General features: G+C 69.6%; 49 protein-coding genes (1 of these 49 only partly in view). 22 read left to right on the forward strand and 27 right to left on the reverse strand.

The annotated features are described in order from the left end of the window. Positions 1-48 precede the first annotated feature (48 nt). On the reverse strand, positions 49-396 hold the full coding sequence (locus ACWEOO_RS37845; RefSeq protein ID WP_452147139.1) for a YciI family protein: 348 nt from the start codon (positions 394-396) through the stop codon (positions 49-51). 116 nt (positions 397-512) lie between these two features. Here ACWEOO_RS37845 and ACWEOO_RS37850 point away from each other — a divergent pair, with 116 nt between their 5' ends. Both ACWEOO_RS37850 and ACWEOO_RS37855 read left to right on the forward strand, forming a co-directional pair. Then, the gene (locus ACWEOO_RS37850; protein ID WP_452147140.1) at positions 513-1,808 is read left to right on the forward strand and encodes a M16 family metallopeptidase; all 1,296 of its coding nucleotides are present in this window, start codon (positions 513-515) and stop codon (positions 1,806-1,808) included. Then, the gene (locus ACWEOO_RS37855; protein WP_452147141.1) at positions 1,805-3,154 is read left to right on the forward strand and encodes a M16 family metallopeptidase; all 1,350 of its coding nucleotides are present in this window, start codon (positions 1,805-1,807) and stop codon (positions 3,152-3,154) included. The genes ACWEOO_RS37850 and ACWEOO_RS37855 overlap by 4 nt, the downstream gene beginning before the upstream one ends. Positions 3,155-3,191: 37 nt before the next feature. On the opposite strand, the gene ACWEOO_RS37860 is transcribed toward ACWEOO_RS37855, so the two are convergent. The 3 genes from ACWEOO_RS37860 to ACWEOO_RS37870 all read right to left on the reverse strand — a co-directional run bounded on the left by ACWEOO_RS37860 (position 3,192) and on the right by ACWEOO_RS37870 (position 5,931). Then, complete coding sequence (locus ACWEOO_RS37860; RefSeq protein ID WP_359925362.1) at positions 3,192-3,617, reverse strand: CBS domain-containing protein; 426 nt, start codon at positions 3,615-3,617, stop codon at positions 3,192-3,194. Between the two features lie 333 nt (positions 3,618-3,950). Beyond that, the gene (locus ACWEOO_RS37865; RefSeq protein WP_359925365.1) at positions 3,951-4,601 is read right to left on the reverse strand and encodes a response regulator transcription factor; all 651 of its coding nucleotides are present in this window, start codon (positions 4,599-4,601) and stop codon (positions 3,951-3,953) included. Positions 4,602-4,608: 7 nt separating this feature from the next. Next, positions 4,609-5,931 (reverse strand): sensor histidine kinase, encoded by a 1,323-nt coding sequence (locus tag ACWEOO_RS37870; RefSeq protein ID WP_452147142.1) that lies wholly within the window; start codon positions 5,929-5,931, stop codon positions 4,609-4,611. A gap of 99 nt (positions 5,932-6,030) precedes the next feature. Here ACWEOO_RS37870 and ACWEOO_RS37875 point away from each other — a divergent pair, with 99 nt between their 5' ends. The 3 genes from ACWEOO_RS37875 to ACWEOO_RS37885 are packed head-to-tail and all read left to right on the forward strand — an operon-like array spanning position 6,031 to position 8,445. Beyond that, positions 6,031-6,525: a hypothetical protein gene (locus ACWEOO_RS37875; protein WP_452147143.1), complete on the forward strand. Its 495-nt coding sequence runs from the start codon at positions 6,031-6,033 to the stop codon at positions 6,523-6,525. 52 nt (positions 6,526-6,577) lie between these two features. Further along, the gene (locus ACWEOO_RS37880) at positions 6,578-7,789 is read left to right on the forward strand and encodes an MFS transporter (protein ID WP_452147144.1); all 1,212 of its coding nucleotides are present in this window, start codon (positions 6,578-6,580) and stop codon (positions 7,787-7,789) included. After that, positions 7,786-8,445 carry a hypothetical protein gene (locus ACWEOO_RS37885; protein ID WP_452147145.1) on the forward strand — a complete coding sequence of 220 codons (660 nt, stop codon included), beginning with the start codon at positions 7,786-7,788 and terminating at the stop codon, positions 8,443-8,445. The genes ACWEOO_RS37880 and ACWEOO_RS37885 overlap by 4 nt, the downstream gene beginning before the upstream one ends. Before the next feature lie 547 nt (positions 8,446-8,992). Here ACWEOO_RS37885 and ACWEOO_RS37890 read toward each other — a convergent pair. From ACWEOO_RS37890 to ACWEOO_RS37910, 5 genes are all read right to left on the reverse strand, one after another. After that, complete coding sequence (locus ACWEOO_RS37890; RefSeq protein ID WP_452147146.1) at positions 8,993-10,576, reverse strand: DUF222 domain-containing protein; 1,584 nt, start codon at positions 10,574-10,576, stop codon at positions 8,993-8,995. A 1,201-nt stretch (positions 10,577-11,777) separates the two neighbouring features. Then, entirely contained in the window at positions 11,778-12,605 is an 828-nt protein-coding gene (locus tag ACWEOO_RS37895; RefSeq protein WP_452147147.1) for a carbohydrate ABC transporter permease, read from the reverse strand. Positions 12,606-12,720: 115 nt separating this feature from the next. Then, entirely contained in the window at positions 12,721-13,662 is a 942-nt protein-coding gene (locus ACWEOO_RS37900) for a carbohydrate ABC transporter permease (RefSeq protein WP_359925385.1), read from the reverse strand. Between the two features lie 22 nt (positions 13,663-13,684). After that, the gene (locus ACWEOO_RS37905; protein ID WP_359925387.1) at positions 13,685-15,070 is read right to left on the reverse strand and encodes an extracellular solute-binding protein; all 1,386 of its coding nucleotides are present in this window, start codon (positions 15,068-15,070) and stop codon (positions 13,685-13,687) included. A 192-nt stretch (positions 15,071-15,262) separates the two neighbouring features. Then, positions 15,263-16,264 carry a hypothetical protein gene (locus ACWEOO_RS37910; RefSeq protein WP_452147148.1) on the reverse strand — a complete coding sequence of 334 codons (1,002 nt, stop codon included), beginning with the start codon at positions 16,262-16,264 and terminating at the stop codon, positions 15,263-15,265. A 109-nt stretch (positions 16,265-16,373) separates the two neighbouring features. On the opposite strand from ACWEOO_RS37910, the gene ACWEOO_RS37915 reads away from it, so the two are divergent. The 3 genes from ACWEOO_RS37915 (at position 16,374) to ACWEOO_RS37925 (ending at position 20,305) form a co-directional block, all read left to right on the forward strand. Then, positions 16,374-16,970 (forward strand): TetR/AcrR family transcriptional regulator, encoded by a 597-nt coding sequence (locus ACWEOO_RS37915; protein ID WP_452147149.1) that lies wholly within the window; start codon positions 16,374-16,376, stop codon positions 16,968-16,970. 75 nt (positions 16,971-17,045) lie between these two features. Continuing rightward, a complete protein-coding gene (locus tag ACWEOO_RS37920; RefSeq protein ID WP_452147150.1) occupies positions 17,046-17,831 on the forward strand; it encodes an ABC transporter ATP-binding protein in 786 nt (261 codons plus the stop codon). Then, positions 17,828-20,305 carry an ABC transporter permease gene (locus ACWEOO_RS37925; RefSeq protein WP_452147151.1) on the forward strand — a complete coding sequence of 826 codons (2,478 nt, stop codon included), beginning with the start codon at positions 17,828-17,830 and terminating at the stop codon, positions 20,303-20,305. Before ACWEOO_RS37920 ends, ACWEOO_RS37925 begins: the two co-directional genes overlap by 4 nt. A 117-nt stretch (positions 20,306-20,422) precedes the next feature. Here the strand turns inward: ACWEOO_RS37925 and ACWEOO_RS37930 are convergent, their stop codons facing one another. The 3 genes from ACWEOO_RS37930 to ACWEOO_RS37940 all read right to left on the reverse strand — a co-directional run bounded on the left by ACWEOO_RS37930 (position 20,423) and on the right by ACWEOO_RS37940 (position 22,635). Next, positions 20,423-21,220 carry a class I SAM-dependent methyltransferase gene (locus ACWEOO_RS37930; RefSeq protein ID WP_452147152.1) on the reverse strand — a complete coding sequence of 266 codons (798 nt, stop codon included), beginning with the start codon at positions 21,218-21,220 and terminating at the stop codon, positions 20,423-20,425. A 47-nt stretch (positions 21,221-21,267) separates the two neighbouring features. Continuing rightward, complete coding sequence (locus ACWEOO_RS37935) at positions 21,268-21,882, reverse strand: NADPH-dependent FMN reductase (RefSeq protein WP_452147153.1); 615 nt, start codon at positions 21,880-21,882, stop codon at positions 21,268-21,270. A 72-nt stretch (positions 21,883-21,954) separates the two neighbouring features. Next, on the reverse strand, positions 21,955-22,635 hold the full coding sequence (locus tag ACWEOO_RS37940) for a DedA family protein (RefSeq protein WP_452147154.1): 681 nt from the start codon (positions 22,633-22,635) through the stop codon (positions 21,955-21,957). A 142-nt stretch (positions 22,636-22,777) separates the two neighbouring features. Between ACWEOO_RS37940 and ACWEOO_RS37945 the strand changes: the two genes are divergently transcribed. Then, positions 22,778-23,515 carry a 6-phosphogluconolactonase gene (locus ACWEOO_RS37945; RefSeq protein WP_452147155.1) on the forward strand — a complete coding sequence of 246 codons (738 nt, stop codon included), beginning with the start codon at positions 22,778-22,780 and terminating at the stop codon, positions 23,513-23,515. Here the strand turns inward: ACWEOO_RS37945 and ACWEOO_RS37950 are convergent. After that, positions 23,495-24,238, reverse strand: a complete 744-nt coding sequence (locus ACWEOO_RS37950; RefSeq protein ID WP_452147156.1) for an SDR family NAD(P)-dependent oxidoreductase — start codon at positions 24,236-24,238, stop codon at positions 23,495-23,497. The genes ACWEOO_RS37945 and ACWEOO_RS37950 overlap by 21 nt on opposite strands. A gap of 33 nt (positions 24,239-24,271) precedes the next feature. Here ACWEOO_RS37950 and ACWEOO_RS37955 point away from each other — a divergent pair, with 33 nt between their 5' ends. Beyond that, entirely contained in the window at positions 24,272-24,832 is a 561-nt protein-coding gene (locus ACWEOO_RS37955) for a TetR/AcrR family transcriptional regulator (protein WP_452147157.1), read from the forward strand. A gap of 4 nt (positions 24,833-24,836) precedes the next feature. On the opposite strand, the gene ACWEOO_RS37960 is transcribed toward ACWEOO_RS37955, so the two are convergent. From ACWEOO_RS37960 to ACWEOO_RS37980, 5 genes are all read right to left on the reverse strand, one after another. Then, positions 24,837-25,460 carry a hypothetical protein gene (locus tag ACWEOO_RS37960; protein WP_452147158.1) on the reverse strand — a complete coding sequence of 208 codons (624 nt, stop codon included), beginning with the start codon at positions 25,458-25,460 and terminating at the stop codon, positions 24,837-24,839. Between the two features lie 101 nt (positions 25,461-25,561). Continuing rightward, positions 25,562-25,909, reverse strand: a complete 348-nt coding sequence (locus tag ACWEOO_RS37965) for a VOC family protein (RefSeq protein WP_359925422.1) — start codon at positions 25,907-25,909, stop codon at positions 25,562-25,564. 2 nt (positions 25,910-25,911) lie between these two features. Then, positions 25,912-26,727 (reverse strand): MerR family transcriptional regulator, encoded by an 816-nt coding sequence (locus ACWEOO_RS37970; protein ID WP_452147159.1) that lies wholly within the window; start codon positions 26,725-26,727, stop codon positions 25,912-25,914. A 91-nt stretch (positions 26,728-26,818) separates the two neighbouring features. Continuing rightward, positions 26,819-28,189 carry a ricin-type beta-trefoil lectin domain protein gene (locus ACWEOO_RS37975; RefSeq protein WP_452147160.1) on the reverse strand — a complete coding sequence of 457 codons (1,371 nt, stop codon included), beginning with the start codon at positions 28,187-28,189 and terminating at the stop codon, positions 26,819-26,821. Beyond that, on the reverse strand, positions 28,186-30,063 hold the full coding sequence (locus tag ACWEOO_RS37980; protein ID WP_452147161.1) for a ricin-type beta-trefoil lectin domain protein: 1,878 nt from the start codon (positions 30,061-30,063) through the stop codon (positions 28,186-28,188). The genes ACWEOO_RS37975 and ACWEOO_RS37980 overlap by 4 nt, the downstream gene beginning before the upstream one ends. Before the next feature lie 235 nt (positions 30,064-30,298). Here ACWEOO_RS37980 and ACWEOO_RS37985 point away from each other — a divergent pair, with 235 nt between their 5' ends. Further along, positions 30,299-31,525, forward strand: coding sequence for a ricin-type beta-trefoil lectin domain protein (locus tag ACWEOO_RS37985; protein ID WP_452147162.1), 1,227 nt, complete (start codon positions 30,299-30,301; stop codon positions 31,523-31,525). Positions 31,526-31,815: 290 nt separating this feature from the next. Here ACWEOO_RS37985 and ACWEOO_RS37990 read toward each other — a convergent pair whose 3' ends face one another. After that, the gene (locus ACWEOO_RS37990; RefSeq protein WP_452147163.1) at positions 31,816-32,994 is read right to left on the reverse strand and encodes an ROK family protein; all 1,179 of its coding nucleotides are present in this window, start codon (positions 32,992-32,994) and stop codon (positions 31,816-31,818) included. 229 nt (positions 32,995-33,223) lie between these two features. Between ACWEOO_RS37990 and ACWEOO_RS37995 the strand changes: the two genes are divergently transcribed. The 7 genes from ACWEOO_RS37995 (at position 33,224) to ACWEOO_RS38025 (ending at position 41,635) form a co-directional block, all read left to right on the forward strand. Further along, positions 33,224-34,255 carry a LacI family DNA-binding transcriptional regulator gene (locus tag ACWEOO_RS37995; protein ID WP_452147164.1) on the forward strand — a complete coding sequence of 344 codons (1,032 nt, stop codon included), beginning with the start codon at positions 33,224-33,226 and terminating at the stop codon, positions 34,253-34,255. Positions 34,256-34,461: 206 nt separating this feature from the next. Beyond that, entirely contained in the window at positions 34,462-36,153 is a 1,692-nt protein-coding gene (locus ACWEOO_RS38000) for an ABC transporter substrate-binding protein (protein WP_359925441.1), read from the forward strand. A gap of 57 nt (positions 36,154-36,210) precedes the next feature. Beyond that, entirely contained in the window at positions 36,211-37,224 is a 1,014-nt protein-coding gene (locus tag ACWEOO_RS38005; RefSeq protein ID WP_452147165.1) for an ABC transporter ATP-binding protein, read from the forward strand. Further along, complete coding sequence (locus ACWEOO_RS38010) at positions 37,221-38,201, forward strand: ABC transporter permease (protein WP_359925446.1); 981 nt, start codon at positions 37,221-37,223, stop codon at positions 38,199-38,201. Before ACWEOO_RS38005 ends, ACWEOO_RS38010 begins: the two co-directional genes overlap by 4 nt. A gap of 2 nt (positions 38,202-38,203) precedes the next feature. Further along, positions 38,204-39,235 carry an ABC transporter permease gene (locus tag ACWEOO_RS38015; RefSeq protein WP_452147166.1) on the forward strand — a complete coding sequence of 344 codons (1,032 nt, stop codon included), beginning with the start codon at positions 38,204-38,206 and terminating at the stop codon, positions 39,233-39,235. Continuing rightward, positions 39,232-40,230, forward strand: coding sequence for an ABC transporter ATP-binding protein (locus ACWEOO_RS38020; RefSeq protein WP_452147167.1), 999 nt, complete (start codon positions 39,232-39,234; stop codon positions 40,228-40,230). The genes ACWEOO_RS38015 and ACWEOO_RS38020 overlap by 4 nt, the downstream gene beginning before the upstream one ends. A 10-nt stretch (positions 40,231-40,240) precedes the next feature. Then, positions 40,241-41,635, forward strand: coding sequence for a GH1 family beta-glucosidase (locus ACWEOO_RS38025; RefSeq protein ID WP_359925455.1), 1,395 nt, complete (start codon positions 40,241-40,243; stop codon positions 41,633-41,635). A gap of 44 nt (positions 41,636-41,679) precedes the next feature. On the opposite strand, the gene ACWEOO_RS38030 is transcribed toward ACWEOO_RS38025, so the two are convergent. Then, positions 41,680-42,135, reverse strand: a complete 456-nt coding sequence (locus ACWEOO_RS38030) for a DUF7144 family membrane protein (RefSeq protein WP_359925458.1) — start codon at positions 42,133-42,135, stop codon at positions 41,680-41,682. Positions 42,136-42,341: 206 nt separating this feature from the next. On the opposite strand from ACWEOO_RS38030, the gene ACWEOO_RS38035 reads away from it, so the two are divergent. Further along, entirely contained in the window at positions 42,342-43,271 is a 930-nt protein-coding gene (locus tag ACWEOO_RS38035; protein WP_452147168.1) for a hypothetical protein, read from the forward strand. Positions 43,272-43,299: 28 nt separating this feature from the next. On the opposite strand, the gene ACWEOO_RS38040 is transcribed toward ACWEOO_RS38035, so the two are convergent. The 3 genes from ACWEOO_RS38040 to ACWEOO_RS38050 form a co-directional block, all read right to left on the reverse strand. After that, entirely contained in the window at positions 43,300-43,749 is a 450-nt protein-coding gene (locus tag ACWEOO_RS38040; RefSeq protein ID WP_452147169.1) for a DUF7144 family membrane protein, read from the reverse strand. A gap of 10 nt (positions 43,750-43,759) precedes the next feature. Continuing rightward, the gene (locus ACWEOO_RS38045) at positions 43,760-44,194 is read right to left on the reverse strand and encodes a DUF7144 family membrane protein (protein ID WP_452147170.1); all 435 of its coding nucleotides are present in this window, start codon (positions 44,192-44,194) and stop codon (positions 43,760-43,762) included. Positions 44,195-44,367: 173 nt separating this feature from the next. Then, entirely contained in the window at positions 44,368-47,064 is a 2,697-nt protein-coding gene (locus ACWEOO_RS38050; RefSeq protein WP_452147171.1) for a LuxR C-terminal-related transcriptional regulator, read from the reverse strand. Between the two features lie 246 nt (positions 47,065-47,310). Here ACWEOO_RS38050 and ACWEOO_RS38055 point away from each other — a divergent pair, with 246 nt between their 5' ends. Further along, complete coding sequence (locus ACWEOO_RS38055; protein WP_452147172.1) at positions 47,311-50,016, forward strand: LuxR C-terminal-related transcriptional regulator; 2,706 nt, start codon at positions 47,311-47,313, stop codon at positions 50,014-50,016. Between the two features lie 280 nt (positions 50,017-50,296). Further along, positions 50,297-51,007, forward strand: a complete 711-nt coding sequence (locus tag ACWEOO_RS38060) for a hypothetical protein (protein WP_452147173.1) — start codon at positions 50,297-50,299, stop codon at positions 51,005-51,007. Here ACWEOO_RS38060 and ACWEOO_RS38065 read toward each other — a convergent pair whose 3' ends face one another. Continuing rightward, complete coding sequence (locus ACWEOO_RS38065) at positions 51,008-52,306, reverse strand: hypothetical protein (RefSeq protein WP_452147174.1); 1,299 nt, start codon at positions 52,304-52,306, stop codon at positions 51,008-51,010. Positions 52,307-52,513: 207 nt separating this feature from the next. On the opposite strand from ACWEOO_RS38065, the gene ACWEOO_RS38070 reads away from it, so the two are divergent. After that, positions 52,514-52,999 (forward strand): DUF7144 family membrane protein, encoded by a 486-nt coding sequence (locus ACWEOO_RS38070; protein ID WP_359925478.1) that lies wholly within the window; start codon positions 52,514-52,516, stop codon positions 52,997-52,999. A gap of 87 nt (positions 53,000-53,086) precedes the next feature. Here the strand turns inward: ACWEOO_RS38070 and ACWEOO_RS38075 are convergent, their stop codons facing one another. The 3 genes in view from ACWEOO_RS38075 to ACWEOO_RS38085 are tightly spaced (at most 19 nt apart) and all read right to left on the reverse strand, a layout consistent with a single transcriptional unit that may run on beyond the window. Beyond that, positions 53,087-54,859, reverse strand: coding sequence for a SulP family inorganic anion transporter (locus ACWEOO_RS38075; RefSeq protein ID WP_452147175.1), 1,773 nt, complete (start codon positions 54,857-54,859; stop codon positions 53,087-53,089). A 19-nt stretch (positions 54,860-54,878) separates the two neighbouring features. Continuing rightward, the gene (locus ACWEOO_RS38080; protein WP_452147176.1) at positions 54,879-55,808 is read right to left on the reverse strand and encodes a PPK2 family polyphosphate kinase; all 930 of its coding nucleotides are present in this window, start codon (positions 55,806-55,808) and stop codon (positions 54,879-54,881) included. 15 nt (positions 55,809-55,823) lie between these two features. After that, positions 55,824-57,066 carry the 3' end of a cation-translocating P-type ATPase gene (locus ACWEOO_RS38085; protein ID WP_452147177.1) on the reverse strand. 1,526 nt of this gene lie beyond the right edge of the window, so 1,243 of the gene's 2,769 nt are visible here — the last part of the coding sequence; its start codon lies off the right edge, out of view; its stop codon occupies positions 55,824-55,826.

Raw genomic sequence — 57,066 nt, forward strand, 5'->3', positions numbered from 1 at the left:
GTCGAGTGGGCCGCCGCGACGGCCTCTGCCACTGACGGCGCGGCCGGATCAGCCACCGTTGACCAGTGGACGGACCTCGACACCGCCCATCGGCGACGGGACCTGCTTGGCGATCGCGAGCGCCTCGTCCAGGTCGGCCGCCTCGATGACGTAGTACCCGCCCAGCACCTCCTTGGTCTCCGCGAAGACGCCGTCGGTGACGACGTACCCGCCGTTGCCGTCCGCGCGGACCGAGGTCGCGGTGGTGCTCGAGTCGAGCTGGCCGCCGCCGCGCAGCGCGGCGCCGTTGGCCTCCGCGAACGCCAGGTGGTTCTTGTGGTTCTGCTCCGCCACCGACGGGTCGGCCGCGGCCCACTTCGCCTCGTCGTCGTAGATCATCACCAGGTACTTGCCCATCACGGGTCACCTCTCTCGTCGTGCTCCGGTTCCAGCATTCACCATCCCGATGCGTGACCCGGCCCGGAATCGACAACCGCCCCGGACAGGTTTCCCGACCACGTATGGTGGCCGGTATGCCCTTGACGTACCCCATCGCGGAGCAGACGCTCGACAACGGCCTGCGGGTCGTCGTCAGCTCGGACCGCGCCGTCCCCATCGTCGCCGTCAACCTCTGGTACGACGTCGGGTCGCGCCACGAACCGCCGGGCCTGACCGGGTTCGCGCACCTGTTCGAGCACCTGATGTTCCAGGGGTCGCGCAACGTCGCCTCCGGTCAGCACTTCAGCCTGCTGGAGACCGCCGGCGCCAGCCTGAACGCGAGCACCTTCTTCGACCGGACCAACTACTTCGAGTCGCTGCCCAGCGGCGGCCTGGACCTCGCGCTCTGGCTCGAGGCGGACCGGATGGGTTACCTGCTCGACGCGGTCAACCAGGAGAATCTGGACAACCAGCGCGACGTCGTCAAGGAGGAGAAGCGGCAGTCGTACGACAACCGCCCGTACGGCGACTCGTACGAGCGGCTCGTCGGGCTCGCGTTCCCCGAAGGCCACCCGTACGCGCACATGACGATCGGCTCGATGGCCGACCTGGACGCGGCCTCGGTGGAGGACGTGCACGCGTTCTTCCGGAAGTACTACGGCCCGAACAACGCGGTCCTGACGATCGTCGGCGACGTGTCCGAGGACGACGCATTCGACGCCGCCAAGCGCTACTTCGGCCACCTGCCCGCGATCCCCGCGCCGCCGCCGGCGCCGGACGGGACGATCGGCCCGATGACCGATGTCCAGCGTGACGACGTGGTGTCCGACGTACCGTCCGACCTGGTGACGATGATGTTCCGGTTGCCCGTCGACGGGACGCCCGAGCTGGACGCCGCCGGGCTCGCGCTCGACATCCTCGCCGCGGGGCAGAGCGGCCGGCTGAACCGGCGGCTGGTCCGCGACGAGCAGATCGCGCAGTCGGTGTCCGGCGGCGCACTGCCGCTGATCGGCGGTGTGTCGTTCGGGACGCTGACCGGGATCGCGTCGGACGGCGTCGACCTGCAGCAGGTCGAGGACGCGCTGCTCGAGGAGATCGAGAAGCTGGCCGCGGACGGCGTCACCGCGGACGAGCTGGCCACGGTGCAGGCCCAGGCCGAGCGGGACTGGCTCGAGCAGCTGGCCACCTGCGCCGGCCGCGCCGACGAGATCTCGCACCACGCGCTGCTGTTCGGTGACGCGAACCGGATCAACACCCGGATCGACCAGATCCAGGCCGTGACCGTCGAACAGGTCCAGGCCGCCGCCCGGAAGTGGATCCGCGCCACGGGCCGCGTCCAGGTGACCTACCGCCGCCAAGAGTCCGCACCGGAGTCGGGAGCGCAGGAATGAACCAGGTTCTGACCACCCCGCCGGCCGTCGGGGCGCCGCGTCCGTGGAAGTTCCCGGAAGCGGTCACCACCCGGATCGGCACCGGGACGCCGGTGCACGTCTACGACCGCCCGGGGCAGTACGTCGCCACCGTCCGGGTCACGATCGCGATGCCGCTGATCGCCGAACCGCGGGAGCTGGAAGGCGTCGCGACGATCATGTCGCGGACCCTCGACGAGGGCACCGAGCTGCATTCGGCCAACGAGTTCGCCGCCGCGCTGGAGCGGCACGGAGCGGCGTACGGCGTGGACGTCAGCTCGGACGCGCTGCACGTCGAGATCTCGGTGCCGGTGTCGCATCTCGCCCCGGCGGTGCGGCTGCTGGCCGAGGCGATCACCCGGCCGGCGTTCAACCAGGCCGACGTCGGGCGGCACGTGACGATCCGGCTCGGCGAGATCAACCAGGAGCGGGCGAACGCCGGGTACCGGGCGCGCGAGGCGTTCGCGGCGTACCTGTTCGACCCGTCGACGCGGCGGTCCCGGCCGACCGCGGGCCGGCCGGACACGATCAGGCCGCTGACGAACGTCGAGGTCGCCGACTTCTACCGCAGGAACATCGGCCCGGAGCGGGCGGAGATCCTGTTCGCCGGCGACGCGACCGGCGTGGACGTGGCCGGCATCATCGACGAGGCGTTCGGCGGCTGGACCTCCTCGGCCGGTACGGCGCTGGAGACGCCGGAGCCGATCTACCTCCCGGGCAGCCGGGTCGTGCTCGTCGACCGGCCGGGCTCGGTGCAGAGCCAGCTGCTGATCGGCTGCGCCGGCCCCGACCGGCGGGACCCGGCGTGGGGCGCGGCCGCGGTCGCGAACCACGTGGTCGGCGGGACCATCACGTCCCGCGTGGACACTGTGCTCCGCGAGGAGAAGGGGTACACGTACGGCACCCGGACCAGCTTCGCGGCGCCGCGCAAGGGCGGCACGTTCAGCCTCGGCGGCGCGGTCCGGACCGAGGTGACCGGCGCCGCGATCGGGGACGCGCTGCGGATCCTGCTGGAAGCGCGCGACGGGCTCACCGAGCAGGAGGTGCAGGAGGCGAAGGACAGCCTGATCCGCACCGCCCCGCTGCGCTACGAGCAGGCCGACTCGGTGGCCCAGCAGGTCGGCAGCAACATCGCGAACGGCGTACCGATCGACTTCGCCGACACCTACCTGACGAACATCGCGGCCACCACCGCCGCCGAGGCGACCGAGGCCTACCGGCGGTACGTCGGGACCGACGGCCTGCTGGTAGTCGTCGTCGGCGAAGCGAAGGACGTTCGGCCGCAACTCGAGGGCCTCGACCTCGGGGACCTGATCGAGGTGAGCTGAAGACCGCTGCCCCCGGCTCGCCCGGGGGCAGCGGACATCAACTGCTGATGTAGTTGGACAACTGCTCCTTCTCGAACTCGAGCTCGCCGATCCGGGACTTGACCACGTCACCGATGCTGACCAGCCCCGCAAGGTTGCCGTCGACAACGACCGGGACGTGCCGGATCCGGCGGTCCGTCATCAGCCGCATGAGGTTGTCGATCAGGTCGTCCGGCGTGCAGGTGTGCACCTCCGCCGTCATGATCGCGCTGACCCGGACGTCGCCCGCGTCCGGCGTACCGTTCCAGAGCCGGACGATGTCGCGCTCGGAAACGATGCCCGCCACGGACGATCCGTCCGGACTGACCACCACCGCGCCGATGTTGCGGTCGGCCAGCAGTGCGAGCAGCTCGGTGACAGTGGCTTCTGGGGAGATGGTGACGACCTCGTTGCCCTTGCCGCGCAGTACGTCGTTGATCTTCACGGAGCCTCCTGCAGATCGAGGACCAATACCCAAAGGTAGCGAACTCCGGCCCGGAGCGGCAGGCCCTCGCCTGTCACAACCGGTGACAACGAAAGACAACCGAAAACTGGTTGCTTTTGGCATCGACCTGCGGTCGGTCGGGCCGTCTCCTGCGCTCAGCAGCGTTTAGGTGTTTGAACGCTCAAAAGGACCTTGGTCCCTGGCCAAGACCCCGCCTCGTTACATAGCGTTACCACATGCGGTGCTCACGGGGGATGTAGGGCTCCGGGGGGTAGACCGAATCGCGAGGGCGGTAGGGAGGGAGACCGCCCTCGTGATCGGTCCATGGAGGCGTCAGGACGGGTCGTCCCGGAGCAGGTCGATCGCCGCCTGCCGGTCCTTGACGCGGAGCTTGCGCAGCACCGACGAGACGTGCACCCGGACCGTCGTCGGGGACAGGAACAGCCGCTTGGCGACCTCGTCCGTGGTCAGTCCCTCGGCGAGCAGAGCCATCACCTCCCATTCGCGGGAGCTCAGCAGGCTCGCGGGCCGCGAGCGGCGCCCGAGCCGCCGTCTGCCCGGCTCCCGGAACTCGTCCAGGATGCGGGCCACCAGCGACCGCGGGATCGCGGCCTCACCGGACAGCACCCCGCGCAGCGCGGCCGGCAGCCGGTCCGGGTCGGTGTCCTTGAGCAGGTAGCCGGAAGCGCCGGCGCGCAGCGAGTCGAACAGGTCACTGTCGTCGCGCGAGACGGTGAGCATCACGATCGCGATCGCCGGCAGCAGCCGGGCGATCTCCGCGGCGGCGCGGATCCCGCCGCCGGGCATGTGGATGTCGAGCAGGACGACGTCCGGCCGGTGCTCCTGGGTGAGCCGGACGGCCTCCGGCCCGGTGCCCGCCTCGGCGCAGACCTCGAACCCGCCCGCCTCCAGCGCGTGCCGGATGTGCGCCCGGAGCTGCGGGTGGTCGTCGGCCATCACCACCCGGCGCGGATCCGCGGTCATCGGCCCGTCACCATCTGATCTTCACCGTCGTCCCCTCGCCCGGCCGTGAGTCGATGTCGAAGGTTCCCGGCAGCGCCTCCGCGCGTTCCCGCATGCTGACCAGTCCGAACCCCGCGTGCCGGGCGACCGCGTCGAAGCCCGGCCCGTTGTCGGAGACGACCAGGCGGCTCCCCTCGGAGTCCCGCCCCAGCTCGACCCTGACACGTTCCACCCTGCCATGCCGGACCGCGTTCAGGACGGCTTCCCGGGCGATTCGCACCAGCGCGTGCCGTTGCGGGCGGTCGACAACGATCGACTCGTCCAGCTCGAGATCGAGCCCCACGCCGTACCGCTGGGCCAGCTGCTCGACCGCCCGGTGCAGCACGAGACCGAGCGGCTCGTCGTCCGATCGGCCGAGCGCCTCGAGCATCTGCCGCGCCTCGTCCATCGCGCGTTCGCTGGCGCCGAGGATCCGGTCGACCCGCGAACGATCGGTGGCCGCGAACCCCGAGATCTCGGAGCGGATGTAGCCGAGCTCCTGCAGTACGCCGTCGTGCATCTCGCGGGCGACCCGTCGCCGGTCCTCGACGACCGCGGTTTCCGCCTGCAGGGCCCAGTGCCGGCTGATCTCCCGGCCCGCCGCGATGAGCAGCAGCAGGTACGAGCCGGTCCGCAGCAGGCTGCCGGAGTACAGCAGGTCGGCGCGTTCCGGTGGGAAGAGCAGGTAGCTCAAACGCGCGAATGCCCCCAGCGCGCAGGCAGGACCGAGCCACCGCAGCAGTACGTCGTCCCGGCTGCGCGCCTGCACCGTGAACGCCACCGCGGCCACCGCGAAGCACACGAGCGTGAGGATCTGCGGGACCAGCAGCGCGTTGCTGGTGGCATCGGCCGACAGCGAGTCCTTCCGCCAGTACACGACGGCACCGACCCCGAGCATCGCGACGACGGTGGGCGCCAGCGCCCAGTGCCGCCAGCCTTGCCGGCGCGCGAGGCGGTTCGGGACGAGAGCCGCTGCCGCGATCAGAAGGGTGCCGACGATCCGCAGGGCAGGCGGTAGCCAGTTGCCGAACGCACCGGCCGGATTGTTCTTGACGAGCGTGACGCAGAGCAGCGCGTTCGCCGTACCGAGGACGACCAGTCCTTGCAGCAGCAGGAGGTCCTGACGCGTGTAGGTCCGCAGGAAGCGCCCGTACACCAGGAACGCGAGCAGCAGCGCGACGCACGCATTGACGGTCTCGAGCACAAGGTGCGCCGCCGCGCTCTGCTCGCCGAACTCCTGCTCCCAGCGCCCCACCCCGACAGCCGCGGCCATCCCGAGCACCAGGATCCCCAGCGCAACGCTCCCCCGCATCCCCCAGACCCGGCCTCTCACAACCACCGACCGTACGCCGAACCGGCACGGTCCGGAAACACCCGAACTCGATGGCACAGTTGTCGTAGGAGGTGGCTGATGGAGGTGCTGGAGCCGAACCGGGTCGTCGAACGGGCCGCTCGGGACTGTCTCGGAATCCGGGTGGTGACGCCGTTCCGCGGCATGCTGGGCAAGCGCGACGAACTGCTCGACGAGCTGATCGCCTGGCTGGACGACCGGACGATCGACGATGCCGGCCCGTTCTTCCTTCGCCTGCACGTGATCGACATGAGCGGACCGATGGACCTGGAGGTCGGCGTGGTGACACCGGCGCCCCTGCGCGGCGACGCACGCGTGCGGGCCGGCACGCTGCCCACCGGGCGCTACGCGACGCTGACCTACCGCAACCACTCGCTGCGGGCCAACCGAGCGCTGCTCGACTGGGCCGCCGCCGAAGGGCTCGTCCTCGACCGGCACGAGAGCGCGGCCGGCGACGTCTTCGGCTGCCGGTACGAGGCGTACCGGACCGACCCGCGGACCGAACCGCGCAAGACGAAGTGGGCGGTCGAACTCGGTATTCGCCTCGCTGACTGACGCGCGCGGCCCGTAGGATCTGCGGGTTCGCGCGTCGGTCGAGGGGGCTTCGGTGGGGTTTCGGCAGGATCTGGCCGTACTGCGGCACCGCGACGTGCGGATCTTCGTGTCGGCGCGGTTCGTCTCGATCCTCGGGTCGGCGATCGCGCCGGTGGCGCTGGTGTTCGCCGTCCTGGACGTGTCGCACTCGGCCGGCGCGGTCGGTACCGTCCTGGCGGCGCGGAGCATCCCGAACATCGTGTTCCTGCTGATCGGCGGCGTGATCGCCGACCGGCTGCCCCGGCACCTGGTCCTGGTCGCGGCCAACACGATCAGCGGCCTCACCCAGGGACTCGCCGCGACGCTCGTCCTCACCGGGCACGCGACGATCTGGCAGCTGGCGGCGATCGAGGCGGTGAACGGAGTGGCGGCGGCGTTCGTGATGCCGGCGATGACCGGGATCCTGCCGTCGATCGTGGACCGCGCCGAACTCCCGCAGGCGAACGCGATCTCGGGTTTCGCGCGCTCCGCGGCAATGATCGGCGGCGGCGCGGTCGCGGGTGTGATCGTCGGCCTGACCGGCCCCGGCGTCGGCCTCGCGGTCGACGGCGTCACGTTCCTGATCGGCGCGCTGTTGCTGCTCCGGCTGCGGATCCCACGGATCACGCGGCAGGCGAGCTCGCTCGTGACCGATCTGCGCGAGGGCTGGCACGAGTTCGTCTCCCGGCAGTGGGTCTGGGTGATCGTGCTCGCGTTCGCGTTGCTCAACCTGATCTACACGGCCTGCTACCAGGTCCTCGGACCGGTGATCGCGGACCGCACGTTCGGCCGGGCCGGCTGGGGTGTCGTGAGCGCCTGCTTCGGCGCCGGACTCGTTGCCAGCGGCATCATCATGCTCCGGCTCAAACCCCGCCGCCCGCTGCGCACCGGGATGCTCGGCATGCTGCTCACCGTCCCGGTGATGCTGTGCCTGGCGCTGGTGCCGCAGCTCTGGGCGATGGCGATCGCGGCCTTCGTCCTCGGCGTCGGCTTCGACATCTTCGGGATCAGCTGGGAGACCGCGCTCGGCCAGCACGTACCCATCGACAAGCTGTCGCGCGTGTCGTCGTACGACATGCTCGGCTCGTTCATCGCCGGTCCGGTCGGTCAGCTCACCGTCGGGTACGTCGCGGTGGCGATCAGCGCGAAGGCCGTCGAACTGTACGGCGCCGCGCTCTTCGTCCTGATCACCGTCGTCACGCTGGTCGTCCCGTCGGTCTGGAACCTGCGTAGGCTGGACGTGTGAGCTCAATCGTTCCGGGACCACAGAAGAAGATCGGCGAGGAGATCGACGCGGCCCGCTCCGGCGCCAAACCGTTGAACGCGGGCGACCTCAACGCGTCGGCACCCCGTGTCGAGGAGCTGACCGGACTCGACGACTGGCCCGAGACTCTGCGCGCCGCGGTCGAGGCGGAATACGCCCGCGTCACCGCGCTGGAATCCAACCGCCGCAAGACCGCCGACAGCGCTGTGGGCGAGCTTGTCGCCGCTCTCGACACCCTCCTGTCCGAGATCACCGACCACCTCCAAGCCGGTAAGCCCCGCCTCTTCGGTAAGACAACTCCGCCCGAGCCGTCACCTGAGGCCGCGGCCCTCCTCGGCATCCCGTCCGACGACCTCACCCCACCGCCACACCGCACCGCCGTACGCACCCTGAAGCAGCTCCGCACCCAACTGAAGGACCTGGAAGCAACCCCCGACCACTCCCGCCTCACCCGCCTGACGACCTTCACCATCCGCCTTGCCATGGTCCTGGACGCCGCCCCGGACTCCGCCCCCACACTGGCCCCCATAGCCCTCTCCCGCTACACCCAGGGCCTCCCCGACCCCCAGTGGACCGCCACCTTCCCCGAAAAACTCACCACCTGGCAGAACATCCGCCACACCCTCACCACCCCCTGAAACCCACCGCCTCGAAAGAACACCGCTCCACGGCGCCAGTCCTACCGGCCGGCCCCACCCGCGGAGCACGGCACGTGGCGCCCATCTACTGCCGGCGCCGCCTCCCGCGACGCGCTGCACCCCCACCAACCCACGCCGCGCCGGCAGCCTCACCAACGACTCCACCGGCGAGCGCAGTACGTGGCGAGCATCTGGGTGTTGGCGCCGCCTCCCGCGACGCGCTGCACCCCCACCAACCCACGCCGCGCCGGCAGCCTCACCTACGACTCCACCGGCGAGCGCAGTACGTGGCGAGCATCTGGGTGTTGGCATCGGCTGCTCTGGCGTGGCGCCGACGCCAACGGCCTCCGCTCCACAGCGGCAATTTTGCTGGCCACCTTCGGTGCGTGCGCAGCACATGCACAGCATCTGATGCCGGCGTTGGCGGCACTGGTTGTTCCACGGGCGCCCCGGGCCGCCTACAAGGCAGGCTGCGCCCTCTCCTGCCTCTCTGACCACACCGGCCTCCCCACCCGCGTGCGCGCGGCCGGGGGCTGTCGTGTTTGAGCTAGCCGGTCAGCGCGAAGGCGGCGGCCTGCTGAAGGGCTGCCTCGTCAGCTCGCCACTTCGAATGGTGGGGGCTGGGCAGGTCTGGATCGCCGTCGGCCGGCGGGGCGGTCGGCGGGGTGGGGATGGGCGGGGTCGGGTGCTCGACGGCGCGTCGGCGGTAGCCGTGGTGGCGTCCTAGCGGTGGTTCTGCCCAGGCTGGACGGGTGACGTGGACGATGCCGTCGAGGACGGTGATGTGCCAGCGGCCCCTGTGCAGGTCGGTGTGGTGACGGCGGCACAACAGGGCCAGGTTCGAGACCTTGGTCTCGCCGCCGTCGATCCAGGAGATCAGGTGGTGGGCGTCGCACATGATCGGCGGGGCCCCACACACCACACAGCCCCGGTCACGGGTATCCAGCGCGCGGCGCATCGGCTTGGTGACCAGCCGCACGTGGCGCCCCACATCCAACGGCTCCGAATTCGACCCCAGCACCAACGGGATGATGTTCGCATCACAGGCCAGCCGCCGGATCGTGGCCGCCGACAGCCCGCCGCTGTAGACCGTGCGCCCGATCGCGTCCGCGGTCGCGGCTTTGAGGTCTTCGAGGTCGATCGTGACGGTGATGGTCGCCTTCGCGCCATACCCGGCCACCCGACCACCCGTGCCCGCGGCGGCGGTGCCCGTGGTGCCCGCGGCGCCTGCCATGTCCCCTGTACCCGCGGTGCTCGCGGCACCACCTGTACCCGCGGTGCCCTCGGTGCCCGTGGCGGGGCCGACTGTGCGGCCGGTGGCGGGGCCGGGTGTGGTGACGGTGGTGTCCCACACGGCGGCGGCGATGCTCAAGGCATCCGACAGCGCGTCGGCCTGGCGCTTGTCCCGTGGCCGCGGGTCGTGCTCACCGTCGACGGTCTTGTGCGGGCGAGCACCGGCATGCACGACGGCGCGCAGGAGTTCGGCGTTCTCGTTGGCCAAGAACCCCTTGAACTTCACGCCATTGTCCGCAGCCGACAGCGTCAAGGACTCCCGTTCATACGCCTTCAGCTCCTCGGGCTCGGGACCGTCGGAGTCCAGCAAGTCGGCGATCTCCTTGGCGGCCGTGCGCAGCTCACCCGGCGACAGATGACCGGCCAGCCCGACCAACTGCTCCGCGGCCGCGTCCAAGTGCTCCACCGGCACCCGCGACCTGACCCGGTCGAGACCGAACACGATCGCGGCCGCCTGCGCCGGCCGCAGCAACCAACCACCATCACCAGCACCGTCCCCGGATCCACTGTCTTCAGATCCGCTGTCGTCGGGTACGTCCGCGGTTGCGGAGGAGGCCGTGCGCTCGAGGGCGGCGGCTACAGCCGGGTAGTGCGGGGCGGCCTGGGCGAGCCGGAGGGCGCGGCGGGCGGCCGGGGGGTCCAGGCGGTAGCGGAAACGCAGCAGCTCGGCGGTGTCGCGGGCGCCGAGCTCCTCGGCGTACCCGGTGGACTCGATCGCCGCGACCACGCTCAACCGGTACGCCTCCAGACGGGCGAGCTCGGCTTCCAGCATGTCGAGAGTGGACAGCAGTTCGCCGCCACTCATCGACCACGCCGGCCGCTCGCCCAGGAGTTCCATGGCATCGACTCTAGACGGCGCCACCGCCAGTTTCCGAGCCGGAATCCCCTTATTTTGTGGGCTATTCGGGGGCCAACACCAGCAAACACCACTCAAGTCGCCGCGGCTTCGCGTCCTCGGCGACGTACGACAGCACCCGGCGACGTCTTCTTGGCCCGGCACGCGCAGAGCATCTGATGGCGGCGTCGGCTGCAGGGGTGTCATACGGCCGCCGACGCATACCGCTACAGGGTGACTGTCGGCTTCGACCGGCGTGCGCGAGAGTGGTGAGGTAGCGGAGATGTTGCTCTGGGCAATCTCTTGAGAGCGCCCGCCCCCGGCCACTCGGCCTCCGCGTCGAGCTCGATGACGCAGCAGTAGCGCGCCCCCGAAAGCGCTCACCGCGGTGGGTCACGCACCAGTGCGCCGGCCAACGGGCCTATGTGTAACACCAGCACGATCCGCGCCCACCGGCCAGGCCGGACAACGACAGCGCTGCGAAGCGGTGTTCTCTCGCCGACGCTCATCCCGCCAACGGCCCGCCGCCACGCGCGCACGCGCCGGAAGGGCTGCGGAGCAGTGGCGCCCTGGGCGTCGGCCGCCACACCCCAGCAGCCGACACCGACCCACACAAACAGCTGAAAGGACACCGCTTCGCGGCAACAGTCCATCAGCCGCCTCCGGCGCCGCGCGCAGTTCGCGGCGAACGTCAGAGGCAATCGACGCCAGCCGCTGTGGCGGTGCGGTGGTGGCGTCGCGGTGCGGTGGTAGCGCGGCAGATGAGATGCGCTGGGCTCGCCGTTGCACCGCGACGCGCAACGCGCGCCCACCAGCCAACCCAGCCCCACAACCGCCCCCGTCGCCTCCGCCCGCTTCCAGCGTCAGGCCAGCATCCCGCCGACACCGTCGCCGAGTCGTGGCGATTGGCGCACACCCCGATCGCCGAGTCGTGGATCCTGGTCGTCCTAGCCAGCCAAATCCCACGACTCGGCGCACCGCGCATGCTTCGCCGCATAGCCCAGGCGGGAAGGACAGTCACCCGCGCAGCGGGGCGCCCAAGTTCAACGGCCGCGCTAGCAAGCCGCACACCACGTTCCGCGCCAAACAACAGCCGCCGCGAAGCGGCGTCCTTTCGCGCCACAGCAGCCGACGCCAATACCTCAATCGCTCAACACCTGCCCCGCACCCCGGCGAAGCCGGCCAAAGAACAGCCGGTGTCCGGTTAGCCCTTGATGGCTCCGCCGAGGGCGAAGGCGCCGCCTAGTTTGCGGCTGAGGAGGAGGTAGAGGAGGAGGACGGGGGTGGTGTAGATGAGCGAGTACGCCGCCAGCTGGCCGTAGTTCGGTTCGCCGTACTGGCCGAAGAACGTGAAGATGCTGACCGACGCCGGCAGCCGTTCCGGGGACAGCAGCAGCATGAACGGGACGAAGAAGTTCCCCCACATGCCGATGAAGGTGAAGATCAGCACGACCGCGATCCCCGGCCACATCAGCGGCAGCACGATCGCCCACAGGGCGCGCATGTTGCCGGCGCCGTCGACCCAGGCCGCTTCCTCGAGAGACAGCGGTACGCCGTCCATGAACGTCTTCGTCAGCCAGATCGCGAAGGGCAACGCCGCAGTTGCCATGAACATGATCGTGCCGCCGAGCGTGTCCACCAGGTTCAGCTGTACGAAGAGCCCGTAAACAGGCACCATCACCGCAGTGATCGGCAACCCCGTGCAGAACAGAACCGTCAGCAGGAACGGCCGGTTGAAGCGCGTCTTGAACCGCGACAGCGGGTACGCCGCGAGCACCGCGCACACCATCGTCAGCAGCGCGGCCCCGCCGCACAGCACGACGCCGTTGAGCACCGGGCGGTACGTCGTGTTGGTGTTCAGCACCGCCTTGAAGTTCCCGAGCGTCGGGTGCGTCGGGAACTCGACCCGCAGTCCCGCGGTCCGGTTGATCGACGCGAACAGCACCCACAGCAGCGGGAGCACGAACAGCACACCAATGGCCAGCAGGATCAGGTTCGACATCACCTTGCTGAGACGGTCGCGCGCGATCATGGGGCCTCCCGGTCTGGACTGAGGAGCGGCGGGAGCGAAGCGACCAGAGCGACGAGGGAAGACCGGGAGCAACAGCCCCATGATCCAGCGCGACGGAGTCGCGCCATATGCACTGTCACGCTGCCTCCGAGTTGAGTCCACGCAGGTAGATCAGCGAGAAGATCGCGCCGATCGCCAGCATCACCAGCGCGATCGCCGTACCGTAGCCGATCTGCGAGAAGCTGAACGCCTGCTCGTACATGTACAGCGGCAACGTCTGGCTCTTGGTGCCCGGGCCGCCGCGGGTCATCGCGTAGATGAGGCCGAACACGCTCAGCGTCTGCAGCGTGATCAGCATCAGGTTGGTCATGATCGCGCGGGTGATCATCGGCAGCGTCACGAACGCCAGCCGCCGCCAGCCGCCCGCGCCGTCCATCTCGGCGGACTCCTCGATCTCCTTGGGGATCTCGCTCAGGGCGGCCGAGTACACCAGCATCGAGAACGCCGTACCGCGCCAGATGTTGGCCAGCGACACCGCGATGATCGGTGCCGCGTACAACCAGTCCTGCCCGGGCAGGCCGACCGCGTGCAGCATCACGTTGAGGGTGCCCTCGTCGTTGAAGAACGCGCTCAGCAGGTACGCCGCGACCACCTCGGGCAGCACCCAGGCGCCGATCACCGCGGTGCCGACGAAGTTGCGGATCACCTTGGTGGACTTGCGCATCAGCAGCGCGAGGCCGAGGCCGAGCGTGTTCTGACCGATGATCGCGGAGATCAGCGTGAACACCAGCGTCAGCCAGATCGCGTTCGTGAACGCGCCGCTGCCGAACGCCTTGCGGAAGTTGTCCAGCCCGACGAACTTGACGTTCGCGGCGCCGGTCCCGGTGAGCGCCATGTTCGTGAACGCGGCGTACACGCAGTAGATGATCGGACCGGCCAGGAAGACCAGCATCAGTCCGATGGCCGGCGACAGCGGCAGCATCTTGAGCAACATGGCGGCCCGCGGCTTCCCGCTCCCCCCGGACGTCTTGCCGGAGGGAGTGGGAGCCGAGGCCGTGGGTGCGACAGTCGTCGTCACAGGGGAGATTCCTTCGCCCGGGCTACTGGCCCGAAGTCGTCTTGTCCTTGCCGACGATGCCTTCGACCGCTTCGTCGTAGTTCTTCGCGGCCTTGTCGATCGAGGACTGTCCGGTCATCACCGCCTCCATCGCGGTGATGATCTCGTTGGAGACCTTCGGGTACTCCGCGTATGCCGGGCGGTAGACGGTGACGGAGACCAGGTCGGTGAAGAACTGGGTGCTCTTCGAGGAGCTCTTGTACGTGGCGTCGGAGGCGACGTCCTTGCGGACCGCGATCTGCGCGCCCTCGGTCGCGTACTTGGCCGCGTTCTTCTGGGTCTGCAGGGTCTTGATCAGGTTCCAGGCCGCGTCCGGGTTCTTGGACTTGGCCGGGATCGCCCAGGTCCAGCCGCCGGAGAGGCTGACCTTGCCCTTGCCGCTGCCGTCCTGGGTCGGCATCGCGGTCTGGCCGAGCACCTCGGACCACTGCGGCCACGGCTTCGCGCCGGTCTTCTGCCAGTTGCCGTAGATCCAGGAGCCGTCCAGCGCGATCGCCAGTTTCCCGCCGGGCAGCAGTTCGGTGCCGACCTTGCTGCCCATGTTCGGGTCGAGCGCCTGCTTCGGCGACGGGCCGAGGCCCTCGGTGTAGACGGTCTTGACGAAGTTCAGCGAGTCCTTGAAGCCCTGGCTGCCGACGACCCACTTCTGCTGGTCGTTGTTGTACAGCGTGTCCTTCGTGCCGTACAGCAGCATCTCGAAGCCCTGCATCGCCGAGGCTTCACCCATCGGCTTGCCGGAGTACACGTTCATCGGGATCACGCCGGGGACCTTCTGCTTGATGGTCCGGGCCGCGCTGAGAACGTCGTCCCAGCTCTTCGGCTGCCAGTCGGCGGGCAGTCCGGCCTTGGCGAAGATCTGCTTGTTGTACCAGAGCGCGCGGGTGTCCGTGCCGTCCGGTACGCCGTAGGTCTTGCCGTCGAGCGCCTTCGCCGCGCCCTTGGCGGTGTCCTCGAACTGGCCCCACTGGTCCCACTTGTTGATGTAGTCGTCCAGCGGCTTCAGGTAGCCCGCGGTGATGTCGGAGTTGATCAGGAAGGTGTCCTCGTAGACCACGTCCGGCGCGGTGTTCGGCGACCGCATCATCAGCTGCAGCTTGGTGTAGTAGTCGTTCTCCGAGGCGACGATCGGCAGGATCTCGACCGTCGAGCCGGGGTTCGCGGCTTCGTACTCGGACTTCACGCCGGTGAGGAAGTTCTTCATCACCACGCCCGGACCCCACTGCTGGTACGCGATCTTGATGTGCGCCGGGCCGGAACTCTGCGCACCGCCGGCGTCCGGCTGCTTGGTCGTCGACCCCTGGCTGCAGGCCGTGACCGCCAGCAGCAGCGCGCTCGCGACGGCTGCCACCTTGAAACGTTTCCTAGACATCATCAGGTCCACCTTCGGGCAATCGTTGTCATCCCGGTACCACGACCCAAACCTGCGGGCTTTCCCGCGACCGTAGGAGTCCTGAACGGCCGAAGTCAATGCTTGACAGACAACGTTGTCGCCCCAAACGCACGGCACCACGGAGACCGGGACGTAACGATCCGGTCACCGCGGTGTCATACCCCTACTTTGTCAGGCTGCGACCGCCGGCGCCTCGTGGCGAGCGGGTACGGCGCGTCCCCGGGCACGGACCGAGCCGACCCCGCACAGCAGCAGCCCGGCAAGCAGCCAGCACCCCAGTACGGCGAGTGGCCGCGCGGCCCCGGCGCCGTCGAAGAAGCTCACCGAGCGCAACGCCGTACCGGCCGCGCCGGGCGGCAGGAGCTGCCCGAGCGTGCCCCATCCGGTCGGCAGCATCTCGGGCGCGCTCGTCATCCCGGACAGCGGATTGCCGAGCAGCATCATCATGGCGCCGCCGAGCGCGAGCCCCGCCGTACCGAGCAGCCACTCGAGGCCGAGCAGGGTGAGGCTGATCGCCGCGATCGACAGCGCGATCACGCCCGCGTTGCCCAGGTAGCTGCCTTCGAACGAGCCGAGCCAGTACTGCAGTACGGCGGCCAGCGCGAGACCGCCGGTGACCGCGAAGGTGATCGCCCCGATCATCCGCTTCGCCCCGGACCGCACCAGCTGGGTGAGGGCGCCGGCCGCGATGATCCCGCCGAGCACGAGCGGCAACGCACCGGCCGCCAGTCCGGCGCCGCGCGGGTCGTCCTTCGGCAGCGGCACGATGTCGGTCACCTTCGCGGGGTTCTCCGGCGACATCCGGGCGGACAACTGGGTCAGCACCTGCGCAACGGCGGGTCCGCCCGCGGACGCGGTCAGTACTTCGGGCTGCGCCGCGTCCAGCACGATTGCGCCGTACGCCTCCCGGTCCTTGATCCGCTGCACCGCCGCCTGCCGGTCCGGTACGGCGGTGATCTCGAAGCCATCGGGCATCGCCTGGCCGAGCGCGGTCTCGATCTGCTGGACCGCCGGCGCCGGACCGGACACCGCGAGCGGGACGTCGCGCGGCTCCGAGCGCGCGGCCGGCCACGCGAAGGCGATCAGGAACACGGTGAGGACCGCGGTCAGCAGCGTGATGACGGCGATCAGGGGCGGCCGGCGACGGTCGGCCGCGTGCGCCTCAGTGGTCATGGCGGGTACTCCCTCGGGCAATAAAACCGAATGATCGTTCTTTATGACTCCGAGCCTGGCAACGGCCCGGCGACTTGTCAAGAACGGACATTCGTTTTATGTTGCGGACGTGCCCAAGGTCACCGAGGAACACCGCCTGGCGCGCCGCGCGCAGATCGTCGCGGCGGCCCGCACCTGCGTGATCGAGGAGGGTTTCCACAAGACGACGATGGCCGACGTGATCCGCGAGTCCGGGCTGTCCGCGGGCGCCGTCTACGGCTACTTCAAGAGCAAGGAAGAGATCGTCGCGGCGATCGCCGAGGACGCGCTCAGCACCATCGACGAGCTGTTCCAGAAGATCCTGGCGACGGAGCAGGCCGTCACACCGCTGATGGCTCTCGAAGCGGCGATCAACCACGTCGTGGCGGTCGCCGAACGCCCGGGCGGCGACGTCACCCGGGTCGCGATCCAGGCCTGGGCCGAGGCCTTGCGGAACCCGGCGATCATGGCCACCGCCTGCGACAAATACACCGTGCTCCGCGGGAACTTCGAGGCGGTCGCCCGCCGGGCCCAGGCCGACGGCACCGTCGACCCCGACGTCGCCCCCGAGTACATCGCCCAGGTTCTGCTCGCCCTGATCCCCGGCTTCGTCCTGCAACGGCTGATCATCGGTGACGTGACGCCCGACACCTACCTCGCCGGAGCACGGGCCCTGTTCCGTACCTGAGGTGGACTTTCGTCCACCCCTGTCGTCGGTTCAGCACCATGGGGCGCGGCGCCGTCGCTCCGTAGCGTCGACGGCATGAAGAAGAGGACGCAGGAAGCAGTCGACGGGGCCGGATACTCGGTCGTCCTGCAGGATGTACGACGGGTCTACGGCCGTGGCGGGAACACCGTCACCGCCCTCGACGGGATCTCGATGAAATTCGCCCCCGGCACCTTCACCGCGGTGATGGGCCCGTCCGGGTCGGGCAAGAGCACCTTTCTGCACTGTGCCGCCGGGCTCGACCGTCCGACGTCCGGCAGCGTGCACATCGACGGGCAGCCGCTCGCGGGCCTGAGCGAGCGCAGGCTGACCGAGCTGCGGCGGGAGCGGATCGGGTTCGTGTTCCAGTCCTTCAACCTGTTGCCCGCGCTGACGGTCTGGCAGAACGTCTGCCTGCCGCAGGAGCTCGACGGGCGCCGGCCGAACAAGGCCGCCGTACGGCAGGTCCTGGACCGCGTCGGCCTCGGCGACCGGCACAAGCACCGCCCGGGCGAACTGTCCGGCGGCCAGCAGCAGCGGGTCGCGATCGCCCGCGCGCTCGTCGCCCGGCCCGCGGTGATCTTCGCCGACGAGCCGACCGGCGCGCTCGACACCCAGACCGCTGCCGACGTCCTCGAGCTGCTCCGCGAGCCCGTGCGCTCCCAGGGCCAGACGGTCGTGATGGTCACGCACGACCCGGTCGCCGCGTCGTACGCCGACCAGGTGCTCTTCCTCGCCGACGGCGCGCTGGCGGGCAGCCTGACCTCGCCGACCGCCGAAGCCGTCGCCGATCGGATGACTCACCTGGGTGCACGGTCCAACCTGCAGGCGGTGGCGGGATGATGCGCCTCGCCGTCCGCACCTTGCGGCACCGCAAGAGCGGATTCATCGCGACGTTCGTCGCGGTCGTCTTCGGTACGGCGATCGTGATGGCGTGCGGCGGCCTGATGGAAACCGGCATCCGCTCCAACGTCGAGCCCGACCGGCTGGCCGCGACCTCCCTGGTCGTCACCGGCAACCAGTCCCACCACCGCCCCGGCGTCGAAGACCCCACTCCCCTGTCAGAACGCGTCGGCGTCGCCGTCGACCTCCTCCCCAAGATCCGTTCCACCGAGGGCGTCACCTCCGCCGTGGGCGACTACACCTTCACCGCCATCAACGGCTCGGCCGGACCTGTGGTTGCCGAGGGCCACAACTGGTCGAGCGCTGCGCTCGCGCCGTACGACCTCAGCACCGGGCACGCGCCGCGATCCGGTCAGGTAGTGGTCTCGTCGGGGAAACTGGGCGAGCACCTGACGCTCTTGATCAACGGTGAGCCGAAGACCTTCACGATCAGCGGCATCGCCCCGCAAGCCTCCGGCCACGCCTTCTTCGCCGACCGGGACGCCGCGAGCTTCGTCCGCAACCCGTCCCGCTTCGCGGACGTCGGCGTACTGGTTACCCCCGGCACCGACCTCGACAAGGTGAAGCACAAGCTGCAAGAGGTGGACGGAAACCTGACCGTCCGCGCCGGCGTCGACCGCGGCCTGGCCGAGCACCCGGACGCCGAGTCCCGCCGTACGGCGTTGATCGCGGTCGCGGGCTCGTTCGGCGGTATCGCGGCGATGACGATGATGTTCGTGGTCGCGTCCACGCTGGCGCTCGCCGCTCAGCACCGCGAGCGTGAGTTCGCGCTGCTCCGCGGCATCGGTACGACGCCCGGCCAGGTGCGGCGGATGATCCTCGGTGAGGCTTTGATGGTGTCGCTGCCGGCCGTCGTCCTGGGATGCGTGCCAGGGATCTTCCTCGGCCGCTTCCTCTTCGACCAGCTCAGCTCGCACGGCGTCGCGTCGCCGGTGATCGAGTTCGCCCAGGGCTGGATACCGTTCGCGGCCGGCGCCGGCGCGGCGGTCCTCGCCGCGATCGGCGCCGCCCTGATCGCGGCGCGCAAGTCGGCGAAGATCAAGCCGGTCGAGGCGCTCGTCGAGGCGTCGTTGCAGCGCAAGTGGTTCAGCTGGGTCCGGTTGCTGTTCGGCCTGCTGTTCCTGGGCGGCGGCCTGGCGCTCCTGATCGTGACCGCGACCGTGATGACCGGCCCGCTCGCCGCGTCGACCGCCGGACCGTCGATCCTCTGCTGGGCGATCGGTGTCGCGCTGCTCGGCCCGTTCTGGACCAAGCTGGTGCTGGCCATCTGGCGCTGGCCGGTCCAGGCACTGACCCGGGTGAGCGGCCGGCTCGCGATCCGCAACCTGTCCGCGCGCACGGTGGCGCTGTCCGCCGCGGCGATGCCGGTGATGCTTGCCGTCGGCATCTCGACCGCCAACCTGTACATGCAGACCACGCAGGTCCACGCGTCCTCCGAGGCGTTCACGCGGGACCTGCGGGCCGACGCCGTACTGGTGTCGGACGCGGGCCTCTCGCCGAAGCTGGTCTCCGAGGTGCGAGCGATCCCCGGCGTGGCGAGCGCGTCGGCGTTCGTCCGGAGCATGGGCGCGGTCGACGACCCGCGGAAGGCCCCGTTCGACGAGGACGGTGCGCCGGTGATCGGCGTGGACGCGCAGGGCGCGAACGGTACAGCACCGGTGCGGCTGACAAGCGGATCGCTCGCCGGGCTGAGCGGGTCGACCGCGGCGATCCCGGAGTACATGGCTGACAAGACCGGTCGCGGCGTCGGCTCCGAGATCACGATGACCTTGGGCGACGGGACCACTGTGAAGCTGCGGGTGGTCGCGACGTTCGCGGCCGAGCGTGGATACGAGTCGATCATCCTGCCCGCGTCCCTGGTTTCCGCCCATACGACCGATGGTCTGACCAAGCAGGTCCTGGTCCGCGCCGAGCCCGGTGCCGACGTACGACCGGCTCTGGCCAAGCTCGCTGCCGCGCACCCGGGTGTCCAGGTCGCCGACCGCAGCACGCTCGTCGCCTCGAACACCGAGGACCTGCAGACGCAGGCGTGGATCAACTACATGTTGGTCGGCATGCTGATCGCGTACACCGCGGTCTCGGTCGTCAACACGCTGGTGTCCACCACGCTGCGCCGCCGCCGCGAGTTCGCCCTGCAACGGCTGACCGGCTCGACCCGCTTCCAGGTGCTCCGCATGCTGACCACCGAAAGCACACTGGTCACCCTCACGGGCATCACGCTCGGCACCGCCGTCGCGCTCGCCTGCCTCCTGCCATTCTCCGCGAAGGTCGCGAACGACGCCCTCCCCACAGGCCCGTTCTGGATCTACCTGGTAATCATCGGAGCAGCCGCCGCACTCACCTTCGCGTCCACCCTCATCCCCGCAACAGCAACCCTCCGCCACGCCCCAACCCAACCCACCCACAACGACTGAACCTTGGACACCTCCTGGTGGGTGTGGACAGCGCATGACCTGTCCACACCCACCGCCGGGTGTTCAAGGTCGGGCTGCACTTGGCGACCTGAGCGCCCGGTTCGCCGCCCTCGGCGTCTATCCCGCGTCGGGGCGGTGAGCTCGGCACGTCAACAGCAGCGGTATGGGATCACCCGGCAGACGCCACAGCCCGGCGGCGTCCTGCAGCATCGACGGGCTTCGCCGGCGTAGGTCCACGGGGAGTTCGTCGAGGCGGTCGATGTGCAGGCCGGCGCTTGCCAGTGCGTTCACCAATCCGCTGACCGTCCAGGGCCAGGTGCTCTGCACGTGTTCTGGCACGTCCTGCCCGGTGTAGCTGGTCGTCACCTCACGATCGACGGCGCCGGTGCGGAAGTACGACGTACGGACCCGAAGCTCCTCGTCCACCATCGCCTGCAGCGGATGGAACTCTGCGAGGAAGACGGTCCCGCCCGGGCGCAGCATCCGCGCCACCACCCGCGCGAACTCGCCCAGATCGGGCAGCCACACCAGCACCCCGTACGTCGCCACCACCACGTCGTACGACGCCGGCTCCAGTACGTCGGGCACGTCGTACACGTCCGCCTGGACGAACCGCGCCGGCAACCCGACCTCGTCGGCCAACTGTCGCGCCGAGCTGATCGCCTCGGCGGAGAAGTCCACGCCGGTGACGTCGGCGCCCAGCCGTGCCCACGACAACGTGTCGAGCCCGAAGTGACACATGAGGTGCAGCAGTCGCCGTCCGCGGACGTCGCCCACCGCCTCGACCTCGAACGGCCGCAGCGAACTGCCGCCCGCCCGGAACCCGTCGACGTCGTAGAACCCGGACGACACGTGCGCGGCGGCGCGCAGGTCCCAGGCCGCCCGGTTCCGCTCGACCCGCGCCCGATCGTCCACAGATCGACGATAGGTCCTGGACCACCCGGCACGCGCCGGGTTGTGCGCTATCGGGCAGGCGTCGGCTCGGCGACCGGCTGCAGGGCGATCGTGGTGGCCTGGATGATGCCGGCGTTGTCGCGGATCCAGCCGGACAGGACGACCTGCAGGTCCTCCAGATCGCGCTCCTCCAGGATCACGCCCGGCACCGGGACGCTCGCGCCCAGCTCCGCCAGCACCGGCCGCAGATGCTGGTCGGCCAGCAGCTTGTGGATCGGCGCGGCCGACACCGTCACCGGGACGACCACGGAGCCCGCCAACGCCGCAGGACGCAGCACGTCGAGGAAGCTCTTCAGCAGGCCGGTGTAACTGCCCTTGTAGACCGGTGTCGCGACGACGATGACCGACGCCGACGACACCAGCTCGATCGCGTTCTCCAGCGCGGACTGCGTTTCGGCGCCCGCCTGGTCACCCTGGAAGATCGCCGGCGCCAGCGTCACCAGGTCGATCAGCTCGTCGATCCGGTACGGCGTCCCGAGCTCGGAGGCGAGCAGCTCCGCGACGGACGCCGCCGCGGCCGCGGTCCGTGATCCGGCGCGCGGGTTACCCACCACCGTGACCACCGACTGGGGCCAGACCGGTGGTTCCGGCGCGACCTTCGACTCGAACGCGACTGACGGCATCTGACCCATCTCCCGGAACCCTCGGCGGCAACTGTGCAGCAACAGTCTCGAGAGTAGACAAAGTCGAGCCGTCTACTGGACTTTCTCACTATTCGAACGCCTGGCCCGGAGCTGCACGACGACGAACCACCCGACCGCCGCCACCGCGGCCACGATCACCAGCTTCTGGAACACGCCGACCGACGACTCCACCAGATGCCACCGCTCGCCGAGCTGATACCCGGCCAGGATCAGCAACGAGTTCCACACCAGGCTGCCGATCGCAGTCAGCGGCAGGAACAGCGCGACCCGCATCCGCTCCACGCCGGCCGGCACCGAGATCAGGCTGCGCACCACCGGAACCAGCCGCCCGATCAGCACCGCCTTGGCACCATGCCGCAGGAACCACTCCTCCGCCTTGTCGACATCCTTCACCTTGACCAGCGGCAGCTTCCCGGCGAGCGCCCGCATCCGGTCGCGGCCCAGCACCGCACCCACGCCGTACAGCGCGAGCGCGCCCACGACCGACCCGAGCGTGGTGCAGACAATCGCGGCGACCAGCCCGAAGTCACCGCGCGCCGCCGCGAACCCGGCCAGCGGCAGGATCACCTCGCTCGGCAACGGCGGGAACAGGTTCTCCAGCGCGACCGCGACCCCCGCTCCGGCCGGACCCAGCCGCTCCATGAGATCGATCGCCCACCCGGCCACCCCACCGGTCGGTTCCTGCGTCGCCTGCAGCGCGGCCATCATCACCTGATTCGTCGTCGTCAGCATGCGGACGACGCTATGTCCGTGGACACTGTCCACACATTGGAGGCAGCCGCCGTCTTCGGGTTTGGTCTTCCACCGTACCGACCGGGGGAAAACCCCCGGTTGTGCGAGGCTTTCCCCAGCACACACGCCGCCGGGAGGGTCCATGACAGTCGAGCACGCTCCGCGCATCAGCACGCATCCGAGCCGCGAGGAGCTCGGCCGCGCTGCCGCGACCGCCGCCGCCGGGGAGATCCTGAAGGCGATCGCGGCTGACGGACGGGCCCGGATCATGCTCGCCGCCGCCCCCAGCCAGACCGCGACGCTGACCGCGCTCGCCGCCGAACCGGGCCTCGACTGGAGCCGGGTCGAGTGCTTCCACATGGACGAGTACGTCGGGCTGGATCCCGCCGCGCCGCAGTCGTTCCGGAACTGGCTGCGCCGGAACTTCCTCGACAAGGTGCCGCAGGCAACGTTCCGCCCACTGGATCCCGAGGACGGCCCGGACGCCTACGCGAAGCTGATGGGCGACGAGCCGTTCGACCTCGTCCTGTTCGGCCTCGGCGTCAACGGGCATCTGGCGTTCAACGACCCGCCCGCCGACTTCAGCGCCGCCGAGGCGGTCCGGCTGGTCGCACTGGACGAGACCAGCCGCAGGCAGCAGGTCGACGAGGGCAATTTCCCCGGCCTGGACGACGTACCGACCCACGCGATCACCGTCACCATCCCCCGTCTGCTGAACGCCCGCGCGCTGATCGGATCCGTCCCCGGAGCAGTCAAGCGCCAGGCCGTCCACGACACCCTCACGCAGCCGATCGGCCCGGACCACCCCGGTACGGCGCTGCGCACCCACCCCGACGTACAGCTCTACCTCGACAGCGAATCAGCCGACGCCGAGGTGTAGCCCGCCGGAAGCGTCCACGACCTGCCCGGTGATCCATCGCGCCGCGGGTGCGGCGAGGAACGCGACCACCTCGGCGACATCGTCACCACCGCCCAGCCGGCCGAGCGCCGTCTGGGCGACGATCAACTCCGTCAGCCCCGGCGCCTCGAAGAACGCCCCGTTCGCCTCGGTCCGCGTCGCACCGGGCGCGACGGCATTGACCGTGATCCCCCGCGCGCCCAACTGCTGCGCCAACGTGCGCGTCATCGTCTCGAGCGCACCCTTGGTCATCGCGAACGACGTCTGAACCGGGTTCGCCATCCGGGTCGCGACCGACGAGATCGACACGATCCGGCCCTCGTCCGACAGCACCGGCAGCAAGCGCTGGATCAAGAAGTACGGCGCGCGCACGTTCACTGCCATCAACCGGTCGAAAGCCGCCTCCGTGTCCGTACCGATCGGACCCGCGGGCGGTGCCGCCGCGTTGTTCACGAGCACGTCCAACCGCCGGCCCGCCAGCCCCACGGTCAACTGATCGACGACGGCGTCGGTATCCCCCGGCACGCCGAGCTCGGCGCCGATCACGAACCCGCGCCCGCCGATCCGCTCCAGCGTCTCCTCCGCACCGGCCTTGTCCTGGTGGTAGTGCACAGCCACCTCGGCTCCCGCCGCGGCCAGCCGCTCCGCGATCGCCCGCCCGATGCCGCGCGAGGCCCCGGTCACCAACGCCACCCTGTCATTCATGTTAGAAACTATCATGTTGTTAGTATCTACCACATGAGCTTGAGGGACCGCCAGCGTGCCGACACCCGGCAACGCATCCAGCGGCAGGCGCTGCGCCTGTTCACCGACCGCGGGTACGACGCGACCACGGTGAACGACGTCGCCGACGCGGCCGGCGTCTCGGCGATGACGGTCTACCGGAACTTCCCCACCAAGGAAGACCTGGTCCTGTACGACGACTTCGACCAGTTGACCGCGGCCACGATCGCGGAACTCCCGGCCACCGGTTCACTCACCGACCGCATCGGCCGCACCGTCGTGACCATCCTCGACCTGGTGGCCACCACCGAGCACGACCTGCTGCTCGCACGCCTCCGGCTGATGATCTCGACCCCGGCGCTCCAGGCCCGCCACCTGGACAGCCAGTTCCGCCTGCAGGAAGCGTTCGTGAACGCGATCGGCCCCAGCCAGGAGTACGGCGCCCGCGCGGCCGCGAGCGCCGTACTCGGAGTGACTCACACCGCCTTGCTGCGCTGGGCCGCCGACGACGGCGAGCCAGACCTGGCGGACCTGTTCCGGGAGGCGTTCGCCGCCACCTTCGGTCACGCTCCCTGAGCTGTCAGGTCATCTCGGGCACCCGTAAGTGCGCGATGGCGAGCTCGAACTCGCGGACGTCCAAGACTTCCGCGCCGGCGTCCTTGGAGGTCGAGGCACGCATCGAGGCGGCGGCCTCCCGGTTACTGTCCATCGCCTCCTGACTGTCGTACGTCACCGAGGACACCCCATGGCCCGAGGCCCGATCGACGAGCAGGCTCGCGCTGCAGAACCCGGCCAGGTCCTCGAGCCGCGGCAGTGAGGCCAGCTTGTAGACGTCGATCGCCCGGTCCATCGTCGCGGGGTCGATCTTCACCCAGGTCGCCCGGACGCACGCGCCGGCGGACGAACGGTGGTCACGGTGCAGTACGGCGATCTCCCACTCCTGCACCTGCGGACCCGACCCGCCCATGGTCTCCGCGATCCGGTCGCGGACCGGCCGGAGCGCTTCGTCGGAGGCCCGCATCGCCTCCTCCGACTGCCAGGCACTGGTCGCGATGCATCGACCGGACTCCCGGTCGACGATCATCGACAGGCCGATACAGCCGTCCAGGTCGAGCAGCATCGGCATCACTTCGTCGCGCACCTGCGCGATGCCGGCATCGACCGACGCCGGCGCGGCATTGATCGTGGTGGAACGCGCGTACACGATCCACCCCCCTTACGCTCAGGGCAGCGCCCCGGCGGCGCCGCCGGACACCTCTCACCCTCCTCCCCGGGCGACGACCTGGCAATCCCCCGGACCAGGGCCTAGTGCTCGGCGACGTCGAAGACGTTGCCCTCCGGGTCGGCGAGCGTGATCCAGTGCGTGCCGTACTCGTTGTGCTCGTCGACGCGTTTGGCGCCCAGGCCGACGAGGCGGTCGACCTCGGCGGCCCAGTCCGTCGCGGCCAGGTCGACGTGCAGGCGGTTCTTGCCGTTGCGCGGCTCCGGGACCTGGAGGAACATCAGCGTCGGCCCGGACGCCTCCCGGTTCACGGTCGCGAAGAATTCGTTGCCGTCCGCATCGACGTCGGTCGAGAACACACCGGCCCAGAAGCCGGCCAGCGCGGCCGCGTCGGCACAGTCGAAGGCGATGCTCTCAAGAGAAATGGACATGCTCAGCCTTTCAGTACTGGGATCCGCTGGATCGGCCAGCAGACCTCGGTTCGGTAGTCGGCCGGATCGGGGACGTCCCCCGGGCCGATGGGATACAGCTCACGGATCGGGCCGGGCGCGATCTCGCAGTACTCTGCGACGTGGCTGCCGAGCGCGCCGTACGTCCGGTCGAAGTCGGTCATGTGACCGGCGTGCACGGCGATCGCGAAGTACCCGCCGGGGAGGTCGACGAGGTCCACCCCGTCGGCCGGCGGCTGGTCGAGCGCGACCGGCAAGAACGCGGTCACCTGGCCGGCGTCCTCGGTGAAGAACTCGTCGGAGTACGTCGCTCCCGGCGTCGCCCGGATGTCGGCGCCGACGGCGTCGAGCCGGCCGAAGGCGAACTCGCACCACGGCCCGATCTCCTCCCGCACCACGTGCCCGGACACGCCGTACGCACGGAACGGCGGGATGAACCGGTACTGCACGTCGAGGATCGGTCGACCGGGTGTGAGCAGCTGGCGCAGTGACGTGACGACCTCGCGGGTGTGCGCGAGCTCCCGCTCCATCCGCTCGAGATGAGCACGCAGCGTCTCCTCGCGCGCCGGCCCGTCGGACGCCTCGACCACCGCCCGGACATCCGGGAGCGGCATCCGCAGCTTCCGCAGCCGCCGGATCAGCAGCGCGGTGTCGACCTGGTCCGTCCCGTAGCGCCGGTAGCCCGACGACGCGTCGATCGTGACCGGGGCGAGCAGGCCGATGTCGTGGTAGTGGTGCAGGGTCTTCACACTCAGATGCGTCAGGCGGGAGAACTCCCCCACCGTCACCGTCGCCGTCATGCCCCAAGCTTCCACCCTCCGGTTACCGGAGGGTCAAATGGAACTGCCCACCTGGAAGATCTCCAGGTGGGCAGTGTCCGGATCGCCCGGGTCAGCCGCGGTAGCGGCCGATGACCTTGGTGAAGTCCCAGGGGTTCTGGGAGATGCCGGAGCAGCTGTCGGCGCTGCCGCCGGTGCACGGGCGGTCGCGGTTGACCGACCAGAACGTGAAGCGGGCCAGGTGATGCTCGGACGCGTACGACAGCATCGACTCGAAGTCGGACAGGTTGACGCGCTCACCCGCGACGTCGGTGATGCCGTTCATCGAGGAGATGCCGATCTTGCGGTACGCCGCGTCGTCGCTCAGCCCGTACGCCGCCTTCACCTGGTTCTTCAGCCCGTCGGCCGCCTGCCGGGTCAGGGTGCCCATGTTGGTCGACCCGCCGCCGAAGTCGAACGGCATGATCACCCAGCCGTCCAGGTTCAGCCCGGACGTCGCGCCGCGCCGGATCAGGTCCTGACCGTTGCCGTCCGGCCCGGACGTCGTGGTCCCGAAGGTCAGGTACGTCGCGATCCCCGGGTTGTTCTGCTCGACGATCTTCAGCGCGTCGACGACCTTCTGCCGGACGGCGGCCTGGGAGAACTCCTGGTCCTCGATGTCCACGTCGATCGCCTTCAGCGACAACGCGTTGATCACCTTCTGGTACGCCGCCGCCAGCTCGCTCGCCGTACCGCAGCTCTGTCCCAGCTTGTTGCCGGACCAGCCGCCGACCGAGACCACCACGTCGCCGCCGTTGGAGCGGATCGTGTTGAGCGCCTGCTGGTCGACGCCGCCGGTCAGCGGTCGTGAACCGTCCCACTGCGGGTTGCAGTAGCCGTTCGACAGGATGAAGGCCATCGTGAACCACTTCACGCCGGACGCGTTCATCACGGTCGCCGGGTTCGGCGGGTCACCCCAGCCCTGGTAGAGGTACGGCGCGGCCGCCATCGGCGCACCGCCCGCCGGCGGCGGTCCGTCGTCCGCCGCCGGGACGTTCCACTTCTGGTTCGCCGCACCGGTGCAGCTCCACAGCTGCAGCGGCGTACCGTTGGCGGAGTTGTTGCCGGTGACATCGAGGCACTTGTTCGCCTGCGGGTTCACGAGGTCACGCCCGGACGTGTACGTCCACTGCTGCGCGCCGCTGCCGTTGCACGTCCACAGCTGCACCTTGGCGCCGTTCGCCACAGAACCGCCGGACACGTCCAGGCACTTGCCCAGTGCTCGCAGGGTCCCGTCACTGGAGCGCGTCCACTGCTGCGCGCTCGTACCGTTGCAGTCGTACAGCTGAACCTGCGTACCGTCGGCGCTGTTCGCCGCGGCGATGTCCATGCACTTGCCGGCCAGACCGGTGACGGCACCGGTGGCTGCCTGAGCCGTGACAGCCGGTGCAGCCAGAGTCAGTCCCAGGACGAGCGTCGCGCCCACTGCGAGTAATCGCTTCATGAGATGGTCCACTTCTGGTTGGCCGCACCGGTGCAGCTCCACAGCTGCAGTGGGGTGCCGTTGGCGGAGGTGTTGTTGGCGACGTCGAGACACTTGTTCGCCTGGGGATTCACCAGGTCATTGCCGCTCGTGTAGTTCCATTGCTGCGCCCCGCTGCCGTTACACGTCCACAGCTGCACCTTGGCGCCGTTGGCCACAGAGCCGCCCGAAACGTCCAGGCACTTGCCGAGCGCGCGGAGCGTGCCGTCACCAGGACGGGACCACTGCTGGGCCGTCGTGCCGTTGCAGTCGTACAGCTGCACCGCCGTACCGTCGGCCGAGTTCGCACCGGCGACGTCGACGCACTTGCCGCCCAGGCCGGTGATCTGCCCGCTCGTACCACCGCCGCCGCTCTGCGAGCCCGACCAGGTGAACGTCGCCGACGTCTTGGTCGGCAGCGTGTAGACGAAGGACTGCGAGCCCCAGTTGACCCGCACGGACTGTGAGCTGCCCGTGGTGTTGAAGGCGATCAGCGCCTTGGAGCCGTCGGGGTTCTTCCAGGCCACGTTCTTCACCGAGCTGTTCGCGGTCGAGTCGATCCGCAGCGCACCCGGCTTCACGAACTTCGTCAGGTGGCCCATCGTGTAGTACTCGACCGTCTTGGTGACCTGACCACGCTGGCCGTCGTTGCGGTGCACCGTCACGAGCCCGGTGCAGACGTTGCAGCCGGCGCCGACGTACGGCAGGTGGTCCTCGTCGAGCGCGATACCCCACTTGACCCACGACTTGTCCCAGTTGCGGGTGTAGTCGATCAGGTTGTTCATGTCCTCGACCTGCTGGTTCGCGATCCACGTACCGCCGGAGTGCTCGGTCATGTACGCGTTCACGCCCGGGTACTGGTTGTGCACCTGTGTCTGCAGGTTCACGTCACCGCCGTACCCGTGCCAGGCGATCCCGCCGAAGTTCGGGTGGTTGCGCAGCGCGCCGTCGGCGATCGGGACCGAGCCGAGGTCGTTGTAGTTGCCCCAGTTGTAGTCGAGGATCAGCACCTTGGTGGTGAGTCCGGCCGCCTGCAGCGCGGGCATCAGGTTGTTCTTGGTGAACTCGAGCAGGCCGGAGCCGTTCCAGTTCATCGATGCGTAGCCGGTGCTGTCGCTGCCGCAGCAGGTCGGCTCGTTCTGCACCGAGATGTAGTCGATGTGGTTGCCCTGCGCCTCGTTCTGCTGCAGGTACTTGACGAAGTACTGCGCGTACATCGGCGCGTACTCCCACTTCAGCCAGCCGCGGTGGACGAAGTCGTTGTTGTCCTTCATCCACGCCGGCGCGCTCCACGGCGAGCCCATCACCTTCAGCGCCGGGTTGAGCTGCCGCGCCTGCTTGGTCAGCGGTACGACGTCGGCGAGGTCGTGCTGGATGCTGAAGTCGTTCAGGTCGCAGCAGGTGTCGTCGTAGGAGTAGTTGAAGCGGGCGAGGTCGGAGGCGCCCATCGGGTTCCGGACGAACGCGAGACCGATCCCGTTCACCGGGTCGAACAGGTCCCGCATCACCTGGTCGCGGGTCGCGGCCGAGATCACGTTGCTGCTGTTCAGCAGCCAGGCGGAGCTGTCCGCGAACGAGGCGCCGCCGCCCTCGAAGGACTGGTACGTGGTGTTCTCGTTGACCGTGACGGTCTGGTTCGCGGTCCCGCCGGCCGGTCCGAAGTTCACCGGTGTCTGCTGCTGCAGACCGCGGGTCACGGTGCGGCCGGCCGAGTCGTTGGTGGTGGTCAGCCAGATGTTGACCTGTTCGCCGGCGGCGACCGAGCCGACGGCGGGTGGAGCGGTTCCGAAGCCGAGTCCGGCGGCGGCCGCGCAGAGCGCGGCGACCGCGGCCGGCAAAAGCCGTTTCGCGGGCATGGGGCGGTTCTCCCTTGTTTTAAAGGAGTATGGGGCGGTTCGAGTTGCCGGCGTCTGCCCGCGCCGCAACAGGTGGTCAGCAAGAGGTAACCATTCGTGCATATCGGTGTCAACGGCGAAACCGAGACTTTTTTCAGATCTTTTATTTAGTCGCGGGCTTGACGTGGGAGCGTTCTCACGGCACGCTGCGGGCCAGTCATTGCCCTCATTCAGACGCCCCCGAAATGAGGTACTCATGAAGCGTCCCCGCATGCTCGCGTTCCTCGCGATCGGTGCCGCACTCGCCGGCACCGCCCTCCTCCAGCCCGCGGCCACCGGGCACCAGCAGGCCGCCGCCGCCACGGCGGCGACGGTCTGGGAGGACACCTTCGACGGCCCGGCCGGCCAGGCCCCCGACCCCGCCAAATGGCGCTACGACATCGGCGGCGGCGGCTGGGGCAACAACGAGATGGAGTACTACACCAACAGCACCCGCAACTCCGCGCTGGACGGCAACGGCAACCTGGTGATCACCGCCCGGCAGGAGAACGGCGGCTACCAGTGCCACTACGGCCCGTGCCAGTACACGTCGGCCCGGTTGCTCACCGCGCAGACCTTCACCCAGACGTACGGGCGGTTCGAGGCCCGCATCAAGATCCCCCGCGGGCAAGGGATCTGGCCCGCGTTCTGGATGCTCGGCGGCGGCAACTGGCCGAACGACGGCGAGATCGACATCATGGAGAACATCGGCAAGGAGCCGGCCACCGCGCACGGCACGATCCACGGCCCGGGCTACTCCGGCGCCGGCGGGATCGGTGCCGCGTACAACCATCCGAACGGCTGGTCGTTCGCCGACGACTTCCACACCTTCGCGGTGGACTGGGCCCCGGACTCGATCACCTGGTACGTCGACGGCGTGCAGTACCAGCGCCGTACGCCGGCCGACCTCGGCGGCAACACCTGGGTCTTCAACCACCCGTTCTTCATGATCCTGAACCTCGCGGTCGGCGGCTACTGGCCGGGCTACCCGGACGGTACGACGGTGTTCCCGCAGACCATGACCGTCGACTACGTCCGCGTCTCCACGCTCGGCAGCTCGGGCGGCGGCGGCTCGCAGATCACCGGCCTGGCCGGCAAGTGCATGGACGTCGCGGCCGCGAACTCCGCCGACGGTACGCCGGTGCAGCTGTACGACTGCAACGGCACGAACGCGCAGAAGTGGACGCGCCCCGGTGACGGCACGATCCGCGCGCTCGGCAAGTGCCTCGACGTCAACGCCGGCTCACTCGCCGACGGCGCCAAGGTCCAGCTCTGGACCTGCAACGGATCCGGCGCGCAGAAATGGACCTACACCGCCGGCCACGACCTGGTGAACCCGCAGGCGAACAAGTGCCTCGATGTCACCGGCAACAATTCCGCGAACAGCACACCCCTCCAGACCTGGACCTGCACCGGCGCAGCCAACCAGAAGTGGACCATCTGACCCCCGACCCACCGCCCGGCCCACCCCGGCGGCCCCATTTCGCGGGTCCACCACGCAAAGTGCCCCTTCACCCCTCGCACACCGCAGGTGAAGAGGCACCGGCGAGGGTGAACCCCTGAAATGGGGTCGCAGGCCGGCTGTGGGGGTGCTGTGCATCGGGGTGGTGCGCCGGGACGGCCGCCGTCGTACAAGCTCGACAGGAGGTGTCGGTCACCGCGGTAGTGCACCTGAGCGTGAACCTGCTGTTGCGTACGCCGTCTCACGGGTGCACTACCTGTCGCCGTGCACACTCAGCCGCGTACTGCGCCGCCGTCGCGGAGCAGGCGTACTACGGGGAGGGTCGCGGCGCCTAGCGCGACGGCGTCGCGGCCCAGTTCGCACAGGACGATGGAGACCTGGGCGTAGGGGCGGCGGAGGGCGTGTTTGCCGACCTCCGCGCGCAACTCGTCCAGGTGCTTCTCGCCGAGCAGCAGGCCGGCCCAGCCGCCGAGCACGATGCGCTCGGGGTTCACCAGGTTGACCAGGTTCGCGAAACCCGCGGCCAGGTAGCCGATCGTGTCGTCGACGATCGTTGCCGCGAGCTCCGAATCCGACTCCAGGAGCTCGACGAACGCGGTCTCCTCGTCACCGTCGGCCACGCCGCCGGCCTGCCGGTACCGGTCCAGGACGCCTTCCGCGCCGACGTACGTCTCGAGGCAGCCCAGGGCGCCGCAGCGGCACTGGCGGCCGCCGTACACGATCGTCATGTGACCCCACTCGCCCGCGCTGCTGCGGGCGCCACGGTAGCTGGAGCCGCCGGCCACCAGGGCCGAGCCCGCACCGGAGCCGACCAGCGCCACGACCACGTCGGTCGCGCCGCGGCCCGCGCCGAACCACATCTCGGCCTGGCCGAGCATGTTCGCGCCGTTGTCCACGTGCACCGGTATGTCGGTGCCCTCGGCAAGCATCGCGGCGAGCGGTACGGCGTCCCAGCCGAGCGTCTGCGCGTCGACGATCGCGTTGTCCTCGACGACACCCGAGACCGCGACCCCGAGGCCGAGGATCTGCTCCGGGCGCACTCCCGAGGACGCGACGACGGCCGAAAGCCCTTCCAGGACGTGCTTCACGACCTCTTCGGGCGTCGGCGAACTGATCGGGTGGTCGGCCCGGGCCAGCACGTTCATGGCCAGGTCGAACAGCTCGACGCGGACCCGGGTCTCCCCCACTTCGGCGCCCACGACGTACCGGAAGGTCGGTGCCACCCGCAACAGCACCCGCGGCCGACCACCCTCGGACTCGACCGAACCGGCCTCCTCGACGACGCCTTCGGCGATCAGTTCAGCGACCAGGTTGCTCACGCTCGCCGCACTGAGCGAGGTCCGGCCGGTCAGCTCCTGGCGGCTCAGCGGACCGTCGCGGTAGATGCTGGTGAGGATCACCGAGCGGTTGGACCGGCGCATGTCCCGCACCGTGGTCCGGCGAACTTCCATACCCCAACCTCACGCTGCGGGGCCCCAGGTGGGCCGCTCGTCCCCGAGTTCATCATGCCGTCCCACCCGACGGAAGAGGTGGCTTCTTCCAAGTCGTGAACTAAGTCGCGATTCGTTACCACTCCGTGATTGACGGCCCGTTGCGGTCTCGGCTTTGATCTACGGAACCGCTTCCGAAACCGGTTCCGTCCCATCCAGGCGCCACCCTTACCGCCCGAGGGGAGTCAGCGTGTCCATCACCATCGCCGATGTCGCGGCCCGTGCCGGCGTCAGCAAGACGACCGTGTCACGCGTCCTCAACGGCAAGGGCGAGCTCGACCTGCGGACCGCCGAGCGCGTCCGGCAGGTGATCGCCGAGCTCGGGTACGTGCCGAGCGCCCGCGCGGTCGGCCTGGCCCGCGGCCGGACCCGGATCGTCGGAATGCTGGTCCCGTCACTCACCTGGCCCTGGATGGGCGAGGTGCTGCAGGGCGCGGTCGACGTGGTCGAGAGCGAGGGCTACGGCCTGCTGCTGTTCACCTTCAACCGAGGTGAGGAATCCATGCAGCAGTTCGCGTCCCAGGTCTCGGCGCAGTCGTTCGACGGCCTGCTGGTGATCGAGCCCGAGGGCACGCTCACCTACATCGAGCAACTCCATGCGCGCGGCCTGCCGGTGGTCCTGATCGACGACCGCGACAAGCGCCCGCAGTTCCCGTCCGTCGCCACCACGAACTACGCCGGCGGCGAGTCCGCCGCCCGGCACCTGTTGGAGCTCGGTCGCCGCCGGCCGCTGGTGATCACCGGCGTCGAGCGCTTCGGCTGCACCCACGAACGCCTGGACGGTTTCCGCGACACCTATGCGGAGGCCGGCCTCGAGCTCGACCCGAGACTCGTGTTCGAAGGCGACTTCACCTACGAGAGCGGACGCCGCGGTGTCCAGCACGCGCTCGGCGAGCGACTCGAGTTCGACGCGATCTTCGCCCACAACGACCTCTCCGCCGGCGGCGCCGTCCAGGCCGTCCGGGAGACCGGGCGGAACGTGCCGAACGACGTGTCGGTGGTCGGGTTCGACGACATCCCGTACGCCGAACACACCGAACCGCCGCTGACCACGGTGCATCAGCCGATGCGCCAGATGGGTCAGACCGCGGCCCGGATGCTGATGGGGTACTTCGGCGGCACGCCGCTGCCCGAGACCCCGCAGGTGCTGCCGACGACGCTGATCGTCCGCAGCTCAACCGCCCCAAAACCCGCCCACCACTCCTTACGTCCGAAGAAGTGACACAACGGTACGCCGCTTCTTCGGACGCAACGGAGTAGTCGAAGCTCCGGCGGCGGGGCAGCTGCCCCTGTTCCGCCGCCGGAACCACCCCTCGACACCGAACCGATATGGCGTTCGCTCTTCCGATGAGAGCGTTCTCACGCCAGGATGCACTGGCCCACCGGCTCAGGGTGGGCCATCCGTCAACTGGAACACAGGAGGAACCGATGCGAGCACGACGTAGCGTCGCGCTGGCCCTGGCGGGCCTGCTCGCGGCAGCCACCCTGGCTGCTTGTAGTAGCGGGGACGGGAAGTCAGGCAGCTCTGGAAACGGCGGATCGGGCACGGGCGCGACCGTGCTCAACGTCGGGATGCCGAACGGTCCGCAGACCGAGAACCACAACCCGTTCCTCGGCTCCTCCTCGGGCGCCTCGCTGGGCTACCGCTGGATGATCTTCGAGCCGCTGGTGATGATCAACGGGATCAAGCCGACCGAGCCCGGCAAGCCCTGGCTGGCGACCGAGTGGAAGTGGGACGCCAACTACACCAAGCTGTCGCTGACGGTCCGCGACGGCGTGAAGTTCTCCGACGGTCAGCCGATGACCGCCGACGACGTGGCGTACTCGTTCCAGATCCGCAAGGACAACGAGGCGCTGAACTCCGACGCGATCCCGTACGGCACCATCACCGCGTCCGGCAACAAGGTCGACCTGACCTTCACCCGGTCGCAGTTCACCAACCAGAACAAGATCCTGACCGTGTTCGTGATCCCGAAGCACCAGTGGTCGACGATCAAGGACCCGAGCCAGGACACCCTGAAGAGCCCGATCGGCACCGGTCCGTACACGGTGAAGTCGTTCACCCCGCAGACCACCACGCTGACGCTGCGCGACTCGTACTGGCAGGACCTGCCCAAGGTCAAGGAACTGCGGTACACCTCGTACAACGACAACAACGCGCAGACCACCGCGCTGGCCAACGGCGCCTCGGAGTGGAGCTTCGTCTTCGTCCCGAACGTGAAGGCCGTCTACCAGGACAAGGACCCGAAGAACCACAAGCTGTGGTTCCCGGCGAACCTCGGGATCCACGGTCTGTGGATCAACACCACCCGCAAGCCGTTCGACAACCCGGCCCTGCGGCGCGCGATGAACCTGGTGATCAACCGCGACGACATCTTCCAGCAGGGCGAGGCCGGGTACTTCTACCCGAAGGTCGAGTCGATGACCGGCATCCCGACCCCGGCCGGTGAGTCCTTCATCGCGCCGGAGTACAAGGACCTCAAGCACAAGGTGGACGTCGAGGCGGCCAAGAAGGAGCTCACCGACGCCGGCTTCAAGCTTGAGGGCGACGCGCTCAAGGACCCGTCCGGCAAGCCGGTGACGATCACGCTGACCGACCCGGCCGGCTGGTCCGACTACATCACCGACCTGGAGATCATCAAGGACAACCTGTCCACGATCGGGATCAAGGCCACCGTCGACAAGGCCAACCAGGACGCGTGGTTCAAGAACATCGACGAGGGCAACTTCGACGCCGCGATGCACTGGACCAACGGCGGCGCGACGCCGTACGACATCTACCAGAACATCATGGACGGCAAGATCCTGAAGCCGGTCGGCAAGGGCGGCGTGAGCGGCAACTACGGCCGGTTCAACAGCCCGGAGGCGACCAAGGCGCTGGACCAGTACGCCAACGCCGCGGACGACGCGACCCGCACCACCGCGCTGAACACGTTGCAGAAGATCATGGTCGAGCAGATGCCGATCATCCCCACCTCGGCGTCCAACGTCGGCGGTCTCTACAGCACCAAGAACTGGGTCGGCTGGCCCGACGAGCAGAACCAGTACGGGCCGGCGCAGCCGACCCAGCAGAACGCTCTGCAGATCATCCTGAACCTGAAGCCGGCCGGCAGCCAGTAACAGCGGTGCACGGCGCCAGGCCCACGGGCCTGGCGCCGTCGCCTTGAGGAGAGACTGATGACGGTCACCGAGACCGAGGTTGTTCTGGAGGCCGAGGGCCTCACCAAGCATTTCCCGGTACGGCGGGGAATCCGTGATCTGCTGTCCCGCGAGCACAAGGCCGTGCACGCCGTCGACGACGTCCGGTTGACGCTGCGCCGGGGCCGGGTGACCGCCCTGGTCGGCGAGTCCGGGTCTGGCAAGTCGACCGTCGCGCGGCTGCTGGCCCAGTTGTACGGGCGCACCTCCGGTGAGATCCGGCTGCACGGCGAGCCGATCACCGTGCACGGCGGCCGGAAGTTCCGCGCCTACGCGCGCCGCGTACAGATGATCTTCCAGGACCCGTTCGCGTCCCTGAACCCGACGCACACGGTCCGGTACCACCTGACCCGCTCGCTGCGGATCCACGGCCGCGAGGGCGATCTCGAGCAGAACCTGCGCGACCTCCTGGTGCAGGTCCAGCTCACTCCCCCGGAGCGCTACCTGGACAAGTTCCCGCACGAGCTGTCCGGCGGTCAGCGCCAGCGCGTCTCGATCGCCCGCGCCCTCGGTGCGGACCCCGAGGCGCTCCTCGCCGACGAACCGGTGTCGATGCTCGACGTGTCGATCCGGCTCGGCGTCCTGAACCTGCTGCGGGACCTGAAGGAACGGCTCAACCTCGCCATCCTCTACATCACCCACGACATCGCCTCGGCCCGGTACTTCGCCGACGAGACCCTGGTGATGTACGCCGGCCGCATGGTCGAGGGCGGCGACTCCGAGACCGTCACGCAGAACCCGGCCCACCCGTACACGCGGCTGCTGATCGACAGCGCCCCGGACCCCGACCGGCTCGGGCAGCTCGGTACACCGGAGGACCAGGCCGGCGGCGAGCCGCCGAGCCTGATCGCGCCGCCCAGCGGCTGCCGGTTCAACCCGCGCTGCGTGCACGCGATGCCCAAGTGCTCGACCGATCTGCCGCCCCGCTTCGAACTGCCGGTCGCCGGTCACTGGGCCGCGTGCTGGCTCTACGAAGAAGGGACGGCCAAGTGAAGTTCCTCCTGCAGCGGCTGGCCTTCTACGTCTTCACCGCGTGGGCCGCGCTGACCATCAACTTCTTCATCCCGCGGCTGATCCCGGGCGACCCGGTGACGTCGCTGATCAACAAGTTCCAGGGCCAGATGAGCACCGACGCGATCAACTCGCTCTACGTGCTGTTCGGCCTGGACAAGAACGCGTCGCTCTGGAGCCAGTACGTCGACTACTGGGGCCAGGTGTTCCGCGGCGACCTCGGGTTGTCGTTCACGTTCTTCCCGACGCCGGTGTCGGAGATCCTCCGGCAGAGCCTGCCGTGGACGATCGCTCTCGTCGGTATCACCACGTTCGCCAGCTTCATGATCGGTACGTCGCTCGGCGTGCTAGCCGGCTGGCGGCGCGGGTCGGTGATGGACGGGTTGTTGCCGGTGACGACGTTCCTGTCGTCGATCCCGTACTTCTGGCTCGGCCTGCTGGCGATCACGCTGCTTGCCGGACCAGACAGCTTCTTCCCGTCGTCGGGCGGCTACGAGCCCGGGCTGGTGCCGGGCTGGAGCGGCGAGTTCATCGGCAGCGCGATCCAGCACAGCCTGCTGCCGGCGATCACGATCCTGATCTCCTCGGTCAGCGGCTGGATCCTGACGATGCGGAACATGATGGTGACGGTGTCCTCGGAGGACTACATCACCGTTGCGCACGCCAAGGGCCTGCCCGAGCGCCGGGTGATGGTCAGCTACGCGGCCCGGAACGCCCTGTTGCCGAACGTTTCCGGCTTCGCGCTGTCGCTCGGCTTCATCGTCGGCGGCACGCTGCTGGTGGAGATCGTGTTCTCCTACCCGGGCATCGGCTACAACCTGTTCCAGGCCGTCGGCGCGAAGGACTACCCGCTGATGCAGGGCGTCTTCCTGGTCATCACGTTGTCCGTGCTGGTCGCTAACCTGCTGGCCGACGTCGCCTATCTCCTGCTCGATCCGCGTACCCGGAAGGAGGGCTGACGATGTCCGCACCAGCCACCACCATCACCGCGGTCACGCCTGAAGGCCCTGAGGTCGCGGCGGCGCCCGCGAAACGCCGCCGGCTGCGGTTCGTCGCGAACCCGAAGGCCGCGACCGGCCTGGTCGTGCTCGCGTTCTTCTGCCTGATCGCGATCATCGGCCCGTGGGTCGCGCCGTACGACCCGTCCGCCCGCAGCAGCGACCTGATCCAGGCGCCGTCCGGCAAGCACTGGTTCGGCACCACGCACCTCGGGCAGGACATCTTCAGCCAGGTGCTCGTCGGCACCCGCGGCGTGATGTTCGTCGGGCTGCTGGCCGGCCTCGTCGCGACCGCGCTGTCGATCCTGATCGGCGTCAGCGCGGGCTTCCTCGGCGGCGCCGCGGACGACAGCCTGTCCGCGCTGTCCAACGTTTTCCTGGTGATTCCGGCGCTCCCGCTGATCATCATCGTCGCGTCCACGATCCCCTCGGCCGGCGACCTGATGGTTGCCTTGGTCATCGGTTTGACGTCCTGGGCCTGGGGCGCCCGGGTGCTACGGGCGCAAACGCTGTCCTTGCGCCGCCGCGACTACGTCGAAGCCGCGCGGGCCACCGGTGAGAGCACCTGGCGGATCATCACCTTCGAGATCATGCCGAACCTGACCGCGATCATCGCGTCCGGTTTCGTCGGCACGGTCATCTTCGCGGTGATGTCCGAGATCACGCTGGCGTTCATCGGGATCTCCACGATCTCCGAGTGGAACTGGGGAACCATCCTGTTCTGGGCGCAGAGCCAGCAGGCGCTGGCCCAGGGTGCCTGGTGGTGGTTCGTCCCGGCCGGTCTGGCGATCGCGGTCCTCGGCACGGCGCTGTCGCTGATCAACTTCGGTATCGACGAGTTCGTCAGCCCACGACTGCGCAGCAGCGGCCGCACCCGGGTGAAGACCAAGGACGGCCACTCAGTGCGGATGCGGGTCGGCTTCACGCCGGTGCTGTCGTCGAAACAGGCGCCGGTGACACCCGTCGTACGCCGCCGTGAAGAGGAGGTCGCGTGAAGACGCCGGTGCTGGAGATCAAGAACTTCCACGTCGACTACGGCCTCGGCGACGAAGCCGTACAGGCGGTCCGCGACGTCAACCTGACCCTGCACCGCGGCGAGGTCCTCGGCCTGGCCGGCGAGAGCGGCAGCGGGAAGTCGACGCTGGCCTACGGCGTGACCCGGCTGCTGCCGCCGCCCGGCGTGATCAGCGGCGGGTCGGTGGTCTACCACCCGCCGTCGGGCGATCCGTACGACGTGATGGCGCTGACCGACGCGGAACTGCGGAAATTCCGCTGGGCGGAGACGTCGATCGTGTTCCAGGGCGCGATGAACTCGCTGAACCCGGTGCACAAGGTCTCCACCCAGATGCTCGACGTGATCAAGGCGCACGAGCCGCAACTGTCCCCGCAGGCCCGGATCGCGCGGGCTCAGGAAATGCTCAAACTCGTCGGGATTTCCGCGGACCGGATGGACGCGTACCCGCACCAGCTGTCCGGCGGGATGCGGCAGCGGGTGATGATCGGGATGGCGCTCGTCCTCGAGCCGCAGGTGGTGATCATGGACGAGCCGACCACCGCGCTCGACGTGGTGATGCAGCGGCAGATCCTCGCGCAGCTGGTCGAACTGCGCGAGCGGCTCGGGTTCTCGGTGCTGTTCATCACCCACGACCTGTCGCTGCTGGTCGAGTTCTCGGACCGGATCGCGATCATGTACGGCGGGCGCATCGTCGAGGAAGCCCGCTCCAAGGAGCTCTACACCGACAGCCTGCACCCCTACAGCGAAGGCCTGCTCAAGTCGTTCCCCGCCCTGCGCGGCGAACGGCGCGAGCTGTCCGGGATCCCTGGTTCGCCACCCGATCTGCGCGGTATGCCCTCAGGCTGCTCGTTCCACCCGAGATGCCCCCAAGCGTTCGAGCGCTGCTCGGCGGAGATCCCGGTCCTGGAGATCCCGTCGGCCCGCAAGGACCCCAACCGATCTGTCGCGTGCTGGCTCCCCGGCCGCACAGCCTAGAAAGGCGATGATGAGCACTACTCCTGAGACCCTCGTCGGAGGGTTCCCGTCCGGCTTCCGGTGGGGTGTCGCAACCTCGGCGTACCAGATCGAGGGCGCGGTGAGCGCGGACGGCCGGACGCCGTCGATCTGGGACACGTTCTGCCGGGTTCCGGGAGCGATCGACAACGGCGACACCGGCGACATCGCCTGCGACCACTACCACCGGATGCCGGCGGACGTGGCCCTGATCAAGGACCTCGGCCTCGACACGTACCGCTTCTCGGTGGCCTGGCCCCGGGTCCAGCCGCGCGGCAAGGGCCCGGTGAACGCGGCCGGGATCGGCTTCTACGACCGGCTGGTCGACGAGTTGCTTGCCCAGGGCATCGACCCGTGGGTGACGCTGTACCACTGGGACCTGCCGCAGGAGCTCGAGGACGCGGGCGGCTGGCCGGTGCGCGACACGGCGTACCGGTTCGCCGAGTACGCGATGCTGGTGTTCGACGCGTTGCAGGACCGGGTGAACACCTGGACCACGCTGAACGAGCCGTGGTGCTCGGCGATGCTCGGCTACGCCTACGGCCTGCACGCCCCGGGCCGGCGCGAGTACCCGGCCGCGATCGCCGCGGTCCACCACCTGCTGCTCGGCCACGGGCTCGCGACCCAGCAGATGCGCGCGGCCGCGCCGCGCAAGCTCGACATCGGGATCACGCTCAACGTCGCGACGGCGTACCCGGCCTCGGACGCGGCACCGGACGTCGACGCGGCGCGGCGGGCGGACGGGATGGGCCGGCGGATCTACCTCGACCCGCTCGTCCACGGGCACTACCCGGCCGACGTGGTCGCGGACCTCGCCCGCGAAGGGGTCGAGCTGCCGATCGAGGACGGCGACCTGGAGATCATCGCGGCGCCGATCGACGTGCTCGGCGTGAACTACTACTTCAGCCAGAAGTTCACCGGGTACGCCGAGGACGGCAGCACCGTCGACGGCAACGGACTTCCGGTGAGCCGCGACGTGCCGCTGGGCCGGCCGCGCACCGCGATGGACTGGGAGATCGTCCCCGAGGGATTCACCGACCTGCTGCTCAGCATCGCCCGCGACTATCCCGGCCTGCCGATGGTCATCACCGAGAACGGCTCCGCCTTCGACGACGTGGCCGACGAGAACGGGTACGTCGACGACACCGGCCGGACGGCGTACTTCACGTCCCACCTGGGCGCCGTAGCCGACGCGATCGCGCAGGGCGCCGACATCCGCGGCTACCTGGCCTGGTCGTTGATGGACAACTTCGAATGGGCCTACGGCTACGTCAAGCGCTTCGGCATCGTCCGGGTCGACTACGAAACCCAGACCCGGACGCCGAAGCAGAGCGCGCTCCATCTGAAGCAGCTCGCCGCACTCCACCGGGCCGGCCGAACGGCGTGACGTGAAGTCCCACGGGCCGGCGTCACCGGCCCGTGGAGCGGCGTCTACTCCTTGATCTCGCGGCCGTGGACGGTCAGCGCCCAGATGATCAGGATGTCCATCAGGATCATGATGCCCGACCAGAACGGGTGCGCGGCCAGGAATCCGACGTTCACGATCGCGCTCGCCATCGCCACCAGGACGCCGACGATCCGGGCCCACAGCTGGCCGGCGAACACCGCGATACCGGCGCCCGCGACGATGGCGCCGCCGATGATGTGCACCCAGCCCCAGACCGTGTAGGAGACCTGCACGGTGAGGTGCGACTTGTCGACCTGGAAGTAGCCGTCCTCGAACAGGGCGACGAACCCCTGGAGCACGTGGAAGATGCCGAGCAGCACCATGATCACGCCGGCGAACGCGATCCAGCCGACCCAGGCCGACATCGCCGTGGGCTGGACGTGGTACGGCTTCTCCGGCTCAGCCACGTCGGCGGTTTCGTGCGGTCTCGTGTGCGACATGGCCGGTCTCCCCTCGACGGAATCGTCGGTTCCAGCCTTCGCCGCGTCGGCCGCGCGTGCCTCATCCGGCGAGGATGAGGCAGGTCAGGCGGGGAGGTGACAGGTTCCTGAGGGTGAGTGCGACGCCACGGCGATCCGGTGCCGACCAGCCCGGGGCCGGCGGACCACGCAGCGTGGGCCGGCTGGTCTGGTGGTGTTGTGCCTGCGTGACGGCCGGGATCGGGATCCTCTGCATCTTCGCCTGGTGGGGGTGGTCGGCCGCGGTCGTGCTGGTGGCGTTCGGCACGCTGGTGGCGGCCGTCGTCGCGTCGTCCGTCTGGTCGGGCGACGACGTCCAGGGGGCGGGTCGCAAGATCGCCAAGACGACCGGCGCCGGCGCCGTCCTCGGCCCCGCCGTAGCCGGCCTGATCGCAGCCTTCGGCTCCGCCGGCCTCCTGATCGCCCTGATTCTCGCCGTGACAATGCCCTCACTCACAGCCCTCGTACGCGCACGCTGGTTCCCACCAGCCCGGCCGGACGAGACAGGGTCCCACGAAGCACTGCCGGACGAGACCCACCGCAGCGACACACGGCCCCACGAAGCAGTCCCCGACGAGACGCAGCCCGACACACGGCCCGACGAGGCACCGTACGGCGGGCCGCGGCCGAGCGAGACCCGGGCGAACGACGCACAGCCCGGCGAGACACAGCTCGGCGAGACGCAGACCGGCGGGATGCAGCCGGACGACGCGCAGCCTGGCGAGACTCAGCCGGACGGCGCACAGCCGGGGCAGGCGGAGCCCGGCGAGACCCAGGCGGGCGACGCGCAGCCCGGCGAGGGGTGGCCGGTGGGGGGCCGGGCGGGCGACGGGCAGGCCGCGGCGGCGCAGTCGGGGGCGGCGCAGTCGGGGGCGGCGGGGGAGCTTGCACGGCTGGATGACGAGGCGCTTTGTCTGGAGTGGCGCCGGAGCTTCTTCCGGTTGGAGGCTGCTTCGACGGCGAGTGCGCGGCTGGCCGTGGTCCAGGAGCGGCAGCGGTATCTCGACGAGCTGCACCGGCGATCGCCGGACGGGCTGGCTGCCTGGTTCGCCTCGGGTGCGCGAGCCTCCGGCGACCCGCTGCCGTACGTCGACGAGACCCGGCGCCGGATCGAGTGACCCGGCGCCGGCCCTGAAACCTCCAGGTCTAGACCTGCGGACCTTGGGCGCTGCTCCAGGGAGCGTCGCCGACGCCGCCCAGGCGGTCCCGGACGTCGGACCACCGCGCGGTGAGGGCCCACAGCACGATCACGTCGAGCGCGATCATCAGCAGCGACCAGACCGGGTAGGCGCCGAACGAGGCGACCTGCGAGACAGCGTGCAGGCAGACCACCACGATCGCGGCGATCCGCGACCAGCCGGTGGCGGCGAGCAGGCCGCCGCCGACGGCCATCAGGAGCAGGCCGGAGATCAGCAGGGCCCACCCCCAGGCGGTCGTGTTCACGACGACGAAGTGCTCCGGTTTCGCGGCCAGCCGGTCATCGGCGAACCACGCGACGAACGCCTGGAAGACGTTCACCAGGCCGATCACCATCAGCATCGCGCCGGCGAACACGACGAACCCGGACAGCGCCAGCCCTTTCCGTTCGGCGGCCATCGGCGTCGACTCAGGCCTTCACGTCGCGACCGTGCACGGCCAGTGCCCAGATCACGAAGACGTCGACGGCGATGATCATGATCGCCCAGAACGGGTAGTACGGGATGAAGGTGAAGTTGGCGAATGCGCTCAGCACCGCCAGGATGATGCCGACCACACGCGCCCAGGTCTGTCCGGCCATCACCGCGAAGCCGGCCAGCGCCACCAGCGCACCGCCGATCAGGTGGATCCAGCCCCAGGCGGTGGCGTCGAACTGGAACAGGTAGTTGCGGGTGGCGACGTAGAACTCGTTCTCGAAGAGCGCCACCAGGCCGGAGAACGCCTGGAAGGATCCGGCCATGATCATCATGACGCCGGCGAACAGGACGAACCCGATCGCCCAGCTGCTGGCCTCGTGTTCCTCGCCCGCGGCGTCGTAGTGCGATGCTGCTGCCCCTTGGGTCACTGTCGTTCACTCCCTGGGTGTGTTGGGTCATCACGGTCCGGAGTCCGGCGGCCACAACGGCCTGCCGGTTCCCCGGCCCGCTAGTCGGACGATGCGCCGGGCCGCGCGGACCTGCATCACCCGCTCCGGACGATCTGGTCCCGAAACGCCGCGACCGAGCGGTGGCCGGCGCCTCAGGCCGGGATCAGGCTGAGCGCCCGGGCACGGCGTACGGCCTCGTTGCGCCGTGACACCGCGAGCTTGCGGAGAATGTTGCGGATGTGGGTGCGTACGGTGTTGACCGACACGTACATCTCCAGCGCGATCTCCTCGGTGGTGAGCAGCTCGGACAGGTGACCGAGCACCTCCGTCTCCTTCGGCGTGAGCGGCTCGATGATCGGCTCGGCGTCCGCGTGGCCGGGAGCCGGAGCGGTGCGGATCCGGACCGTCCTGGTCCGGGGCCCGAGGACGGGCCGGAGCCAGGGGTTCTGGCCGACCAGCTCCGGGTCGGACTCGAGCAGCTGCCGGACGGCCGGGGCCGCCTCCCAGAACGGCCGGCGCAGTTCCTCCGGCCGGGCCAGGCGGACAGCGTCGGCGACCGCGGTCCGGGCGCGGCCGGACTCCCCGCAGTGCAACTCGTACGCCGCCTCCAGCAGCCGGGCGCCGACCGTGGCCTGCAACGGCATCTCGTTGCCCTGAGCAAGAATGCGGGAGACCGACGCCGCGACACCGGTCCAGTTCTCCCGCTGCAGATGCGCCTGACCGAGCACGAGGGTGCCGACGGCGTCGGTGCGGTCGTCCAGCCGCTCGATCATCCGTGCTGCCTCGTCGGGCCAGCCCTGGGCGACCTTCAGCTTGGCCGCTTCGACCTGGAGCGGGCGTGCGGGCCAGCCGATGTCGACGCCGGTCCGATCGGCGGCCGCCTCGACCAGGGCCATGGCCTCGTCGAGCGCTCCGCGAGCCTCCAGCAGACGCGCCTGTACCACGGCCGCCTGGGCTTGCAGGACAGGTTCGTCGCACCCGTCGAACGACCGCATCGCCGCTCTGAGGTGGTCGTCGCCGGCCCGGAGCTCGTGACGTTCGATGCTCACGCCGGCGAGGGCGATCTCGGTCGCGGCCGGAGGCCATTCCGCCGGCCCCCCTGCATACTCGGTGAGGGCCACCGACCGGGCCGCCCAGTCGCGAGCGTCGCGCAGTGCGCCCTCGGCGGAGTCGAGCAGAGCGAGGTAGCCGAGGCACGCCGCGGTCAGGTTCTCGTACCCCGGCACCACCGCATCCACCGCGGCGATCAGCGTGGTGCGTGCCCCGGCGATATCGCCGTCCTGCAGGAGCGCCCGCGCTTTGACGGCCCGGACCAGCAGGGCAAGCTCGGGATGGGCCGCGAGCTTCCGCCGGTCCTGCGTGTCGAGTTTCTGCTCGGCCAGGTCGGCGAGCAGCGCGGTGCGCGGATCGCCGGTCAGCGACGACCACGCGGTCCGGACGATGTCGGCGGCCAGTTCGACGGCCTGATCGTGGTCCGATTCCGGGGTCAGCGACGTACACGCCTGCTCGAGCTCGTGGGCACACGAGGCGGTGTCACGGTCGGTCAGAGCCAGCGCGGCCCTGACCACCCTGGCGGCCGGATCACCGACGTCGGGCGGCATCTTCCGCAGGGTCACGTGCACCCCGCAGCTGTCGTCACCGAGCAGGACCGCGCCGATGGCGAGACCGTCCACGACGTACGCCGAGGCATCGCTCCAGGCCCCGGCCTCGGAAGCCAGGCCGACGGCGGCCTCGAGCAAGCCTTGCCGGGCGAACCAGTCGGCCGCCTTCTTCAGCAGCTGCTGCCGTTGCCGCGGTGACTCGTAGGCGAGTTCGGCGCGCAGCAGGTCCCGCAGGAAGGGGTGGTAGCGGTACCAGCCGGGATGGTCGGGCAGTGGCTCGACGAGCACGTTGCCGGCGGACAGCGCCACGAGGGTCTGCCCGGCCGAAGGCCCGCCGAGCTCTTCGATCAGCCCGGGCTGGAGCACGTCCACGACGCTGGTGCGCAGCAGCAACGACCGTACTTCGGCCGACTGCGTCCGGAGCATCTCGACCGACAGGTACTGGGCGATGTTGCCGCTGTCGCCGGCGAGATGGGCCACCGCCTCGTCCGGATCGTCGCTCCGCTCCAGGTACATGCTCGCGAAGCGCAGGCCGACCGCCCAGCCCCGGGTCCGCCGGGTCAGCGCCGTGACGGAGTCGCTGCGCACGCTGATCCGCGACAGGTGGATCAGGCGGGCTGTCTCCGCCTCGGTGAAGGCGAGATCCGCCATCCGGATCTCGGTGATGATCCCTGCCTGGCGGTAGCGCAGCAGCGGAAGCGCGGGATCGACGCGGGTCAGGATCACCACGTGCAGGCGCTGATCGCTGTGCTGCAGCAGGAAGTCGAGGTCGCTCGACTGCTCGGCGCCGGCGATCTCGTAGCCGTCCAGCACGAGCGTCACCGGGTGCGTCCGCAGGGCCAGCGCCGTGGCGAGCTCGGTGAGCAGCTGGGAGTGGGCGTCCGCGGTGTCGTCACGGGCTCCCGGCAGGACCACGCCCTGCCGGCGGAGGGCTTCGACGACCTCGGCCAGGAACATCGCTGCCGGGAGGTCCTGCTCCTCCAGCGTCAGCCAAGCAACGCCCCGCCCGGTCGCTTCCCGCCGGGCCGCAGCCCAGGCGGCAACGAGGGCGGTCTTCCCACTACCGGCCGGAGCGCTGACCAGTGTCAGCGGCAATTCGGCGTCCCGGTCCAAACGCTTGTTGAGGCGCGGCCGGTCGACGTACCGCCGCGGACGTCGCGGGATACCGAACCGAACCGCCGACAAGGGATCGACGGACCCTGCGCCGTCGACCCCAGCGGGCTGCTCGGTTCCGTACTTCCCCCCCATGAGCCATACCGTGACTCCGCTGGAGTCCGAGGGCATCACCCGAAGGGGGTAATGCCGGGCGAATGCGCGTAGCATGGGGCCGAGACAGGGCTGGTCGTGGGGGCGCGATTCAGACCGAGTGCCTCGTCGCGGGGGCGATGTGATCCGGGGCTACTCAGGACCAGCGCTCGGTACCCGTGCGTTTGTCCGTCGTCCAGCTGGAGGGGCCTTCGGTACGGACTGCGTGCGGTCGACAGGGTCGGGGCAATGTCACCTGCTGACGCCGAACAGTTCCTTTTCGATGCCTCCGCGGCGTCGGACATCCACCTGCTCACTACCAAGCTGGCGCGGCCGCGTGTGCCGTCGACGTACGTCGACCGGCCGCGGATCGCCGGCATGCTCGACGAGGGCACGCGGCGCGCGTTGACGGTGGTGAGCGCGGGCGCCGGCTGGGGAAAGACGCTGGCGACGGCGTCGTGGTCCGCGGCGCCCCCGGGCCCGGGTTCGGTGGCGTGGCTCTCGCTCGACGAGAGCGACAACCATCCGCGCTCCTTCTGGACCTCGTTCGTGGCCGCGATCCGCAGCGCCACCGAGATCCCCCGCGGCAACCCGCTGGCGGGTCTCGCACCGGGCCTCGGCGGCAGGGAAGGCAACCATCGCCGGCTCGTCGCCGGGCTCACCGGGCTGCCGGAGCCGGTCGTCGTCGTCCTCGACGACTTCCAGATCGTGCGCGAACCGGCGGTGCTCACCGGGATCGCCGAGCTGCTGCGACACCCACCCGAGCAGTTGCGACTGGTGCTGCTGTCGAGGGCGGTTCCCGCACTTCCACTGCGCCGCCTCGAACTCAGGGGCGAGCTGGCCGAGATCCGCTCCCATGACCTCGCCTTCGACGTCCCCGAGGCGCTGGCGCTGTTCGCCGCGGGCGGCGTCCCGATCGAGCCGGACGAGGCACGGTTGCTCGTCGACCGGACCGAAGGCTGGCCGGCCGGGCTCCAACTGGCGACCTACTTCCTCAAACGCGGAGGACCGGACCGGACCGCGGCGGACTTCGCCGTGAACGATCAGGCGGTGAGCGACTACCTCGTCGAGGAGGTTCTCACCAACCAGCCGCCCGAGCTCCAGCAGTTCCTGCTGCGGACCTCCGTGACCGAACGGCTGACCGGCGGGCTCGCCCAGGCGCTGACCGACGATTCCCGCGGGCAGCGCTTCCTGGAGCTGCTCGAGAGGTCGAACGCGTTCGTGGTCGGGCTGAGCCCGGACCGGCACTGGTACCGGTACCACCCGATGCTCCGGGAGATGCTGCGTCACCAGTTGACGCTCGTCGAGCCGGAGATCGTGCCCGACCTGGAACGGCGGGCCGCCCTCTGGTTCGCGGCGAACGGTCAGCCGATCGAGGCGTTGCGGCACAGCGCTGACGCCGCCGACTGGGCGCTGCTCGGCCGGCTGTTCGTCACCAGGGCCGCCCCGCTGATGGTTTCGTCCGAACGCTCGGCGGTCGCGGCGCAGCTGGCCCGCATTCCGGCCGGCCGGCTCACCGAGGCCCCGGCGCTGGCCGTGGCCGCGGCGGCTCTGTGTATGCACGCCGGCCGGGTACAGGAGATGCGTCCGCACCTGGACCGGGCCCGGGCACAGCTGGACCGGACGAGTCCGGAGGCGCGGATCGGCACCTCGATCGCGATCCATGTGTTCTCGGCCGCCGTCACCCGCTCGCGCGGCGACATCGACGCCCTGGTCGCGGACTCCGCGGCGGCGCTCGGCGAGACGTCCGGACCGGGTGCGTCGCTTCCGGCGGCCGATCAGTACCGCGCGATCGCCTTGAGCAATCTGGGCACCGGCCTGCTGTGGTGCGACACCTTCGACGAGGCCGAGGCGCGTCTGCAGGAAGGGCTCCGGCTCACCACCGCCCATCGGCTGGACGCCTCCCGGATCAACGTCCTGGCCCATCTGGGACTCGCCGCCGCCGTCTCCGGCCGGCTGCAACGGGGTTTCGGGTACGCCACCCAGGCCGTCGAACTCGTCGACGCCCGCGGCTGGGAGCCGCTCCCGCAGGCCGCAACGGCGTACCTGGCGCTGTCGATCATCCACCTTCGATGGAACGATCTCGACGAGGCGCAGAGCCAGCTGGCCCGCGGCGCCGAGGCCGCGCGTCCGGAACTGACGGCCAGGTGCGCGGCCGGTCTGGCGCAGGCACGTCTGTACGCGTCGCTCGGCCGGGTCGAGGCGGCGCGCGAGCAACTGGCGCGCGTGCGCGGCGAGATCGAGCGGTGGCGGCCACCGGTCCTGCTGCAGCGCTGGTATGCCGTCACCGAGGCCGAGCTCGACCTGGCGGCGGACGACCCGACGGCGGCGATCGCCAGGTTCGATGCGCCGACGGGCTATCAGCCGCCCTTCGATCGGGAGCAGACCTGCCTGGCGGAAGCGTTCCTCGCCGGCGGTGACACGCACCGCGCCGAGGCGATCCTCTCGCCGCTGCGGGTCAGCACGAACGATCCCACCGCCGCGGTGGAGGTCTGGCTGCTCACAGCGCTGTTGGCCGACCGGCAGGGTGCGACCGACCGTGCCCTCGGCGCCCTCGGCCGGGCGGTGGACGCCGCACGGCGCGAGGGCGTCCGCCGGCCGTTCCTGTTCGGGCCCACGGATCGGCTGTCGCGGCTGCTGCCCCTGACCGCGCGATGGGATCCCGACGCCGCCGCGTTCCTGGACGAGCTGATCGCGGGCCTGGGCCTGGTCAAGCCGCTGGGCGCGCTGGGCGCCCCGACGACCGAGCCGCTGACGGACCGTGAGCTGACCGTCCTGAACTACCTGCCGACGATGATGACCAACGCGGAGATCGCGGTGGAGCTGTTCGTGTCGGTGAACACGGTGAAAGCACACCTCAAGCGGATCTTCCAGAAGCTGGGCGTGACCAGACGCCGGGACGCCGTACGGCGCGCCCGCGAGCTCGGCCTGCTGAGCAAGCGACCCGGCCGATGATGCCGACCGTTCCGGGGCGGGCCGAGATCGTCCGCCGAGGGTGACGCCTGCTCGGGCCGGCCGCGCCTACCGTCGGCTCACAGGTGGACCGTGCGATCGGCCGGTGGGATCGATCCGCACCCGGCCACCGCCGTCGCTCTTGGTGTCATTCTCTGAGGGGTGGGTGGCGCCAAGAGCCGGCAGCCGCAGGCTGCCGCGTCCCTGGTGATGTGGAGGGTGCCGTGGTCATCCACCGAGTCATTGACCGAGCCGATCGGCGACCTGGCGAAGGGCTGGGAACATGAGCCGGCCGACGCCGTCCCACGGCGCCGGCAGGAACCAGGGCGGCAGTTCCGCCGGCAGCACGATCTGGTCATGGTCGGCCCATCTCGCCACGGCGGCCGGCCTCGGTTGTGCGCTCGTCAGCTGGGACGTGACCACCGTCGTACTCTGCGTGATTCTGCTCGTGCTGGTGACCGGCGTCATCGCAGCGTCCCTGTGGGCAGAGGACGGACGGCGGGCGGTGCCCCGAATCCTCCGGGTCGCTTTCAGTGGCGGGCTGGCAGCCCCGGCCGCGGTGGCGCTGATCGTCGTGCTCAAGCTCGCCGGCGTCCTGCTGGTGCTGGCACTGGTGGCGACGGCACCTCCGGTCACCTCGTTCTTCAGGGCGCGACGGGAAGCCAAGGGCGACGTTCCGGGCAGCCGGCCGGGGTCGCCCGCAGCTCGCATCCCCGCGACGTCGCTCGTCGGCGGGCCCGCGGCCGAGCCGGTCGTGGAGCTCGAGTCCCTCGACGACGAGGCGGTGTGTCTCGCCTGGCGGCGAAGCTTCCGCCGGCTGGAGGCGGCCGTCACGGCGGCGGAGCGTCTGGCCGTCGTCGAACAGCGGCAGCGCTATCTCGACGAACTCGACCGGCGCTCCCCGGACGGAGTCGCGGCCTGGCTCGCCGCCGGCGCGCGAGCGTCCGGCAACCCCCTGCCGTACGTCGCCGACCACCGGCGCCGGGCAAGCTGACTACTTCGCGGCGCCCGGGACGGCTTGTCCCGGAACCATCGGCGGGGCCTGGGACGCCGACCTGCCCGCACCGACCAGGACCTGTACGACGGCCAGCAGCCCGACGACGAGCACGAGCGACCAGAACAGCCGGGACACCGACATGTTGTTGCCCCAGAGCAGGACAACGGCGCCCACCAGGCCGGCCACCACACGCAACCATCCGGCGTTCGGCGCGACCCATCGGCCGGCGTTGCCGACCGGTCCGTCGGCGAGCGAACCACCGATGTTCTCCAGCCCACCCCGGACTGTGCCGCGGACCGCGGATCCGTACTTGTTGGCACCGGCGAACCAGCCGACGACGATCAGGATCAGGCCCAGCCAGAGCATGACCTGCCGACCTCGGTCCAGGTAGACGAGCAGGGTGTCGTAGAAGACCCGGCTCGCCGGGCCGAACACCGTTCCGGCGAGAGCGTCGCTGAACAGCTGGCGTCCGACGGAGATGGCCAACGCCAGGAGCAGCGCGTTCGCCGCCAGCGCCGCGCCGATGACCACTGTGGTCCGCGGGCGCCGGTGGGCGAGCACGAGCGCGGCCAGATAGAGACCTGCGACGACCACGATCAGCCACTGCGCCAACGGGTTCGCGAGGGCGTAGATGTTCTTGAGCTGCTTCAGCTGCGGCGCTTCCAGCAGGACGATCTGCTTGTCGACATTGGGGACCGGGATGTTCTGCACGATCGTGAGGCCGCGGTCGACGAGGCGTTGCTTGACGCGCTCGATGACCTCGGAGACGTCGAGGACGACCTGGTCACCCTGGAGCTGTACGGCCCCGGACTGGTCACCGTTCAGCAGCCGTTGCAGGGATTGCTGGGCTCTGGTGTTGACCGCGGTCCAGAGGTCGGCGAACTCGTCCGAGGCGAGGAACTCCCGGACCTGGCGGTCGATCAAGCTGTTGATCGCGGCGGCGAGCGGCCCGACGAGTCGTTGCAGCCGGGGCCGGTCGGTGATCACCCCGGAGAACACGTCGTTGAGGAGCGCCTCGATGTCGACCTGTTGCTGGATCGTGTCGGTCACCTTCGTCGCGATGGCGTTCTGGACCTCGGGCGAGTTCACCAGCGGCCCCACCGTGTTCACGTAGCGTGTGGTGTCGTTGAGGGTCCGCTGCCCCCAGTAGGCGATGCCTGCCGGCGTCGTCAGCAACGCCGCCAGCAGCAGGCAGATCACCACCGCGGCCGATCGGCCCCTCGACGGCCGCTCCGCGGCGGGCGCGGCGGACGCAGTGGGCTCGGGATCTGGCACCGTCGGGCCTGGATCGGACATGCTGCGCCTCCTCGACGGTCGTCTGAGGGATCGATCGTCTCCGCAGCGGACAGCCCGAACCTCACCCTGCGTGGATGAAGCAGCTCGCTGCCCGCGCCGGCAGGGCCTCATCCGCGTGGGGTGAGGTGCCGGTGCGGCGACCGGGACAGCATCCAGATGAGGAGCCACCGGTTCCGGCGGCTCCCGTCGCACGAGAGGGGATGTCGGATGGCTGCGAAACGGGCTCCGGGGGCCATGGCCGGTTTGGTTGTCTTCGCGGGTGTGATGCTCGTGGTCATAGGGCTGGTCAACGTGTTCGAAGGATTCGTCGCGCTGATCAAGGACGAGCGTCTGGTCATCGCGCCGGACAAGCTCATCGTCGTGGACGTGACCGGCTGGGGATGGTTCCTGCTGATCTCCGGGCTGGTCCTGCTGGCCGTCGGATGCGGCCTGCTGGCGGCGCAGACGTGGGCCAGGATCACGGCCATCATCGTGGTAGGACTGCACGTGGTCCTGCAGATCGTGTCGATCGGCGCCTACCCGGTGTGGTCACTGCTGATGATCGCGCTGGACACCGCCGTGCTGTACGCGCTCACCGCCGGGTGGAGCGGGGCGCGCGAGCGGATCGAACGGCGCGCCGAGGCCACCTGGAACGGTCAGGAGGGCGAGGTTCCGCAGTCGGCGGCCGAACAGCGCGTACCGCCGATGAGGTGAGCGTCGGCAGGCAGACTCACCCGGTCGCTCGTCCTGCCGGCCATCGAGCACGTCCGTCCGCGGACGTGCTCGATCCCTGTCCGGGACTCACCGCCGGGAGCTCTCGTCGTCGGCGTCCGGCTGCGGGTCCCGCCACTGCGCGCCGGTCTGCCGGACGTACTCCGCGACGGCGTCGTCGAGGGTCGGCAGGAAGTGCGCCGGATCGATCGTCCGGGTGAGCTCGTACCGCTCGATCTTCGCGCGCACCGGGTCCTTCATCTCCGCGAAGACCAGGGACACCCCGCGGGCGTTCAGCCAGGCGTCGAGCTCCTGCAGCATGTCGGAGGCCGTGGTGTCGACGTCGGTGATCGGCTCGGCGGCGATCACGATCCAGCGCAGGCCGGGCCGGTCGCCGGCGATCTCCCGCACCGTGTCGCTGAAGATCCGCGCGTTCGCGAAGATCAGCGGCGCGTCGAACCGCAGGACGACCAGGCCAGGCAGCAGCTGAGCGTGGGGATAGCTGACGGTGTCGTGCAGACCGGCGATCCCGCCCACCCGGCCGAGCTCGGCCTGGTGCGGCCACCAGGCGCGCCGGAAGACGTTCAGGATAGACAGCGCCACGGCGATCCCGATGCCGGGCAGGACTCCCAATAGGGCCACACCGAGCAGCGCCACGACGGACAGCAGGAACTCCGTACGACGCTGGTGCCACAGGCGGCGCGTACCGCGGATGTCGGCCAGGGACAACGCGGCCGCGATGACGATCGCGCCGAGCGTCGGCTGCGGGACGTACTGCATCAAGGAGGTGGCGAAGACCACGACCACAGTGATCACCGCGGCGCCGACGATGCCGGTCACCTGGGACCGGGAGCCGGCCTGCTCGGCGACGGCGGTGCGGGACCCGCTGGTACTCACCGGGAAGCCCTGGAAGAAGCCGGCCGCGATGTTCGCGACGCCGATACCGACCATCTCCTGGTTGCCGCGCACGCGATCGCCCTTGCGCGCGGCGAACGCGGAGGCCGTGGACATCGTGTCGGCCAGCGCGACGACGGCGATCGCGACCGCCCCGGCGAGCAGCGGCGGCAGGTCGTCCCACCCGACCGAGGGGATCGTGAAGGGCGGAAATCCCTGCGGCAGCACGCCGATGGTGTCGACGTCGTGGTCCTGGAGATCGAACGCGTTCACCACGAGGGCGGCCAGGACCACGACGACCAGGACGCTCGGCACCTTGGGCAGCAGCCGGTTCAGGAGCAGGATGCCGATCAGCGAGCCGATCCCGAGGACCGCAGCCGTCGCGTTGGCCTCGCCGTTGGCAAGCCCCGAGAAGAAGTCGCGCGTCTCGGCGATCAGCCCGTCGGCGTCGACCGAGAAACCGAAGAGCTTGTCGAGCTGGCCGACGATGATGGTCAGGGCGAGCCCGTTCAGGTAACCGATCTGGGTCGGCTTGGACAGCAGGTCCGCCACGAACCCGAGCCGGGCCACGCCGGCCACTGTCATCACCACGCCGACCATCACGGCCAGCATGGAGGCGAGGGCGACCGCACGACCCGGGTCCCCGCCGGCCAGCAGCAGCGGCGCGAGCGTAGCCGCGATCATCGGTCCGAGGGACGAGTCCGGGCCGAGCACCAGCACCCTGGAGGGCCCGAACACCGCGTACCCGAGCAGGCACAGGATCGAGGTGTAGAGACCGGTCACCGGCGGCAGTCCGGCCAGCTCGGCGTACGCCATCCCCTGCGGCACCAGGAGGGCCGACAAGACGAGGCCGGCGACGACATCCTTCGGAAGCCACGCGCGCCGGTACGACGCGGCCACGTCCAGGCCGGGCACGTACTCGCGCCACCGGGCCGGTTTCGCATCGGGTCGAGCGGTGCCTTCGGCCATGGTCGTCGCCCTGCTCGCCCTACTCGCCCGCGAACGGATCGGGCGCCGCGCCCTCGGGCGCCTGCTTCTCCAGGGCGGTCTTGATCTCCTCCAGCGCCGCCCGGGCGTCCTTGCCGACCTTCGGATAGCGGGGATCGATCTCGATCAGCGTGTTGGCGATCACGGCGGCCGCGGCGATCCGCGCGTACCACTTGCGGTCGGCGGGGATCACGTACCAGGGCGCCCACTCGGTGCTCGTCCTGGACAGCATCCGCGAGAACGCCCGCTGGTAGGAGTCCCAGTACTCGCGCTCGCGGACGTCGGCCGCGGAGAACTTCCAGTTGTGGTCGCGCAGGTCGATCCGGCGCAGGAAGCGGATCCGCTGCTCCTCGTGGGACAGGTTCAGGAAGAGCTTCACGATCTTGATGCCATTGGCGCTGAGCATCCGCTCCCACTCGTTGATCTCGTGGTAGCGGCGCTTCCACACGCCTTTCCGGGTGCCGCGCGGGAGCTTCTGCCGGTCGAGGAGCTCCTGGTGCACGCGGACGACGAGTACCTCCTCGTAGTGCGACCGGTTGAAGATCCCGATCTGCCCGCGGGCCGGCAGGCGCACCCCGTAGCGCCACAGGTAGTCGTGGTCCAGCTCCTCGCTCGAGGGGACCTTGAAGCTGTGCACCGCCACCCCCTGGGGGTTGACCCCGGTCATGACGTGCCGGATCGTGCCGTCCTTCCCGGCGGCGTCGAGCGCCTGCAGGACCACCAGCACACCGTGGGTGTTGTCGGCGTACAGCCGGGACTGGTACTCGGACAGCAGTTCGGTGCCCTGGACCAGCAGTTTGCGGCCGCGCTTCTTCGAACCGATCGTTCCCTTGAAGTCCGGCGCGAAATCCCTGCCCAGCCGCACCTTCTGGCCCGGTTCGACGCGGAACGGCGCGATGAAGTCGGCGATCCGCTGTTCGCGAGATGTCATGGTCTCCCCCTACCTTCAGCCGGCCGGTTGCCGGACGCGAGCCGGCGCGACGGCATCCTCCGGGCGGAGCAGCACCGGCGTCCGTCGCTTGCGCCGGGTGACCAGCTTGTCCGCCTCGACGGCGATCGGGAGCAGGGCGGCCAGGCCGAAACAGGTGAGCCACTGGCGCGGGCTGAGCTCGACGGTCAGCAGACCGGACTGCAACGTCGGCAGTTCGCTGGCCAGGAACAACAGCACGATGGGGATCACCGCGATCGCCGCCGCCTTCACGATCGGCGGGGTCAGACCGCTGGCCGGGGCGCGCCGGTTGACCACCGAGTTGAACGCGGTCCCCACGCCCATCACCACGAAGGTCATCGTCATCGACACCGTGCCCTGCGTCGTACTCGGATCGTCCGGCCCCGCGACCAGCGGCGCCAAGGCGGCCAGGAAGAGCACGAACGCGTAGCCGACCCACCTGATCACCGCGTTCCGGTTGGTGATCGGTACGGCGGCGTCGCGCGGCGGACGGTGCATGACCTCGGGATCACCGGGATCGATCGCGATCACCACGACACCGACGGCGGTGGCGAAGAACAGCAGGAACAGCACCATCGACGGAGTCATCGCCACACCGTCGTTGATGTCGAACGCGGTCGCGGCGAGGAAGAGCAGCACGAGCGACAGCAGTTGCGTCATCTGGTACCGGACGTACGAGACGACCTTGTCGTAGACGCGCCGGCCGATCTCGACCGCGTGCACGAGGGTCCCGAAGTTGTCGTCGGTGAGCACCATCCGCGCGGCCTGTTTGGTGACCTCGCTGCCGCTGCCCATCGCCACCCCGATGTCGGCCTGCTTGAGCGCGGCCGCGTCGTTGACCGCGTCCCCGGTCATCGCGACGATCATGCCCTGCTCCTGCATGGCCCGGGCCAGGCGCAGCTTGTCCTGCGGGGTGACCCGCCCGAACACGTGCAGCTCGGGCAGTCGCTGCTTCAGCTGCTCGTCGGCCAGCGCCGCCAGTTCCTGGCCGCTGATCGCGCCCGGCCCCAGACCCAGCTGCTCGCCGATCGCCTGGGCGGTGACCGCGTGATCGCCGGTGATCATCCGGACGTCGATGCCGGCCGCGAGCGCCGTACGGACCGCGCTCTTCGCCTCCACCCGCAGCGGGTCGATGATGCCGGCCATCCCGACGAACGACAGCCCGGTGGTCAGCGCCATCGGATCCGCGGTCATCGTCGCCAGCTCGTCGTCGCCGACCAGGCGGGCCGCGAACGCGAGC

The organism is Kribbella sp. NPDC004138, from assembly GCF_053603655.1.

What these genes read in the sequence shown, in the direction of transcription:
- ACWEOO_RS37845 (WP_452147139.1), bottom strand. Translation starts at nt 396, where the DNA reads ATGGGCAAGTACCTGGTGATGATCTACGACGACGAGGCGAAGTGGGCC.
- ACWEOO_RS37850 (WP_452147140.1), top strand. Translation starts at nt 513, where the DNA reads ATGCCCTTGACGTACCCCATCGCGGAGCAGACGCTCGACAACGGCCTG.
- ACWEOO_RS37855 (WP_452147141.1), top strand. Translation starts at nt 1,805, where the DNA reads ATGAACCAGGTTCTGACCACCCCGCCGGCCGTCGGGGCGCCGCGTCCG.
- ACWEOO_RS37865 (WP_359925365.1), bottom strand. Translation starts at nt 4,601, where the DNA reads ATGACCGCGGATCCGCGCCGGGTGGTGATGGCCGACGACCACCCGCAG.
- ACWEOO_RS37870 (WP_452147142.1), bottom strand. Translation starts at nt 5,931, where the DNA reads ATGCGGGGGAGCGTTGCGCTGGGGATCCTGGTGCTCGGGATGGCCGCG.
- ACWEOO_RS37875 (WP_452147143.1), top strand. Translation starts at nt 6,031, where the DNA reads ATGGAGGTGCTGGAGCCGAACCGGGTCGTCGAACGGGCCGCTCGGGAC.
- ACWEOO_RS37890 (WP_452147146.1), bottom strand. Translation starts at nt 10,576, where the DNA reads ATGGAACTCCTGGGCGAGCGGCCGGCGTGGTCGATGAGTGGCGGCGAA.
- ACWEOO_RS37895 (WP_452147147.1), bottom strand. Translation starts at nt 12,605, where the DNA reads ATGATCGCGCGCGACCGTCTCAGCAAGGTGATGTCGAACCTGATCCTG.
- ACWEOO_RS37905 (WP_359925387.1), bottom strand. Translation starts at nt 15,070, where the DNA reads ATGTCTAGGAAACGTTTCAAGGTGGCAGCCGTCGCGAGCGCGCTGCTG.
- ACWEOO_RS37910 (WP_452147148.1), bottom strand. Translation starts at nt 16,264, where the DNA reads ATGACCACTGAGGCGCACGCGGCCGACCGTCGCCGGCCGCCCCTGATC.
- ACWEOO_RS37920 (WP_452147150.1), top strand. Translation starts at nt 17,046, where the DNA reads ATGAAGAAGAGGACGCAGGAAGCAGTCGACGGGGCCGGATACTCGGTC.
- ACWEOO_RS37925 (WP_452147151.1), top strand. Translation starts at nt 17,828, where the DNA reads ATGATGCGCCTCGCCGTCCGCACCTTGCGGCACCGCAAGAGCGGATTC.
- ACWEOO_RS37935 (WP_452147153.1), bottom strand. Translation starts at nt 21,882, where the DNA reads ATGCCGTCAGTCGCGTTCGAGTCGAAGGTCGCGCCGGAACCACCGGTC.
- ACWEOO_RS37940 (WP_452147154.1), bottom strand. Translation starts at nt 22,635, where the DNA reads ATGCTGACGACGACGAATCAGGTGATGATGGCCGCGCTGCAGGCGACG.
- ACWEOO_RS37945 (WP_452147155.1), top strand. Translation starts at nt 22,778, where the DNA reads ATGACAGTCGAGCACGCTCCGCGCATCAGCACGCATCCGAGCCGCGAG.
- ACWEOO_RS37950 (WP_452147156.1), bottom strand. Translation starts at nt 24,238, where the DNA reads ATGAATGACAGGGTGGCGTTGGTGACCGGGGCCTCGCGCGGCATCGGG.
- ACWEOO_RS37955 (WP_452147157.1), top strand. Translation starts at nt 24,272, where the DNA reads ATGAGCTTGAGGGACCGCCAGCGTGCCGACACCCGGCAACGCATCCAG.
- ACWEOO_RS37965 (WP_359925422.1), bottom strand. Translation starts at nt 25,909, where the DNA reads ATGTCCATTTCTCTTGAGAGCATCGCCTTCGACTGTGCCGACGCGGCC.
- ACWEOO_RS37970 (WP_452147159.1), bottom strand. Translation starts at nt 26,727, where the DNA reads ATGACGGCGACGGTGACGGTGGGGGAGTTCTCCCGCCTGACGCATCTG.
- ACWEOO_RS37975 (WP_452147160.1), bottom strand. Translation starts at nt 28,189, where the DNA reads ATGAAGCGATTACTCGCAGTGGGCGCGACGCTCGTCCTGGGACTGACT.
- ACWEOO_RS37980 (WP_452147161.1), bottom strand. Translation starts at nt 30,063, where the DNA reads ATGCCCGCGAAACGGCTTTTGCCGGCCGCGGTCGCCGCGCTCTGCGCG.
- ACWEOO_RS37985 (WP_452147162.1), top strand. Translation starts at nt 30,299, where the DNA reads ATGAAGCGTCCCCGCATGCTCGCGTTCCTCGCGATCGGTGCCGCACTC.
- ACWEOO_RS37990 (WP_452147163.1), bottom strand. Translation starts at nt 32,994, where the DNA reads ATGGAAGTTCGCCGGACCACGGTGCGGGACATGCGCCGGTCCAACCGC.
- ACWEOO_RS38000 (WP_359925441.1), top strand. Translation starts at nt 34,462, where the DNA reads ATGCGAGCACGACGTAGCGTCGCGCTGGCCCTGGCGGGCCTGCTCGCG.
- ACWEOO_RS38005 (WP_452147165.1), top strand. Translation starts at nt 36,211, where the DNA reads ATGACGGTCACCGAGACCGAGGTTGTTCTGGAGGCCGAGGGCCTCACC.
- ACWEOO_RS38015 (WP_452147166.1), top strand. Translation starts at nt 38,204, where the DNA reads ATGTCCGCACCAGCCACCACCATCACCGCGGTCACGCCTGAAGGCCCT.
- ACWEOO_RS38025 (WP_359925455.1), top strand. Translation starts at nt 40,241, where the DNA reads ATGAGCACTACTCCTGAGACCCTCGTCGGAGGGTTCCCGTCCGGCTTC.
- ACWEOO_RS38030 (WP_359925458.1), bottom strand. Translation starts at nt 42,135, where the DNA reads ATGTCGCACACGAGACCGCACGAAACCGCCGACGTGGCTGAGCCGGAG.
- ACWEOO_RS38040 (WP_452147169.1), bottom strand. Translation starts at nt 43,749, where the DNA reads ATGGCCGCCGAACGGAAAGGGCTGGCGCTGTCCGGGTTCGTCGTGTTC.
- ACWEOO_RS38050 (WP_452147171.1), bottom strand. Translation starts at nt 47,064, where the DNA reads ATGGGGGGGAAGTACGGAACCGAGCAGCCCGCTGGGGTCGACGGCGCA.
- ACWEOO_RS38055 (WP_452147172.1), top strand. Translation starts at nt 47,311, where the DNA reads ATGTCACCTGCTGACGCCGAACAGTTCCTTTTCGATGCCTCCGCGGCG.
- ACWEOO_RS38060 (WP_452147173.1), top strand. Translation starts at nt 50,297, where the DNA reads ATGAGCCGGCCGACGCCGTCCCACGGCGCCGGCAGGAACCAGGGCGGC.
- ACWEOO_RS38065 (WP_452147174.1), bottom strand. Translation starts at nt 52,306, where the DNA reads ATGTCCGATCCAGGCCCGACGGTGCCAGATCCCGAGCCCACTGCGTCC.
- ACWEOO_RS38070 (WP_359925478.1), top strand. Translation starts at nt 52,514, where the DNA reads ATGGCTGCGAAACGGGCTCCGGGGGCCATGGCCGGTTTGGTTGTCTTC.
- ACWEOO_RS38075 (WP_452147175.1), bottom strand. Translation starts at nt 54,859, where the DNA reads ATGGCCGAAGGCACCGCTCGACCCGATGCGAAACCGGCCCGGTGGCGC.
- ACWEOO_RS38080 (WP_452147176.1), bottom strand. Translation starts at nt 55,808, where the DNA reads ATGACATCTCGCGAACAGCGGATCGCCGACTTCATCGCGCCGTTCCGC.